Consider the following 54,007-nt stretch of genomic DNA (forward strand, 5'->3'; position numbering starts at 1 on the left):
GATCGCCTGCGGTGCCTGTCCGACCGGCACGGTGGCGACCACCTTGTTGCCTGTGGTGTCGATTGCGGCGAGTTCATCGGCATTCTCCAGCCCGACATAGATGCGCCGGCCGTCGCCCGATGGCCAGACGCCGTGCGGCATCTTGCCGACCGGGATGGTGGCGACGGGCGCGAAATCGGACGTGCGGAACACCTTCACCGCGTTTTCCCCGCCTACCGTGACGTACGCGAACTGTCCCCTGACCGTGCGGGCGAAGTTGACGTGATTGGTGATCGGCCCGGTATCCAGCACCTTGAGGATTGCGAAGGGTGGCCTGGCATCGAATGCGACCGTCTTGCCGATGTCCTTCAGCGTGAACCACACCTGCTTGCCGTCCGGCGTCGCGGCGATGTTGGGACAGAATGGGCTCGGCTGTGCCACCTGTCCGACCTGCGCGTGGGTTGCGACATCGAACACGGCCAGCACCGGATTGAACGACGAACAGACATAGCCGTATCGGCCATCGGGCGAGAAGATCGTCATACCCGGACCACCGGGCGTCTTGATGCGCCCGGTTTCCTTGTACGTCGTAGGGTCGAGCACGGCGATATAGTCCTCGCCGCGGACGGTGACCCAGACTTCCTTGCCGTTCGGTGTAAAGAACGCCTCGTGCGGACTGCGCCCGACATAAGTCGTATGCTTGACGGTGTTGGTGGCGGTGTCGATCCACGACACGGCGTTCGATGCGATCGACACGACCGCGAGGGTCTTCCCGTCCGGCGAGAAGCCGAGTCCGTGAACCAGCACCTGCCCCTTGTAGAGCGGTGAAAAATTCATCGGCTGCGGATCGCCAAGCTTGATGACGCCGAGCAGCCGGTTGTCGGCCGGGTCCGTCACCGACACCGTGTTGGAGAATTGTTCGGATGCATAGACGCGGTCGCGGTGGCTGACAGGCACGTCCCTGGCGTTCCACGGCGCCTGCTGGGCCATGGCGATGCCCGGTGCGGCGCTTATCAGCAAGGCGGCCGAGCGCAGGATGGTCCGGATCATGTCAGTGCTCCATATGGCTGTGGTGGTCACCGCCCTGCGTCGGGGCTGGCGTCGAAGGGGGTAGCGGCTGACCGATCGCCAGCTTCATGGCGGCGATCTCCTGCTGCTGATCGATGATGATCTCCTGTGCGATGCGCTTGAGCTGCTCGTTATGACCGTAGCGCAGCTCCGCCACCGCCATATCGATGGCGCCCTGATGGTGCGGAAGCATCATCGCGACGAAGTCGCGGTCGACGTCGCCGGACGGCTTGACCATCATGCCCGCCATCATCCGGTCCATCGCGGCAGACACCATGCTGGCGTAGCCATCGGCAGGGGCGGCCGCGGCTGCGCCGGTGAGCAGGGCTAAAGCAGTCAGACCCAGCATCCAGTTTCGTCTATGCATAAGCCTCCGGCGCATCGGTCTCGAAAGCGTAGACGATGCTCGTCGGGGTTTATTCCATGGGCGAGCCAATTATTTATCTTCACCAAAACAACGGTCTCATCGTGACCCTGCCGTGGTTGACCAGGTCGCCGTCGGACAGCATATGCTCGGGCACGGCGATGGATTTCCGCCGGGCCATTCGGCCGAACCGCCCTCGCAAGGGCCGATGATTCCTACCAGGCGCCGCAAGGCAGCAAGGAGGAATCGTGCACGCGACGTTTCGCAATCTCTACGACCAGTTCAACATGGCAGCGTTCATTCGCGAGCGCCGCACCCATGCCATGTCGGTGCTGCGGTGGACTTTGATTCTGGTCCCGATGGCCGCAGCGGTGGGAACGCTCTGCGCGGCCTTCTTGTGGAGCCTCGATGCCGTAACCCGGCTTCGCTATGCCTTTCCCTGGCTGCTCTACCTGCTGCCGATCGGCGGGTTCTTGGTCGGACTGCTCTACCATCTGACAGGGCGTTCGGTCGAAGGCGGCAACAACCTCATCGTCGAGCAAATCCACGAACCGGGGGGCGGTGTGCCGCTGCGCATGGCCCCGCTCATCCTCTTCGGCACGGTCGTGACGCACCTGTTCGGGGGATCGGCGGGGCGTGAAGGCACCGCCGTGCAATTGGGCGGCAGTCTTTCCAGCGGGTTTGGGCGCGCCCTCAAGCTGGATGTGGAAGCGACACGCACCCTCCTTATGACCGGAATCGCGGCGGGCTTCGGCGCGGTCTTCGGGACGCCGATCGCGGGCGCGGTCTTTGCACTGGAGGTTCTGGCGATCGGCCGGGTCGAGTATCGCGCGCTAGTACCGTGCCTAGTCGCGGCACTGGTGGGTGACTGGACCTGTCTTGCCTGGGGCATTCATCACGGCGCCTACCATGTCGATGCGATGGTGCCGGTCGACGCGTTGCTCGTCGCCAAAGCCGGCGTCGCGGGCGTTGTATTCGGATTGGTCGGGCTGGCCTTTGCAGAGGCCAACCATGCGCTCGGCGGATGGCTGAAGCGCGTGATACCCTATGGCCCACTACGACCCGCTATCGGTGGTGTCGCCGTGATCGCGCTGGTCTGGCTATTTGGCACGCGAGACTATCTCGGCCTGGGCACGCTGGCGGCAACGCCGGGCGACCTGACCATTGCCAGCTTTTTCGGCCCCGATACGCACCCGTGGAGCTGGGCGCTGAAGCTGCTCTTTACCGTCGTTACCCTGAGCGCTGGCTTCAAGGGCGGAGAGGTGACGCCGCTGTTCTTCATTGGCGCGGCGCTCGGCAATGCGCTCGCGCCCATGTTCGGAGTGCCGACAGGGGTTTTCGCGGCGATCGGTTTCGTCGCGCTGTTCGCGGGCGCGGCCAACACGCCGCTGGCTTGCACGTTCATGGGGATCGAGCTGTTCGGCGCGGCCTATGCGGTGCCGATCGCAGTCGCGTGCTTCGTCGCCTATCTCTGCTCAGGCCACAACGGCATCTACCTGTCGCAGCGCGTCGCCGTGCTTAAGGTGCCTGCCGCACACCTCACACCCGACGCCACCCTGCGCGATGCCCGCACGCGCCGCGCTTCTCGCCGGCGCGCGCGCGCCTGATCCCGCTTCCTGTCGAAAGCTCTACCATGCCCGACCTTTTCACCGTTCAGCACCGCGAAGTCGGGATGCTGCGCATCTATCTGAAGCCGTCCGACAAGATCGGCCCGCGTCGCTTCTGGGGGGCAAAGCCGCTCTATCGCGAGCTGATTCGCACCGCGAAGGCGGACGGCATCATCAACGCCGTCGCGCAAAATACCCATTACGGCTTCAGCAATCACGAACCGATCCGGGAGAACGGCTCGGAAATTGCCGATCCGCATCTGACGATCTGTGTTGAACTGGTCGGTGATCGCGATCAGCTCGACCTCTTCTGTCGCCGGCATGGAGATCTGATCGGCGACAAGGTGATCGTCTACAAACGACTGGAGCATTGGACTATCACGCGCAAAACTGAGCTAACCAGAGCCTGATCGGCGTTCCCGTAAAGGAAGGGCGAGAGATTGGCGGGCGTCGACCGGTGAGTTTCCTTTCACCTCAAGTACGGCGCTTTCCCAAAATCCGTTCCCAAAACCATTTTCCCGAAATTGCCCTACGGACATGGAGTTTCGGGAAAGGCAGAATGGCCACGATAGGTCTTGGCCAAAAGCTCCATCTGACGATCCCCCCTGCCCGCCCCTCCCGCAGACTGCTTCCTTGGCTGACCCGATCCCGGTGCCTTTTGGGTATACCCTGAGGGTACCAAGGTGGGCAGGTCTCTTTTCCGTAGTAAACGTGCTTCAAAAAGCAGGGGTCATTTTTGAGCAAAGTCCTTTTAGGCTCTAGAAGTATCGAGGACCATAGAGCACCTACCCTATCAAGACCCGCTACTGTGGAGCGCCCGTCTTAGGGTCAGGACCCATTGATGTGAGCGTCGCGATCTGATTCAGGCTCCGCGAGGAGACCGGGATGAGCGACCTTTTTGGGCTGACGGACGAGCAGATTCAGCGGCTGCGGCCGTTTTTTCCCAAGAGCCACGGCAGGCCTCGGGTGGATGACCGGCGGGTGTTGAGCGGCATCGTCTTCGTCAACCGCAATGGGCTGCGCGGGCGAGATGCGCCCAGCGCCTATGGTCCTCACAAGACGCTGTACAATCGATGGAAGCGCTGGGGCGAGCGAGGCGTGTTCACGCGCATGATGGAGGGGCTGGCTGCGGGCGATGCAGAGCCGAAGACCGTTATGATAGACGCAACATACCTGAAGGCGCACCGCACGGCATCGAGCCTACAGGTTAAAAAGGGGATCTCGGCCGCCTGATCGGACGCACGAAAGGCGGCATGAACACCAAGCTTCATGCCGTCGCCGACGCGAACGGCCGCCCCTTGAGCTTCTTCATGACCGCCGGGCAGGTTAGCGACTACACCGGTGCGGCAGCCCTGCTGGACGACCTGCCAAAAGCGCAGTGGCTGCTCGGCGACCGCGGCTACGACGCCGATTGGTTCAGGGACGCTCTCCAAGCCAAAGGCATCCAGCCATGCATCCCGGGCCGACGATCGCGCAACGAGCCGGTCAGATACGACAAGCGCCGTTACCGGCGTCGAAGCCGCATCGAGATCATGTTCGGCCGCCTCAAAGACTGGCGGCGCGTTGCCACACGCTACGATCGCTGCCCCACGGCCTTCTTTTCCGCCGTCGCCCTCGCTGCCACCGTCATCTTCTGGCTGTGATCAACTAGTCCTGACCCTAGGGTGCCGACCGCTCCGCTATTTTGCGGCCAGCAGGGTAAACTTGTGAATTTGCGGCGGTTCAGAAAACAGTTCTTCTGCCTTGTCCATCAGTGCGGCGGCAACCTTGCCGTCAAGGTGGGCCTGCCGATCCTCCTCTGTGTCGAACGTATCGAAGATCGCGTACGCACCGGGACCTTCCTCGATCGCATACCAGGTCAGAGTGCCCGCCTCAGCTTGAACGAGCGGCAATGCCGAGGTCAGGAAATTGGCGACATCACGCTCTTTTCCGGGCTTGGCCTTCAGTGGTACATACAGGGCAAGTTTGGGCATAAATGACTCCTCAAGTGAAACCGACAGTCATTATTCGGCAAAGTAACGGAAGAGCGGGCCGGTACGTTCCCCATGAGGCGGAGCACACGCGGCCCCGCCTCCTCGTCGAAATCAGAACTGCTGTGCGGTCGGCCGGATGACGATCGCGTTGACGTCGACGTCATCAGGTTGTTCGACAGCGAACGCGATAGCACGCGCCACCGACGCTGCAGGGATGGCCTGCTTGTAGAAGTCGAGTACCGTCTCGGCAGCCGTGCCCGACGTCGTGAACTTCAAGTCGCTTTCGACGGCTCCGGGCTCGATAGACGTGACACGGACCTTTTCGCCCACCTCCTGGCGTAGGCCCTCGCTGATCGCGCTGACGGCGAACTTGGTGCCGGAATAGACCGTGCCGCCCGGGGCGAAGACCTTGATGCCGGCGACCGAACTCAGGTTGATGATGTGGCCGCTGCCCTGCTCCAGGAAGCCGGGAAGAGCCGCGGCGATGCCGTAGAGCGTGCCCTTCAAATTGACGTCGATCATCTGGTCCCACTCGTCGGTGTTGACCTCGGCCATCGGACGGATCGGCATCAGACCGGCGTTGTTGATCAGTACTTCGAGACGGCCGAAGTCGGCGACGATCGCGGCGACGACGGACTGGACCGCCGACTTGTCAGTGACGTCGAGCGCATAGGCGCGTGCCGTTCCGCCGTTCTCGGCGATCTGCGCAACGACCTCGTCGAGCTTGTCCTTGCGCCGTGCGGCGATGGCGACCTTCGCACCGCGTTCGGCGAGAAGACGCGCGGTCTCGGCGCCGATGCCGGTGCTCCCGCCGGTGATGAGAACAACCTTGCCTTCGATACCTTTGGTCATGACTGTGTTTCCTTCACTTCAGATGTTGATTTTTCGCTGGGTCGCGGCCCCGCGCCAGCGGTAGCCGCGTGGATGAACGAGGCCCATAAGGCCCGCGCGAAGCGCAGGTGCCAACAGGCCGATCATCCGCAGCTCCTCTACGTAGAACGGTTGTGCCAGCAGCGCCGACCCCACCCATTCTTTAAGCTTGCCCATGGCAGCACCCTTAGGTCGCGGAGATGGGGTTGAGGACAAACGCGGCGCGCTCGGCCAGATCGCCGATCTGAGAGAGGTAGTTTTGGAAGTGGGGCGTCGCGCGGTGGGCGGTAACCGCATCCGCGTCCGCGTACAGCTCGTCGAGGACGAAGCGGTTCGGATCGCTCTGGTCCTGCCAGAGATCGTAGCGCAAATTGCCCGGTTCGGCACGGCTTGGCTTTAGCATGGCGTCGAGCAGAGCGCGCAGGCGGTCGACGGTATCCGCACGGGCGGTTAGGACGGCGACGATCTTCACGTTGGCGGTCATGGCACCATATCCTGTCCTGGTTATATCCGAAGCGGGGCGCATCCTGAGCGCCCCGCCCGTCATCCTGGTACTCACGCAGCGGCGCGATCGAGGGCTTCGATCAAAGCGTCGGCCATGGCTTGGTCCGACGCCGGATTCTGACCCGTGATCAGCTCCCGGTCCACGACGACATTCGAAGCGAAGTTCTTGTCGGTGACAGAGACGTCGCCACCGGCCGACCGCAGCGCCTTTTCCATGTCGAAGAAGAGCTCGCCCTTCAGCACTTGCTCCTCGGCGATCTTCTCCTCGCTCGCCGAGAAGACGGTCATGCGGTAGCCTGAGTAGATCCAGTCTCGCGCCAGGTCGGCCGCCCCGGCGTCATCGCCTTCCTCCAGCGCCTTGCGGAAGGCCGGAGCATCGTCGAGCGTAGAAACAACGACCACCGGTCCGTGGCAGAGGAGCGCGGTCGGCTTGGCCGCCGCGTGGAAGTGACGGAGGATCGTGCCCGCATCGCGGTCCTGCATCAGATCGACGATGGGCGCGTGACCTCCCGGCACGAACACGCCAACGAAGCCGTCCAGACCCTCGTCGACGACCGATTTCAGCGTGCGGACGTCGTTCATGGCCGGGTGGCTGGCGAAGAAGTCCTTGGCGCGCTGGTATGCCGCCTCATCACCGCCAAAGTGGTCCTTCGTGTCGGAACCGGCGTCGATGTGCGGCTTGGTCCCATTGGGCGTGGCGAGAACAATATCATAGCCGGCGTCGAGCAGTGCCAGCGCGGGGACTGCCGTTTCGTTGAGATACTGACCGACCGTTGCGGTACTGCCGCCACGCAGACCGAGCTGTGTCGCGTTCGATCCAAGAACGAGAACCTGACCCTTGCTCATCTGAACCTCCATGTTCGCGGCGCCTGTCGCCGTTGGATGGGAAATGGGCCTCGTTGATATATTCTAGAAGTTTATCTTTCTAATGTCAGATATACGTCTGACAGGATGACTGCATGCGCTACGATCTGAACCTGCTGCCGATCTTCGTCGCGTTGATGGAGGAGCGCAGCGTCACGCGGGCCGCCGAGCGAATGGGCATGACACAGCCCGCCCTGTCTAATGCCCTATCGCGTCTACGACTGATGCTTCAGGATCAACTGTTCGTCCGCGAGCGCTACGGCATCCAGCCGACCCCGATCGCGCTTGAACTCTCACCGCTGATCGCCGAGGCACTCGCCCAGCTCGACGACGCGGTCCTCGGTCAGCAGGCCTTCGACCCCGCACAGGCCGAACGGCTCTTCACGATCGCGCCAAACGGCTATGTCGAGTTCGTCCTCGTCCCCGCTATCGTGGCGCGCTTGGAGAAGGTCGCCCCCAGCATAAAGCTTCGTCTGACGCCCTACGGGAACGATCTTGTGGAAACAGGCGTCGTGTCAGGCACGACGGCGCTCGTGCTGGGCCGCATCGTCGATCCGCCCGACAACCTCGTCGTCCAGCACCTGATGGACGAAGGGCTCGCCTGCGCCGTCCGTGCCGACCATCCGGGCGTCGGCGATGTCATGACGCGCGAGCAGTTCGAGACGATGAAGCATGTCAACATCGTGCCGCCCGGACGGATGCGCGCCGGGCTGTTCCAGGCGCTGGCGCAACAGCAGCTGAAGCGCGACGTCGCAATCTCCGTGACAAACTTCTTCGCGGTAGCCGAGATGGTGGCGGTGACCGACTATTGCGCCACCTTGCCCTCGCTCATCTGCAGGCGGCTGATGCACGACCCCCGGCTGAAGATCCTGCCGGCTCCGGTCGACCTTGGCAGCTTTCCCGTGGAAATGGCTTGGCACGTCCGCTATCGGCATGATCCCGCACACCGCTGGCTACGGGCTCTGATCGGCGCGGTCATCACCGACCTCACGGGGAAGACGGCAGCGGCAGCCACGCCGTCGCCAGCCTGAGGACGATGTCTAACCGCTACGTCGCTTGTGCGTATCCCGTAGGTGACAAAGTTCGCTATACAGCCCCTGACGATAGGATTTATCATGCGCGCAATCGGCTACCAGCAGCCCGGAACGATCGATCGCACGGAAGCTCTCGTCGATATCGAACTTCCCGATCCCAACGCTACAGGCCGTGATCTCCTCGTCGAGGTCAAGGCTGTCTCGGTAAACCCGGTTGACACGAAGGTGCGCGCTGGCTTGGGTTCGATCCACGGTGATTGGCGTGTCCTGGGTTGGGATGCCGCCGGTGTCGTTCGCGCTGTTGGCCCTGAAGTGCGCGGTTTCGAACCGGGCGACGAGGTGTTCTACGCGGGCAGCATCGGCCGCGAAGGCACCAACGCCGAGTTGCACCTGGTCGACGAGCGCATTGTCGGGAAGAAGCCGGCCAGCCTCGATTGGGCAGAGGCAGCGGCGTTGCCGCTGACGGCGATAACCGCGTGGGAGGCCCTCTTCGAGCGGTTGTCCGTGCGTACTCCTGTAGCCGGTGCAGCACATGCGCTGTTGATTGTCGGGGGTGCCGGCGGGGTAGGCTCGATGGCAATCCAGCTTGCTCGCCAAGTGCCCGAGCTGATCGTCATTGCGACAGCATCGCGCCCTGAAACGCAGGCCTGGGTGGCCGAGCTCGGTGCGCACCATGTCATCGATCATCGCCAGCCGCTGGCTCGGCAAGTGGCGAATTTGGGCATTGGCGCGCCGGCTTTCGTCTTCTCGACCACGCACACCGACGAGCATATCGAGCAGATCGCCGAGCTGATCGCCCCGCAGGGACGTTTTGCGCTCATCGACGACCCCAAGACGCTCGATGTCGTACCGTTCAAACGCAAGTCGGTGTCGACCCACTGGGAGTTTATGTTCACCCGGTCCATGTTCGAGACCGCTGATATGGAAACGCAGGGTCAGATCCTGTCGACCATCGCCAGCCTCGTGGACGCCGGCGACGTGCGCACCACCCTCACCGAACGGTTCTCCCCCATCAACGCCGCGAACCTCAAGCGCGCGCACCAGGCGCTTGAGAGCACTACCGCACGCGGCAAGATCGTCATTGAGGGGTGGCAGTGATGCGGTTCACGCTCACCCGCAACGTCCGCCGCGCCCGCGGCCCCCGCTGCACCAACTGAAAGGGACCAAGCCTCGGCGTTATCGATGCCAGCCATGTGCGGTTGGGGGCGTCGCTTTCGCTGGGTCACTGATATCTACAATCATAAAAGACCGTGATGTCTTGAGATAGCAGACGCGGTCCTCGGGTGAAAACTCGGGACGTCTGCTAGCTCGGCCTCTCACCAATCGGTGCCACGAGCGGGGAGTGCTTCGGCTAAGAAGTCAATCCACGCCCGCGTCTTGGCGGCGGGGCGCCGCGTCGGGTGTGTGATGGCATATGCCGCTCCCAGAATCATAGGCGGCTCGTCCAGCTCAAGCTCGCTCAATTGGCCGGCGCGAAGCGCCTCTGCCGCAATAAAGCGTGGCCCATAGACCAGCCCTTGGCCCGCGATGGCAGCGCGAACCAAGGCCTCGCCATTGTCGGAACACATCGATCCTGAGATCGGCACCTTGATCGTCCCGTCTTTGCCGAACGCCCACGATGTCGTTCCTGCAAGCGACGCGTTGGTGTGGCCCAGACAATCGTGATCGCCGAGATCGGCCAGGCGGGTTGGCGTTCCCCGCCTCGCCAAATAAGAGGGGGCGGCACTTAACACGACGCGCATCGCCACGAGCTTGCGGGCAACAAGCGCACTGTTAACGAGGCGCCCGATCCGTACGGCGACATCCCAACGTTCTTCCAGCAGGTCGACGTAACGATCGTTGAAGCCCAGTTCGATCGTCACCTCGGGATGACGTTCGGAGAAAGCAGGGATGAGTGAGGCAAGGTGCAGAACGCCGAAGGTGGCCGGCGCACTGACGCGCAGCAGCCCCTGCGCGGTGATCGACCGCGACGATGCCTCCGCCTCGGCTTCGCCGATCTCCATCAGAATACGTTCGGCTTTCTCGAAATAGTCAGCGCCCGCCTCGGTGAGCGAAAGTCGACGGGTCGACCGCTGCACCAGCGTGGTGCCAAGCCGCGCTTCAAGAGCATCCAGGTGCTTGGCCGCCATCGCAGGCGACATGTGCAGATCGCGTGCGGCAGCAGAGATGCCACCGAGCCTGATCGCCCGCACGAACACGTCCATACCCGTCAACCGATCCGCCATGACTTCCTACCCGTGGTTGAAGCTGATCCTTCTACGCGAGCGATTATCATTGCGCGATATCGGGCACATATCCCGGTCGACAGATCGAACGATGATCCAGGCCGCCTCCGTGGCGCCTGCACTGGAGTGTATGACCATGAGCGTCCAGCCCACCTACTTCATCCCGCATGGCGGCGGCCCCTGCTTCTTCATGGAGGATCCGCGCGGTGTGTGGACCGGTATGGAAGCGTTCCTGCGTAGCCTGCCTAACACGCTCGCCGAGAAGCCCAAGGCCATCCTCGTCGTATCGGGACATTGGGAGACGGACGGCTTTGCCTTCACCGGCGCCGAGCGGCCTGAGCTGATCTACGACTATTACAACTTCCCGCCTCACACCTATCAGCTGCGCTACGACGTGCCGGGCGCACCCGCGCTCGCCGCCCGTGCCGCGGCCCTGCTCAAGGATGCGGGCATCGCCTCGACTGTCGACCCGAAGCGCGGCCTGGATCACGGCGTGTTCGTCCCCCTCAAGGTTGCTTTTCCGGATGCGGATATTCCACTGATCGAGATGTCCGTCGAGCGCGGGCTGGACCCGGCCCTCCATATCGCTGCGGGCCGCGCCCTTGCGCCGCTGCGTGAGGAGGGCGTGCTGATCCTGGGTTCGGGCATGAGCTTCCATAACATGCGCGCCTATGGCGATCCGCGCTCGACGCCCGGCTCGCAGGCGTTCGACCAGTGGCTGGCCGAAAGCATGGAGCTGGACGGCCCACAGCGGGCCGAGCGTCTTACGCAATGGGCCGATGCGCCCTCGGCGCGGTTCGCGCATCCCCCGGCCAAGGAGGAGCATCTGCTGCCCCTGATGGTCGCGGCCGGCGCGGCCGAAGGCGAAGGCGCCCGGGTCTATGCCGAGGAAGTGCTGTCGACCGCCATCTCGGGTTTCCGTTTCAACTGATCTCACCGCGTCACTGAAGGAGAATTGTCATGACCATCGGCGTCACCGGCGCGACTGGCCAGCTTGGCCGCCTCGTCATCGAAAGCTTGAAGCGCAAGTCGACCGGCGAGCCGATCGTGGCGCTGGTGCGCTCGCCCGAAAAGGCCAGCGACCTGGGTGTCGAGGCACGCGCGTTCGATTACGCGCAGCCTGAGACACTCACTCCGGCACTGGCCGGGATCGACACGTTGCTCTTGATCTCGTCGAGCGAGGTCGGGCAGCGCGAGGCACAGCACCGCAACGTCATCGAGGCCGCCAAGACGGCGGGCATCAAGCGTATCATCTACACCAGCCTGCTGCACGCCGACCGATCGCCGATCAGCCTAGGCGAGGAGCACCGTGCGACCGAAGCGCTGCTGGCGTCCTCTGGTATCCCGACGACCCTCCTGCGCAATGGCTGGTATACCGAGAACTACACCGGCTCGATACCCGCAGCCCTGGAGAATGGCGCGCTCGTCGGCAGCGCTGGCGAGGGACGCCTGTCGCTCGCGACCCGCGCCGATTATGCCCAAGCCGCAGCCATCGTGCTGACCAGCGACGGCCATGAGGGCAAGACCTATGAGCTGGCCGGTGACGACGCGGTGACGCTCGCCGACCTTGCCGCCGAGATCTCGCGCCAGACCGGTCGCAACATCCCGTACCGCGATCTGCCGCAGGCCGAATACGCTGCGATCCTGAAGCAGGTGGGCCTGCCCGAGGGCTTCGCCGAGGGACTTGCGGCATGGGACGTCGATGCCTCGAACGGTGCGCTGTTCGATGACGACCACCAGCTCTCGAAGCTGATCGGACGTCCGACGACACCGCTGGCCGACGCCGTGCGGGCGCAACTCGCCGCGCAGGGCTGACGTTACGGACAACCCCGACCGATAAAGATCATACCTGGAGATAGCGCATGAACATCGACCTTTCCGGCAAGACGGCGCTCGTGACAGGTTCGACGGCCGGCATTGGCTTCGCGATCGCGAAGGGGTTAGCGGCAGCCGGGGCGATCGTCGTCCTGAACGGGCGCGACGAAAGCCGCACTCAGGAGGCGGTGGCCAAGCTGAAGCGTGAGGTCGGGGATGCCGATGTGCGCGGTGTGGCCGGAGATGTCGGAACGGCAGCCGGATGCGATGCCATCGTATCCGCGCTTCCGGCGGTCGACATCCTGGTCAACAATGCCGGCATCTTCGGCCCGCAGGACTTCTTCGAGACGCCGGACGCGGAGTGGGAACGCTTCTTCCGGGTCAATGTGCTGTCGGGCGTGCGCCTGTCCCGAGCCTATCTGCCCGGGATGCGGGACAAGGGCTGGGGTCGCGTGCTGTTCCTGTCTTCGGAATCCGGCCTGAACATCCCGGCGGACATGATCCACTACGGTGTGACCAAGACCGCCGACCTTGCCCTATCGCGTGGCTTGGCCAAGCGCATGGCAGGTACGGGTGTAACGGTGAATGCGATTCTTCCCGGTCCAACGTTGTCGGAGGGTGTAGCCGAGATGCTGGCGGATGCGGTCGCCTCGGGCAAATCGTTGGAAGAGGCCGGCGTCGATTTCGTCAAGGCGCATCGTCCATCCTCAATCATCCAGCGTGCTGCCACGGTCGAGGAAGTCGCCAACCTGTGCGTCTACATCGCCTCTCCACAGGCGTCCGCGACCACCGGTGCGGCGCTGCGCGTTGACGGCGGTGTGGTGAATACGATCGCCTGACTTTCAGTTTGTTCTATCCCAATTGGGAAGGGCGGCCAGCACTACCAATGCGCGAGTTGCACGACAGACGGCAAGGCGGGTGCCGTTTCCCGAACTACTTGTCGAGCGTGGCGAAACGGAAAGCCAGACCGCCAGAAAATCGACCGGGGCTGTTGAAAAATGCGCCGCTGGTGGCCGGTCCGGTTGAGGGCGAGATGACACCCCAAGGTTTCGGGATCCCGTCTCGCATAGGATCCCAATCGGTACGGGGGCCGCGGTAGCCAACGTCAGCTATGCGCCTTGCTTTACCCAAAAGCGGCCGGTCCGCTAACCACCATTCTAGTCCAACTCACGGTCCTTTTTCCGTGCGGAAAGAACCTTAAGACAAAGCCGCCAAATTCACGCGGAGTCTGTTTGAGATCTAAATGTATCAAGGACCATCAAGCACCTACCCCAGGAAGACCGCTGCCGATAGGCACTCGCCGCAGCACGGCAGCGTGAAGCTGTCCGGTTAGAAGCCGTGGCCGGGCAGAGGGTACAGATCGTCAAGCCGCAATCATCGCCGGAATGAGCGGTCGAGCTTCGCTTGGGCAAAATACGCCGACGCCTTGCGCAGGATCTCGTTGGCCTGTCGCAGCTCGCAGACGTCGCGTTCCAGCGCCTTCATCTTGTCAGCGACCTCGGTCGGGACGCTAGCGCGCTTGCCGCTGTTCACCTCCGCCTTCTTTACCAACTCATGCACCGTCTACGGAATGCAGCCGATCTTCTCGACAATGGAATCTACCGCCGCCCATCGCCATGGGTGATCGCGCTCGTGATCCAGCACCATCCGTATCGCTCCCTCGCGGACCTCAGGCACGCACTTGTTCGTCGTCTTGCTCATATAGGCTCCACCTTCTCAGGAGTTGGAGCCTCCGACGAACCCAGGGCGGTTCATACCCCCCGCGACGCTGCGCTATCCTAATGTCAAATCTGCAGCTTCGGCGGCCAGCAACGGTAGAGGCGCAACCCGACGAACCAATGCGCGATGAACCGCGTCAATCAGAAACGGAACGCCGCTTTCAACCAGAAACTGTCACCTTGTGTACGGTTGGTTGCCGACAATTCATGCTGCCACTGAAAGGCGATCGGCACCTTGCCCGCCTGATAACGGACGAGCGGTCCAAGCGCGAACACCTCCCCCTTGTTGCCGTTAACGCCGACACGCGCGCCGTTCACCTTGTCGTCCGTCGTCTGCTTCAAATAATAACCGGTGATGCCCACCGTAAGGGGATTGAAATTATACGCCGCAGCGAAGTCGACGTGTGCGGCTTGGCCGGAGCGGTAGTTGGTATCCCGGTTCTTCGTGTTGAAGTCGTACATCAGCTTCAGCGACACTTCGGGGCCAGAACCCCTGGGATTGAAGTGGGTCACCGCGAGCACCGGTTGGAATGTCCAGTAGTTGTTACCGAGATTAGCGAGATTGGTGCGCTTGTAGCTGCCGGTGGGTACGAACGTGTCCATCGTTGCGACAAAGAAGGTATTCTTGCGTTGCCAGCCGAGCACGAGCGGATTGACGATGATATCGCCGATGCCGAACTTGTTCTGCCGCGCACCTCCGGCGTGGACGTTGACGTTGATGATCGGCACGAACGCCTGCATCGCGACCGATGCGCCAAGCACCTTCAAATTGGTGACGTGGACAAAGCGCGGAATGTCGCCGACGATATTGACCGAGAAGTCCGGCGGCCCCGCGCTGTTGCCGTTGTCATCGTTCAGGCGATCTGCGGTGTAGTAATAGCCGTAATTGAGGAGGTACGTTCCGGGTGGCGGAAGCGCAGCGATAGTGAGCGCCTCAGCGCCGTTTGGATAGGCGGTGCGGCCGCCTTCAGACGCCAGCGCCGGCGTTGCGGCTGTAGCAGTCACGATCGCGGCTGCGCCAAGAAGATGGTTTTTCACGACATTCCCCCCTTTGGTTGGGACGCAAGTCTCCAATCAGCGGCATCAGCCGCCGGCTCGCGTTCCGGTTGTTGTTTTACTCAGAGCTTCTTGAAGAACGGAGATCGTACTGATTTCTCGGCATCGGCCGCGGTAACGAACTTCTCGACGAAGATGTCGCGCTCGAACAGGCGCCCCTTCATCAACGCGCCGATCCCCGCCTCAATCATCGGCGGTGGACCGCAAAGATATGCTTGATGGCCAGTGAACCGGCCAGCGAACAGACGCTCAGCGGCTTCGTGAACATATCCGGTCTCGCCTTCCCAAGCATCCTCAGGCTCTGCTTGCGACAGCACAGGCACATAGCGGAACGTGGGATTCTCTTCGGAGAGTTTGCGGAAGAAATCGGCGTAGTGGAGATCGTGCGGGCGACGCGCCCCGTGTATCAAGGTGATCGGCTGATCGTAGCCTTGCCCGATCAACTCAAGTATCATGCTCTTGGGACTGGATAATCCAGAGCCACCGGCGAGGAAGATCAGCGGCTTGTTTGCCGAGCGGCGGACAAAAAAACGGCCGAACGGACCCGCGAAGCGGATCTGATCGCCGACCTTCAGATGCTCGTGCAGATGCGTCGTCGCCTTTCCACCAGGCACGAGGCGAACGTGCAACTCGACGATGTTAGCCTCGGCCGGGCTGCTCGCGATCGAGAAAGCCCTTGTCCCCTCGATGCCGTCGATCGACAAGTTGACATACTGGCCGGCTTGAAAGAACACGCCCTCGCCCGCAACATCCAGCCACACGCCCAAGATATCGGGTGTCAGCATTTCGAGCTTGCTGACCGTGCCGACATGATCCGCGACCGCGATGCGCCGTGCATCGGGATCGTCGTCGATGTCCGCCTCGATCGTCACGTCGCCTTGTATCGTCGCGACACAGGCGAGCGTTGCGCCCTCGTCACGTTCGAAATCCATCAGCGCGAACGAACTGGCGGCACCGTGAGCTACCTCCCCCTCCAATACGGACACCTTGCAGGTGCCGCACAGGCCGTGGCCGCAGGCGTGCGGCAGATAGAGGCCGGCACGAAGGCAGGCGTCGAGCAAGGTCTGGCCCTCCGCCACCTCTACAGTGTCGCCAGTGGGTTCGATCGTCAGCGTTGCCATGGCGTTAGGCGTTGCCGCCCTCTTGAGTCCAGAATCGGATCAGCGACTTATGGCCGACCCCCAGCTCACCGAGGCTCTTTTCGGGCGATGGCGACCAGTTCTCCCCGTCGAGCATCCAACGTGCCCGGCCGAGATCCACGGACGCCCAATCCGGATCGATGGAATAGAGTGACGGGAGGATCTCGGCCGTCAAGGCTCCGAACGGTAAATCGCGCGGAAGCGGAAGGGTGATGGCCGAACAGAAGTTGTTATGGCCTTCCCAATGAACGAATACGAGCTGCGCACCGTGAAAATTTTCCACGCGATCACGGGTCGGTCCCGAGTAGCCGGAATGGAGAGCGGCTGTGGGCATTTGATGTCCCTTCCTTATTCTGCTGCGGCTGCAAAAGGTGGCGCAGGGCGACGCCCTTCCATCCACTTTTCCCACTGGGCCTCTTCGGGCGACATGGCATAATCCATGTTATCGGCGCCCTTGTTGATGTGGTACCAGTCCAACACCTCAGGAACGGTCGCGCCGCCGCAATTGCCCTGGAAGATCTGATGCACCGGGAGCCATGCTTGCGAGAACTTTTCCGGCTCGTGATCGAATATGTCCTTACAGCCGTCCGAACAAGTATGATACTTGTCACCACCGAACTCGGAGACACGAAAGCTGATCGTGGTCGGATCATCCACTTCAGTGAATGCCATCGGGACTTGACACACCTGACAGAGCTGCGGCAGGCCGTTGTTGTAGAAGCGCTTGCCCTGATTGGCCTGATCACGCCACTTGAGATAGCGCTGTTCGTAGAACTGTTCGAACGTTTCAGGATACTTCTCACGCAGCCATGCCAGATGCTGGTCGTCGACGTCCCAAGTATGGACTGCGGCCGCATGGGTATAGTTGTAGAAGATGGTCCACGCCTGATGCGAGATGTGGCCCTTTTCCTTCTTGGCGATTTCCGCATACTTTGGTTCGCGGATACCGTAGCGGGCGAGATCGGCGAACAGTGCGCCACCTGCCTGCTCGTAATAGGTTTCCCAAGCCTCTGCCCAGGACATGACCTTCTTGGGCAGCATGTAATCCATCATCATGCCGACGAGCGTCAGGAGACGGTATCCGCGCCAGAACCACTTGTCGATCCAGCCCTGAACGATCGGTACATTGGCCTCGTCCTGCTCCAGCAGGAAGCGCACCGCCTCCAGCCCCAGCGTCATGTGCCGACTCTCATCCGACTGCGCCGAGAAGCCGAACGTGACCGTCGCCATGTCGCCATTATAGGCGGCGCCCGACATGAACGGCACGAACAGGAGATTGGTCAGCACATATTCAAAGGCGAAGCTGATCGAGGTCAGGAACTCGAATGGTCCTGCCGTGCTCGCATCGTCGAAGAACGATTTCGGCACCGACAGATACCATAGGCGGTCGTGCATGTGGGTGAAGTCATGCATGCCGTCGAAAAACTTGTTGTAGTGGCTAATCGTATGAATCTGCGTCTGGCAGTGACGCAGCTCGTCGATCGACTGCATCTGCGCGGCGACGCGGAGACCCGCCCCCGGTAGATGACGCGCCAGATGCGCGAAGTGTCGGTGCGCTTGGTACTCCAGCGGCGTCACGGCCTGGATGAAGAGCTTCACCGCATTGAGGTAGCGCGCATCGGTGATGCCGAGCTGACCGTTATTCTGCGCCATCGAATCGATCACGGCGTAGAGCTTGCGCTCCTTTTCCGCTTGGAACTTCCAATAGGCGTCCATGGTCAGCTTGAAAGGGTCTTCCCAAGCGTCCCAGTCATGCACCTTGATCCCTTCGTATTTCGCGAAGGGGAAGATGTCGTCCTTGTTCTGGTAGCTCGGTTCCCAGTCCAGGCCACGGGTGAAGTGACCGTACTTCTGCTTCAGATTCAGTTTGCGGGCTGTCATCACTGCCTCCAATAAACTGCAAAGTAATCATCATCCTCGTCGACCGTGCCGGACAACGAGATGACGGACATATGGATTTCCTGCGGGTCCCAGTCTCGGCCGAGCCGCTCTGACACGCTGTTGGCGCGGATCTCGAGCCGACCCGGACAGTCGATTTTGGTCATCGCGTGCATGGATCGGCGTTGGGCACCGGGGTTGTCGGCCATGATCGCGTCAGCGATCGCAGCCCCCTCTTGCGAGTTCTGCAAGGTGATCGATACGGGCTGCTGCTGGGTCACGCGGCCAGTTCCTTCTCGCCCAGCGCGCCGAGGCCGATCATCCGCTTACGCAGATCGGCCGCAGCTTCCGCAACCGCTAGCAACCCGCGATCGCCGAGCACCCTGTCTGCGATTGGCCGCACCGCCTCTTCGGCTCGGCGGGTCCAGCGGTCGAACCAGTCTTTGAGTACCTTTCGATTGCCCCCGGACTCCGCTGCCGCGGTCTTGATGACGGCATCGGTCCACCGGCTGTTGTCGGCATACCAGTCGGCAAGAAAGCCGGTCATCATTGATAGGGGTGCACCGTTATGCGCGGCCCCGGCGCGGTCGAAAGCCTGCGTCACCAGTGGATACACATAACCATCAAGGACGACGAGCTGGGCAACGAAAACCTCAAACCAGTCGCGAACCACGAGCAGGTCTTCAGCGAGCCGACGCATCGGCTGCCATTCCGGCGCCTCCATCCACTCCGCCTTGGCTGCGACGAGCGCCTCGTCGGTGCCGGCACCGACCACCAGGCCGATACGCGAGATGATCTGCGCGATCCCGAGTCGATCGGTGCCGCAAAATGACGCCGCCGACGTGATCTGCGTGCCATAGCCCCAGTCGGCGATCAGCTGGCAGTTCATGTTTGCCGCCCATTCGACATGGCGCAACGGCAGGAGATAGCCAGCAAAGACCTTGAGCCAGTCCGCGTCGACGGTCCCGATCAAGTCGCGCTTGTCGACGAAACCGACAGCATCGTCGAATGACTGCTGCATCGCCGCACGATTGATGTTGTAGGTCGCATAATAGAATTGGCGTGGATCGCGGAAGGAATACCAATCCGCCATTTCGACTGCGGTGCGGCGCGGATCGAAAAGCTCGCGTTCGGGATCCCAAGTCGGCCGATAATGAAAATTTGTCACCGGCTGAACGTCGAATGTCGCTTCCTCATAGCGTGAGGCGGGTTTGTCGACCCCGAAACGACGCGCGATGTGCGAAAAGGTTTGCCGGCGCGGCGTGATCGCTTCGGCCTGGATATCGATGTTCATGCAAGCGCTCCGACGGTACGGACGGGAGCCGATGAACCCGCAACAAGGCGCAGCACGGCAGCGCTCTCTGCCGGGTCAGCGGCGGTGACAAGGCAGCGGTTCTCACCGCAAAATTCACGGAAAGCGGCGACGGGTAGCACCAGCTCGACGCTTAGGTCAGGATCGCCGTAGACGAAATCGAACTGGACGATGCCGCGGTCGGTCACGCCGGTAACCACCGCCTGCAATTTGACGCGACGACCGGATTGTGACGGAGCGTGTTGCACTTCCAACATGACACCTCTTCCTCGAACAGGCCCCTAGAGGGGCTCTTTGATCCCAGGAGAGTGTCCCACCGAGCGATGACCCGCAAATATAATATAGGCACATCCTGATGCCGAAACGGTATTGCCCACGCCGCACGAGTCACGCACATAAAAGGTATGGCCCGCAACCTGACGTCGACCGAACCGCTTGCCGCGACCACACCGGGGATCGACGTGCGCCGCTTGCGTTACTTCCTCGCCGTGGCGGAGGAGTTGCACTTCGGCCGTGCCGCCGAACGTCTCCACATCGCCCAGCCCGCGCTCAGTCGCCAGATAGCGAATCTGGAAGCGGGAATAGGTGCCTTGCTGTTCGACCGCACCCGCAGCGCGATCGAGATGACTGCCGCCGGCGACGCGTTGCTGCCACGCGCGCGCGACATTCTCGCGCGCGTCGCTGATGCTGCGCGCGTCGCAAAACGTGCGTCGGAAGGATCGGTCGGCGTAATTCAGGTGGGTTTCGTCAGCTCAGCAACCTACTCCATCCTGCCGGGTGTCTTTAACCGCTATCGCGCCGCGCATCCTGACGTGGAGCTGGTGCTGCACGCTTTGAATACTGCGGAACTGAGGATCGCTTTGATCAATCGCTCGATCGACGTTGCCTTCGCGAGACCTGGGATTGGTGATCCGGAAATCGTCAGCGAGGTCGTGCAGCGCGAGCCGCTTGCAGTCGCACTACCGGAGGAAGATATGCTCGCCCAGCAGAACCACATTGCATTGAGCGATCTCTCCCAGCGCCCTTTCGTGATATATCCCCGACACCCGCGTCCGAGTTTTGCCGATCACATTCTCGAGCTGTGTCGCCGCGAAGGATTCACCCCGACGATCGCGCAGGAGACACTTGAGATCCAGACCGCACTGTCGCTCGTGTCGGTTGGCGCGGGGGTGTCCATCGTGCCCGAGTCAGCCTCCGAGGCGCAGCTAACCGGCGTAGCCTATAGGCCATTCCTCGGCGACGCACCGCAGACACAGCTCAGCCTTGCGTATCGTCGCGACAACCGTTCACCCGTGGTCGCCGGCTTCTGTGCGCTCGTCCGTGATCGGCGCGCCCGATAATCAGCCTGTGAGGTGATCGAGCACCGCGGCCGTGAATTCACTCGGCTGCTCGACATTCGAGAGATGAGCCGCATCGACCATGCGCAAGGCTGCGCCTGAAATCGTCGTAGCCAGCGCACGCGCATGTTCAGGAGGAGTTGCCGGATCCGCGCTGCCGCCAATGACGAGCGTCGGTACTTCTACCAGTGCCGCTGTCCGCCGCTGATCCATGTCGCGGATCGCAGCGCAGCATCCAGCATAGCCGACAGGACTTGTCTGCCGCAGCATAGTGACAATCGGCGAGATCGCCTCAGGCGACGAGGCGACAAAGTCAGGGGTGAACCAGCGCATGATCGAGGCATCGGCGAGCGGTGCCATGCCATCCCTAAGCACTGCTTCGATCCGGGCATCCCACCCGCTGGGTGGTCCCATGTAAGCAGTGGTATTTGCCAGGATCAATCGGTCCAACCGTGTGCTCTCACGCACGCCGAGCCATTGACCGACCATGCCCCCAAGCGAGAGGCCGCAGAAGTGGAACTGCTGGATGCCGAGCGCTTCAGTCAGTTCCACCACGTCACGACCGAGCCGGTCGATGCTGTAGCCACCTTTCGGCGCATCGGACGCACCATGCCCGCGTTGGTCATAGCGCAACACGAGAAACTTCGCTTTGAGGGCATCAAGCTGGGGCGCCCACATACCCATGTCGGTGCCAAGTGAGTTGGACAGAACGAGGACGGGAGCATCCACCGCCCCCTCGAGACGATAGGCGAGCGTGCAGCCGTCACCCAGGCTCATGCGCTCCATCACACGCGTTCCAGCAAAAGGCCGATGCCCTGCCCCACGCCAATACACATGAAGGCCAGAGCATAGCGGCCTCTCGTGCGGTGCAATTCCTCGACCGCTGTCATCACGATCCGGGCACCCGACATGCCGAGGGGATGACCCAAAGCGATCGCGCCGCCATTCGGGTTTACGCGCGGATCGTCGGACGCGACGCCGAGATCGCGAAGCACGGCGATGGCTTGGGCCGCAAAAGCCTCGTTCAGTTCGATCACGTCGAGATCGGCCATCGACAATCCGGTGCGCGCGAGCAGCTTGTTCGCCGCTTCGATCGGCCCGACGCCCATGATCCGCGGCGCAACACCTGCCGAGGCCATTGCGAGAATGCGCGCGCGCGGCGTGAGGCCGTGTCGCTTTGCGGCGGCCTTCGAACTGATGAGCATCGCTGCGGCGCCATCATTCAGACCTGAGGCATTCCCTGCGGTCACCGTCCCGTCGGCTCGAACGACCGGCCTCAGCTTGGCCAACCCCTCGAGATTACTCGCGCGCGGATGTTCGTCGGCGGAGAAAACGATCGGCTCAGTTCCACGACGCGGGATCGTGACCGGCACGATTTCTGCTGCCAAGCGGCCGTTGGCCTGGGCTGCTGCCGCCTTGTGCTGGCTGGCAAGCGCGAATGCGTCCTGCTGTTCGCGCGTGACCTGCCACTGCGCCGCTACATATTCGGCGGTCTGCGGCATCGTGTCGACACCATAAGCCTCGCGCATCGCCGGATTGACGAAACGCCAGCCCATCGTGGTGTCTTCGATACGCTGCCCGCGATCGAACGCCTCTGCCGCTTTGCCCAGAACATAGGGAGCCCGCGTCATGCTCTCGACGCCACCGGCGACGATCAGTTCGGCGTCCCCCGACCTGATCGCCTGCGCGGCAATGCCGACTGCGTTCAGCCCGGACCCGCAAAGCCGGTTGACCGTCGCTCCGGGTAAAGCATCCGGCAGTCCGGCCAACAGCAGCGCCATTCGCGCGACGTTGCGATTATCCTCGCCCGCCTGGTTGGCGCAACCGAGGATAACATCGTCGCCTTGCGCCCAGTCGATCGAAGGATTGCGCGCCGCCAAAGCCGCAAGCGGGACGGCCGCCAGATCGTCGGCGCGAATGGTCGAAAGGCTGCCGTTCAGACGCCCGATCGGCGTGCGCACGGCGTCGCATACGAACGCTTCGGTCATGCGGCGCGCGCCTGCGCTGCCGACACGTCAAGCGCAGCACCGGTCTTCGCGCCAATCTCCTCTATTGTGACCCCAGGCGCCAGTTCGACAAGGCGCAGTCCGGGCTTGTCACAGGCGATCACACCAAGGTCGGTGACGATCAGATCGACGCACGCCTTGCCAGTCAGCGGCAGACTACACGTCGGCAAGATCTTCGGCTCGCCGGCCTTGTTCGCGTGGTCCATCACGACAACTACGCGCTTGACGCCGGCGACGAGATCCATCGCACCGCCCATCCCCTTCACCATCTTGCCGGGGATGGTCCAGTTGGCGATGTCGCCTCCCTCGCTGACTTCCATTGCTCCAAGTACCGTCAGATCGATGTGGCCGCCGCGGATCATCGCGAAACTGTCAGCGGAAGAGAAGAACGATGAGGTCGGTAGCGCAGTGATCGTTTGCTTGCCCGCGTTGATGAGGTCAGGATCGGCTTCACCTGCAAAGGGAAACGGTCCCATGCCCAACATGCCGTTCTCCGATTGCAGCGTCACGTCGATGCCATGCGGGATATGGTTGGCGACCAGTGTCGGAATACCAATACCGAGATTGACATAGTATCCGTCGCGCAATTCACGCGCGGCCCGCGCGGCCATTTCGTCACGACTCCACGGCATCAGACGGCCTCCCGATTGCGCGTGGTCAGCTTTTCGATCCGCTTCTCGTTGATGGTGCTCTTCACGATCCGATCCACGTAAATGCCGGGTGTATGGATGCAGTCAGCGTCGAAGGTGCCCGGCGGCACGATCTCTTCGACCTCCGCCACGGTTACCCTGCCTGCAGTGGCCATCACCGGATTGAAGTTGCGCGCCGTCTTGCGGAACATGAGGTTGCCAGCCGTGTCGGCACGCCAAGCCTTCACGATTGCCAGATCCGCGCGCAGCCAAGTTTCGCGGACATAGTCCTCGCCGTCGAAGCTCTCGACAGGCTTTCCTTCCGCAACAACGGTGCCCACCCCGGTCTTCGTGAAAAAAGCCGGGATACCTGCTCCGCCGGCGCGGATCCGCTCGGCAAGCGTACCCTGCGGCGTCAGCTCCAGCGCCAGCTCGCCCGAGAGGTACTGCTGCTCGAACAGCTTGTTCTCGCCGACGTAGCTCGAGATCATCTTGCCGATCTGCCGCGTCTCCAGCAGCATCCACAGTCCAAAGCCATCGGCGCCGGCGTTGTTGGAGATGACGGTGAGATCGCGAACGCCGCTGGCGCGTATCTCCGGAATAAGGCTCTCGGGATTACCCGAGAGCCCAAACCCGCCCGACATGATCGTCATGCCATTGAAGAGTAGTCCATCCAGCGCGGCGGCTGGCGTGTCGTACACCTTGTTCATCTGACCGCCGCTCCGGTCTCAGGCTGCCGCACGAGTGCGGGCGGAGAAAACGCCGTCCTCGTGGGAGGCGGAACGCTGAAGCTCGAAATCGAACGCGACATAAGCACTGTCACCTTGGCGCTGCGGCACAGGCAGCAGCCCTTCCCGCGTGGCGAAGGCGAAATCGTCATTGGCGAAGGGATCGTCGCCGAAGTTGATCTGCGTTGTCAGTGCACGGTATCCGGGTGCTTCAACGAAGAAGTGGACGTGTGCCGGACGATTGCCGTGGCGGCCGATCGACTTCAGCAGCCGTTCCGTCGTGCCATCGGGCGGAACCGAATAGCCGTTCGGCATCTTCGAGTGGAAGGAATAGCGGCCGTCCGGTCCGATCTTGATCCGACGGCGATTGTTGAACGGCGTCTGCGCTCCGGTGGGATCGAAGTGCGAGTAGAAGCCGTGCGAGTTGGCGTGCCAGACGTGGAGGATTGCGCCATCGGGCGTCTCGCCCTTCGGCCCCTTGATTTCACCCGTCATGTAGAGGGTGCCAGTTTCGTCGGGATCATCGCTGAGGTTCACGTCGCCTTCGACGAGCGGCGCACCCTCCACATAAAGCGGTCCCTCGATGGTCCGCGGCGTGCCACCGCTCTCGCCGGCCTCCTTGTCCTTGGCGTCCATGTAGAGGTCCATGAAGTGCTCGAGGCCGAGCCCTGGAACGATGAGCCCGAATTCACCCACGCCGTCCTGGAAGAACTTGATCGCCGACCAGAACTCACTCTCCGTGATGTCGTACTTGGCGATGGCAATCATCACCGCCTCGACGAGATCGCGCGTGATCGCCTTGATGCGCGGATCACCGCCTTCGACGGTTCCGCCGCTGGCGCGATCGAGGAGGTTCTGTACCTCCGGTGTCTGCACGAAATTCTCGTTCATCGTTCCTCTCCTTGGCGTCTTATTTAATGATTGGTCAGCGATCGTCGTCATGGATCGACGATGGATGCCTGCACAAAGCAGTGACCTTCACTTCCATGTACGGAAACAGCGGTAGCGTGCTGAGCAGATCGTGAAGTTCTACATTGCCGGGCACGTCGAAGATGCTGACGTTGCTGTAGCGCCCAGCGACGCGCCAAAGATGACGCCATATGCCTTGTCGCTGGAGATCCTGTGCGCGCGCCTTCTCCTCGGCTTTGAGAGCCTCGATCATCCCGGCATCGGCATCGTGCGGGATGCGCACGTCCATAGTTACGTGGAATAACATCGTCTCAACCCACCGCCTGAAGTGGCATCACTACCGTGGTACGTAACGGCCGATCACGACGCAGCGCGGCGATTGCCTCCGCTCGCGGCTCAATACCGAGACCTGACGCGGTCGGCAGCACGAGCGAGCCCGCTTCGTATCGTAAAGGTTCGGCGAGCAGTTCCTCGGTCAGGAGCAGCGGGCCGAACAGCTCGGTGCCGTATTCGAGCGCGCCAAGGGTGGAAAACACGTGGGCGGAAGCGATTGTTCCGATGCCGCCCTCCAACATGGTGCCGCCGTAGAGCGCAATTCCAGCAGCCTCCGCGATGCCGGCCAGCTTCTTGGCCGCTGACAGTCCACCCGCCTGTGCAATCTTGATGGCGAAGACGTCTGCGGCATGTCCGCAGGCGAGCGAATAGCCGCTTTCCGGTCCGTGCAGCGCCTCATCCGCCATGACAGCGACGCAGCCCATCTGGGTCAGCCGGGCCATGCCTAAATTCTGGGTCGCGGGGATCGGCTGCTCGACCAGGTCGACCCCAGCATCAGCAAGCATCGGAAGCGCGCGCTTTGCCGTCGCTTCACTCCATGCCTGGTTGACGTCGACCCGCACGCTGGCGCGATCGCCGAGCGCCCGTTTGATCGTGGCGACATGCGCGACATCTTGCTCGAATGGGCGTTTGCCGATCTTGAGCTTGAAGGCATGGTGTCGATCCCGCGCCAGCATATCCTCCGCCTCTGCGATGTCACGATCCGTATCGCCGCTTGCCAGCGTCCACAGCACGGGCAGCCGATCGTGCAGTCGCCCGCCCAATAGTTCACTGACGGGCACGCCGAGGCGCTTTCCCTGCGCATCGAGCAAAGCGGTTTCGATCGCGTTCTTGGCGAAATGGTTCGCTACGATATGACGACGCAGCATCGCCATCGCCGACGCAGGACGCGCGTCGCTGCCAATCAGCACCGGCGCGACGTAGCGATCGATCGTCAACTTGATGCTCTCAGGGCTTTCAGCTCCGTAGCTGAGGCCGCCAATCGTTGTTCCCTCGCCAAAGCCAACGATTCCATCGGAACAGAGCAGTCGGACGATTACGATCGTCTGTGACTGCATCGTTGCGACAGACAGCACGTGTGGCCGGATCGTCGGCACATCTAGAATGATTGTCTCGATGGCGTTGATGGTAACGCGTGTCATCGCCCCGTTCCTCTCCTCAGCTATGTGAGGCTAGGAAAATAAGTTGATCGTGAAAAATGCCGATTTGGTTGGCCTTGATACCTTTCCGGCATCGGGCTTAGGCGCTTAATGCGATCGACGGAGTCGCGGCGGCCCGGTTGTATGTCCCGCAGCCAGCTATCGCAGACACGATGCCAGGAAGAACGCCAGAGCCATCTTTCTTGGCCGTTTCACGTTAGAATCGGATTACACCGCACCGCGCAATGCTTTCGCCAGCATCATCGTCAGCTCCTCCAACGTATAAGGCTTGGACAGCAGCTCGAACCCTTGTGCGCCGCCTTCCGTCACGGCAGAACTGTACACCCGTCGCCCCGCCACCGACGATCGCCTCTGTCACCCACCACGACAAGCTGATGAGAATTGGTACGGGAGAATGGATCTGCCATGACGTAAACAATCCGGTAGAGTGAACTGAGTTGACCACCTCTCGGCCCCGCCCCGCCGCCTGAACGAACGCCCGCTCACCGCGGTTGACGCCGTAAAGCAGGCAGGCCGCTTTCCACCAAAATGTATAGGTTCCGCTACCGACCTCCCGTCAGGCTAATCCGATTGCCAAGGTGACGGAAGGCGCGATCACGGCAGGTAAGCAGGATGACCTGCATCCGTGTTGCGGCCTCGGTCAGGATTTCGGTCATGAGATCGAGGCGGGTATCGTCCGAATAGACCAGCGGATCGTCCAGGATCAGCGATACTGGCATTCCCTGCTCGAGGAGCATGTCGGCGAAGGCGAGCCGAGTGAGAACCGCCAATTGCTCCTGGGTGCCCCTGGAGAGATCGCCGCAACTCTCGCCCAATCCGCCCCGCGCAATCGACGCCAAGCCAAGGTCGTCGCCAAAGCCGGGGTCAGCGCCCGGCAGCAGCCGTTCGATGTGCCGGCGCGCACGCCGCGCCACCGGCCCGACGAACGTCCGTGACGTCTCGGCGCGTGCACTCTCCAGCGTGTCGCGAAGCAACTTCAACGTTTCGGCTTCCTGCGTCACACGTGCCAGGTTGGCAACTGCGGCATCAGCCTCCTCGCGCGCGACTGCGGCGCGGTCGGCCAGCCCCTTGCCGCCTTCCGCCTCGATCCGCGCCTCGAGCCCGGCAATCACCTTTTCCAGGTCGGTACGCTGGGCCCGGGCCACCTCGACCCGCTTGTCCAGCAGTCCGATCTGCCGTTCGATCGTCACAACGTCATGAGCGGTCGCCGCGCGTTCGGCATCCTGCAAGTTGACGAGCGCTGCCGCCTCCTGCTGGCGCGCATCGCGCAAAGCGTCCTCAAGCGAGGCCACCTCGGGCTTGGTTTCCAAGGTGGCAAGCTGTGCCGCGGCGTTCAGCGCATCCCGTTCGGCGCCAGCTTCCTGCACCATCAATGGAGCATTGCGCGCCTCCACTTCGCGCAACTGCTCGGATGCCACCGCATCGACACCTTCCGCCTTTGCCAGCGCCGTATCCGCCTCACCTGATGCGATGGTCAGCGTCTCGACGTCTGGCTCTTCGCAGTTCCCCTCCCCTTCCGCGCCTTCCTGCAATCCGGCGATGAAGAGCTTCAGGGCCGACGCACCCGCTTCGATGTCGAGCAACGTCACGGCAGGCGTGATCCCAGCGATCCGCGCTTCTAGAGTGCGAAGGTTGGCGACCGCGTCTCGCGCGGCCTCGTTGCGAGCGCGAGCCGCAGCGACACTCTCCACCCCGTACTCGGCCAAGGCTGCGTTCAAATCATCGGTCGCGTTGGCAAGTGTCGTCTCGGCGCCTTGCAAGCCGACCGGCGGGCGAATGATCAGTTCAGCGTCGCCCAGTCGGATGCGCGTTTCGCGGAACAGCATTCGGTCTCCACGCTCCGCCGCAGCTCCGTCGATCGTCAGGCCGCCGACATCACCGGCGAACTCGATCCGCGTCGCACCCGCATCCACAGCCGCCCGCGCCTTGTCTACGGTACGTTCACGTTCTTCGAGGGCCTTGATGACGGTGGTGGGGATCACCGTAATCGCGAGCTGGCGCGTCGCTTCGTATTCGGCCTCCAGCGCAACCAGCTCGGCATATCGCCGTCGTGCCTCGCCGCTTGCAGCCCAGCGCTCGCGCTCCGCAGCCCGCATGCGAGCAGCGTCAAGTGTGGTATGAGCGGCCCGCCGAGTGTCACGCGCACGGATTAGCAGCTCACGGGCTGTCGTCGCTCGTTCCTGCGCGGCCGCCAACTCCCCGACCAGGCCGGATCGACTATCCCGTGCCTTGCTGAGCGCCGCAGCCGTGTCGCTGACAGCTTTGCGGGCAGTTGCGAGGCGCGATGCGAGATCCTCGAATGCCCTGACTCGGTCGACAAGGCGGCCCTGCTCAGCGCGGCGTGTGTCGAGCAGCTGAGCGGCAGAGCGCGCCACGTCAAGCTTGCCTACCAGCGTCCGACGCTGCTCAGCATCGCTGGTATCGGCAAGATCGCGATCGAGCACCTTCAGCCGCGCCCGCGCAGCCTCGAGGTCGGAGAAGCCCTGCTCCAGCGCGGCAAGCCGAGCTGCCGCCTCGCTCGCCGCGCGTTGTGCTGCCTCATGCTCGTCGCGTGCCGCAGTCTGGCGAACGGTCGGCCGACCGCTGTTGGTCCAGTATTCCGCGAACTGGCTGTCGATGCGGGGGCGAACACGCTGGTAGGCGGCACCACCCATGATCGTACCCACCTCAGCTTCCAAGGTAGCACGCACGCTGTCGCGCACGATCTCGCCTGGCGCTGTCACTTCAAGCGCCTGCGCCTGCCCGACCCACAGCAGGCCGAGTGCGCCGTGCGCGGCCGCGTCGCCGCCCTGGCTGGTGTCGCGACGCGCACCGAGCAATGCTTGCAGCTGCGCCTCGGCATCCTCGCCCTGCGCACGCCCATTCGGTCCCCGAACCTCAACCGAAGCACTTTTCAGGAAGCGCTTGCTGACTTCCCACGCCTCGCCTTTCGCCTCGAAGCCGATCTCGATCTGTGGGGCGACGGCCTCACCGTAAGGCGCATAGCTACGCGCAAGCCGATTGGCGGTGTTGTGCCGGATGAAGAAGGCGGCGCGCATCGCTTCCAGCAGCGTCGACTTACCGGTTTCGTTGGGCTCGATGATGACGTTGAGCCCATCGGTCAGCCCGTCGAGCACGAAGGGGTCGCGGTATCTGCGGAAGTTTGAAAGCGCGATGCGCCGGATCCGAAGGCTCATGCCGCGTCCTGCCCACGCTGATGTTCTACGAACAGGCGCTCGAGCGCCCGCCTGGCAATGGCGCCGTCGCTGCCACCGGCCTCTATCATGCTCATCAGCTTGCCCGCGGCCGTACCTATCATCCCCTCGACCCGCAGGTCTGCCAGATCCTGTTCGCTCGGCCGACCGACGAGATCGTCGGCGGTGACCGCCAGATGGCGCAGGCGATGGCGCAGGTCATTGTCGAGACGCGCAAGGATCGCGATACGATCGGACAAACTGACGATTCCCGAGAGCGAGAGCTGCAGGAGGGTTGCCGATGGTTCGACCTGTGCAAGCAGCCGGTCGCACTCGGCGGCAAAGCCCTCCGCGTCTGCAACCGTCCACGAGCGCATCAGCCACTGGAACCTGCCAGTACGGATTGGCGACACCGACGGCTCCGCCCCGGCCTCAAGCGTCACGAGCAGAGCGTAGCCCGGCTCATCCCGCTGGAAGCGATCGGTTTCTGGTGTTCCTGAGTACCAGGTGCGCGCATCGACCCTGAGGCTCCCGTGCCAGTCGCCGAGCGCAAGATAGTCGAGGTTGGAGCGCTGCGCGCGATCAGGGGTGATCTGGTTCTGCGCCTCGCCGCGCGACGAGAAGTCGCGGATCGAGCCGTGAGCGAGACCGATGCGCAAGCGCGCGCCTGGCGTCTCCATCGTGTCGAACAGCGCGGTTGAATCGTCGAGATTATGCCGGTGGGTTAGCGGTGCCGGCAGCAGCCACTGCCCGGGCTCCAACTCGCATGGCACCGGCTCGGCAAGGATACGGATATTGGCGGCGCCCTTGGCGCGGACACGGTCCCACAAACCGCTGTTCCGGGCGAAGTCGTGGTTGCCGGGCAGCAGCCACCAGGTACAGGCATAGCGCTGCATACGCGATACCGCCTGCACGATTACACGGTCTTCTGGTCCTTCGGTATCGAACACATCGCCGGCGACCAGTACGTGCCTGACCTCATGCTCAGCTGCCGCCTTGCCGATCGCGTCTATCGCATCGAACCGGGCTTCGCTGAGGGCAGCGCGCAAATCGCTGTCGAAGCGGCCGTATGGCTTGCCGAGTTGCCAGTCTGCTGTGTGGATCAGGCGTAGCATCGGAACCTTCTGGCGGTGTGGGCTATGGCAGTCGAGCCGAGCCCCCTACCCGGTCCCCTAACCCTTGACCGTGCGAAGTCAGCGGATCGCGACAACCTTGACCTCGACGGCGTCGGCGATCTTCTTCCAATTCTGGTCGCTGGTCCATGCGGGCAGACCGTCGCGCCGTGCGAGAGCCAGGCAGAAACGATCGCCAAGGCTGAGCCCCGCCTCGGCTGTGGCCGCCCGCAACCGCCCAGCGATCTGCGCGAGCGCCTTGTCGGCCGGGACGACCGTCAGCGGCAATGGATCGAGCATCGCATCGACTTCGCGCTCGGGCATGCCGGCATGGACGAAGTGGCTGACGACCTCGGCATAGTTGACGCTGCTCACCCGCGCGCCACCGATTCCCGCCGCGACCTTTGTTGCTCCGCGTTCGCCTTTGAGCATCGCAATGATCGCAGACGCGTCCAGCACAACGCTCATTCGCCGCTCTCCTCCCGACGTCGAGCGAGAAAAGCGTCAACAGAAGCGTCAGGGTTACCGCCGGTGTACTGCTTGGCCAGGGCTTGGGCACGTGCCACTGCCTGGCCTGCCGTCCGCAACACCACACCATCTTCGGTTTCGTCGAGGTAGACCGCACCACCGCCACTCAGACCAAGGCGCTTCCGGACGTCCGCTGGCAGACTCATGCGCCCGTTAGGCGTGATGTTAATTTGCAAGGTCATGTCAGCACGCCACCCCCGATGTACCACCTTAACGGATCATAGCTGACGCGCTCAGTCGCGACAACACTGTAGCTCTTACACCTACTTCCATTTCTATGTCATGGAAGGCGCTATGTGCCATATCGCCACAATCCTGTCAGACGCGCGTTTTAGTAAGTACGTTTTGGGTATACCTTAGAAGGACCGACACGCGGCTGGTGCTTTATAGGCCGCCAGGTGACGTAAAAAGGACTGGGCAAACAAGCACCACGTATCAAAGACCGCAGCATGTTCATCCGGGCCTACCTGCGCGCTTCCACCTCTGAACAGGACGCATCTCGCGCACGTGAAGCTCTCGATGCATTCGCTGCGGAGCGAGGCTTACAGAACGCCGTGCGCTACGTTGAAAATGAGAGTGGGGCTACGGCACGCGCCGGCCGATCAGGTGCAGCGACAACACGTCATATCCGGTCAGCAAGACATAGCTCGCGGCGCTCAGGGCCAGCGCGGATGCAAGCGCCAACGGGGGCATCGCGTGCAGTGCCGTCCAAACCTCGTCTCAGCCGATGCCCGCGAGGATCTCACGCAGAGCCAAGCCGGCGAAGACCAGCGCCGCGACCGTCAGGCCTATCATGACTAGGGTACGGAGCACTTTAGTCTGTCTCGGCGTCCCTCGCGGCTCAGGCTGCTGTGACGCTCGCGGAAGGAGTTCCGCACACGGCGATTGACGTCCGCACACAAAGTTTCGAACAAGTACCGCGGCTACATTACACGAACCTTACTGTTCCCTCCAAAATACGCATGTCAGCAACATTCTTTTTTGCATGGAACTGCAATCTGATTGCCCCGTTTATTTTTCTGTTCGACAGCTTTTTAGACGCAAAAAATGGAGAAAGATCATGGGCGAATTTACTGACAAGCTGGACGCGGGAGGCAACAAGATCGCAGGCAAGGCTAAAGAGCTTTACGGCGATGCCACCGATAACGAGCAGCTGGAAGCCGAGGGCAAGGCACAGCAGCTCAAGGGCACCGGCCAGGATGTGAAGGGCAGCGTCAAGGACACCCTTGGCGACAAGATCTAACTGATTGAATCTTCGAGGCAGGGCTGTCCCGCGCCAGCGGGGCAGCCCTTCTTCTTATTCTCGTCTGACGCTTCATACGAATGGGCGCCGCACAGAGCCGTCTTCCGCTGCCAACACAGTTGCAGGGAATCCGAAGAAATATGTCAAAGTTGTTGGCTAACCGCACCTCTGGGACGATAGGGTCGGTATGTCCGCTCACGCCTCCAGGCACACGCTCTTTGCCGCTCTAGCCGCCAACGCCGGGATCGCCATCGCCAAGTTCTGCGGGGCTGCCTACACCGGCTCGTCCGCGATGGCTTCGGAGGGCATTCATAGCCTCGTGGACACGGGCAATCAGGTCTTGCTGCTCTTCGGTATGAAGGACGCGAGCCGACCCGCCGACGCATCTCACCCGTTCGGCTATGGTCTCCGCCTGTACTTCTGGGGTTTCGTTGTTGCGATGGCGGTCTTTGCCTTGGGGGCGGGTGTCGCGATCTACGAGGGCGCCGAGAAGGTCGCCCACCCCGAGCCCATCGAAAGCGCATGGGTCAACGTCGTCATCCTCTTAATAGCCATCCTGCTGGAAGGCTCCTCCTTGGCAGTGGCCTTACGCCAGGTGCGCAGTGAGGCGAAGCGCCGCGCTCTTGGTATGATGGAGACGATCCGTCAGCATCGTGATCCTACGGTCTTCGCTGTGGTCTACGAGGAAACAGCTGCCCTCGCCGGCCTGTTTGCCGCCCTGATTGGTATTGGCCTCGCGGTGCTGCTCGACATGCCGGCGCTCGATGGCTGGACCTCGATTGCAATCGGCGTAATCCTGGCCTTCACGGCCCTGAGCCTCGCTCGGCGCTGCTATGTGCTCATGACTGGGCAGGCCGCCGATCCGGCCATTGAGGATCGGCTGCGCGAGATCCTCGGGCGCGTAAGGCCGATCGAGCAGGTCAACGAGGTGCGGACCATGCACTTTGGTCCGTCGGAGGTGCTGGTACTCGTCTCGGCCGACTTTGTAGACGATACGCTGGCTGGCACCGTTGAACGCATAGTATCGGATGTTGAAGATGGCATCCGCGAGGAATTCCCGGAAGTGCGCCGCGTATACATCGAGGCGCAGTCCACCCATCGTCACCGCGAAGCGCTTGAGGACATAGGCGAGGAGCCGGACGCACTTGAACGCGACGATTACGCAGAAGATTTCGAGGATACTGACCATACCTCGCGGCCAATTACGCAGAGCACTAGGATCAATTAATGGATGCCACTTGGCTGACGTGGATTGAAGCGGCCTTCCTTGGGTTGCTTCAGGGTCTCACGGAGTTTCTTCCTGTCTCATCGAGCGCCCACCTACGGATCGCAGGTGCCCTTTTGCCATCGGGGGTCGATCCAGGCGCTGCTTTCACCGCCGTGACGCAGATCGGCACGGAGGCAGCCGTTCTGATCTACTTCCGCGCCGACATCTGGCGTATCGCTACGGCATGGCTGGGATCTCTGATCCGCCGCCCCGCCGCCCTATCGCCAGATGCACGCATGGGCTGGCTTGTCATTCTAGGCACGTTGCCTATCGCGGTCCTGGGCTTGTCATTCAAGCACGCGATCGAGGGCAGTCTGCGGGATCTGCATCTCACCGCAACGATGCTGATCGTTTTCGGCTTGCTTTTGGGCTTGGCGGACCGTCTCGGCACGAAGCGACTGACGCTTGAGCAGCTCAGCTGGCGTAACGGCCTGATCCTCGGCTTTGCACAGGCTATGGCGCTTGTGCCTGGCGTATCAAGGTCGGGTGGTACGATCAGTGCGGGCCTTATGCTCGGCTTCACCCGCGAGGCAGCGGCGCGATATTCGTTCCTGCTTGCGATCCCGGCGGTGCTGGCATCGGGTGTTTTCGAGCTTGCGGATAGCTGGGGTCAGTTCGGTGCATTCGGGCCAGGGCCAACTCTGCTTGCGACGGTGATCGCCTTTGTCTCGGGCTATGGCGTGATCGTCGCCTTCCTGCGCATCATCGCAACGCGAAGCTACATGCCGTTTGTCGTTTACCGCCTCGTTGCAGGCCTCGCGGTCTTCGCTCTGCTCGCCATGAATGTCATTCCGGCAAGGTAAATGAAGAGGCCGTCGATATCCCCGCTCACCGCGAAGCTTACTCCCTCCGCCACGAGACGAGCCACGGCGCAGCACATTGCCTGCGCGCTTCTGCTGCTGGTGACCGGATGCACCAAGCTGCCAGCGGCAAAGCTCGCTTCTGGTGCCGCCCCGATCCCGGCAGAGTCGAACGTCGTGCACTCCGCCGACGGCGCCGAGGCGAGCACCACTCTGGAGGTTCTCACCTTCAATATCGAAGGATTGGGGTGGCCTGCTCGTCGCGGGCGAGCTTCTTCGCTGAAGCAGATCGGCGCCACCCTTGCTGACCTGAATGCCCGCGGGAAAGCCCCGGACGTCATCCTCGTGCAGGAAATGTTCAGCGCGGCCGCGGTCAAAGCTATGACGCAGGCTGGTTACCCGTACCGAGCTTGGGGTCCGACACGGACACGGCGGAGCCGCCTGACTGCGACAGATCGGATGCGTGGTCCAAAGCTTTGGAGGAAAGGTGAGACTGGCTTCCATCTTGTTGGATCGGGTCTGGCTGTGCTCAGCCGCTATCCGATCATAGCCAGCGAGTCAGAACCGTTCGGCAAGAACCGATGTGCCGGTTTCGATTGCCTCAGCAATAAGGGCATTCAGCATGTGCGGATTGCCGTACCGGGCGTTTCTCAACCGATCGATATCTTTAACACACATCTAAATTCTCAAAAGGCTTCAAGGGTGCCGCCCGAGAGGCATGGTGCGGCACATGCGCTTCAGGTGAACGAGTTGGCGCGCTTCGTTGCCGCAAAATCGGCGCCTAGGGCGCCCGGGATCTTTGGCGGAGATTTCAACATGCGCGGCGCTTCGGATCGACTGGCCCACTTCGAAGCGAGCCTCAGCGGGTTCACGATGGTGCACCGTTACTGCGCCGCGCCAAATGCCGCCTGTGAGGTTGCGGCCTCTTGGGACGGCGACGAACCCTGGTTGGACACAGAGGATCTGCAGCTCTTCAGCAGCGGTGCTGCCGTTACCGTGCGACCTACCAAGGTCGAGGCCATGTTCGACGCGCCGGCATCGGGTGATCGCCTGTCTGACCACGACGGATTGAAGGTGGCCTATCGGCTTGCCTGGCAATCGACGCGGGGAACGGTCGAGAGTAATAAGATAGTGGAGTCATGTGCCTTGCATCTACAACGATGGTAGCAATAGACGAGGCTTGCGATTCAAGGACGTGTTGCCCTAGTAAAGAGCGACTGGGAGTTCGGCATTTAAATGCGGATAGCTCGATCGTTGAATGCTTATTATCCATAACAGAGCGGTGGACGCCGCAGCGAGAGATCCCGAGCTTCGATTGAAGCGGTAGAAGCCCCGCAGTCCCAATCAAGCGACGGCGCTTCCCCGTTGACACCTCATTGCAGGTCATTGGCCGCTTTTACACCCACATCGGTGCTGTAACCGCTCATAAAGGCGAACCCCCGAGGCACAAGTTGCTTGGAGAAACAGCCTCATGCCCTTCAATTCGCGCAAGTCCGATCGTCACGTCATTGCGGCCGACATCCGGGTCACCGACGAACGAGGCAATCGGACGGACCTCGTTGCCGTCGATATGTCTCGCACCGGGCTAGGAACCGATGGCTTGATCCAGCTGAAAGCGGGTCAATCCGTTACAATCGAGTTGCCGGATGGGACCGTCAAGCATGGTAGTACTGTATGGAGAGAGGATTTTTCAGGAGGGCTGCTGTTCGATCAAGAGATGACTGAACAGGAACTACACCGTACGATGCGCTCGCTCGCGTCCAGGCAGCAGTTCTGATCCGTAGCAGAACCTAGCGGGCATAACTCGTTGCCTCCTGTCAAACTTTGTACGGTTCGTACTTAACCTGCATCAACGGCTAGAAATAGGCAGACGCTTACTATGTACGTCTGAGGGTGATGACATGAGCGATCGCGAATTAGCCTGGAAACGTGAGGCAGCCGTGCTGCAAAGCGGACTCCTTAGCGTTGGTCACGGCTCTGAAATTGCGAGCATAGTCAGCTTTGTTGCGGCTAGGTACGAAGCGCCCATTGCAGCTCTATCCATCCTATTCGGTGGAAAGCAGATCGTCTTTTCGGCCGTTGGCATAGATGTGAAGGAAACGCGCAGGGACGATTCGTTTTGCAACATAGCCATACAAGACCCGGCGCGAGCAACCGTGGCTCTGAACGCCTTGGCAGACGATCGCTTTAACAACCTCGCACCAGTCCAAGGCGACCCATTTATTCGCTTCTATGCTGGTGCGCCGATTATTGATCACAGAGGAAATGCCTTAGGCGCATTGTGTATCGCTGATATCAAGGCACGCGATAATTTCGATCCTGCCGACTTGATCGAACGCGGCCGCGAAATCGCTAACCTGATTAGAGAATGGTGACAGTAAAATGCCGTGTCGGGCGACTAAACAAGACGGTGCAGCGCGAGTGAACGGGATCTGTCGTAGACGTGCATTCCTAAAACCTTTGATTGGCGTCTACTGCCTCAAGAGGCGGGACATACAAGACGCTCTAAGTCCAAGACTTCTGCGGCAATGCCGCGGAAGTCCTGTATCATACCTCTGGCGGCTGCACGCTTAGATAGAAATTTCGCCTTCGTCGCCGCCATCCCAGTAGCGGATTGTCGTAGCATCGATACGAATCATCACAACACCGGGGGTGTCAATGCCTTCGGGAAAGTAGCGATCAAGATCCTTCGTCCAGTGATCGGCAAACGCGGCCTTGTCCTCAATCAGCGCCGCAACGCCTTCAACGGTGACAAACAACGGAGGACCACCGAGCATTCCAGCGGCACCGGTATAGCTGAGAGTGACGTGCGGGTCGGCGCGCAGATCTGCGATCTTGCGCGAGTTTTGATAGGCAAAGAAGTAGCTGTCGCCTTCGTATTCAACATCACCATTGTTGCTCATCGGACGCGCCGTCATCGTGCCATCTGACGAGCGAGTGGCCATCATCGTGTAATCCAACTTGGCCATTTTTTTTGATAGATCGTGTAAGCTAAGCTTCGACATCACGTTGCTCCTTTCGCGCGGGTGCGAGTATCCCGAATGCTCGTAACGAATGTAATGACGGGTTGATCGCACAAGCCCATGTCGAACGGCTCAGATCCTGTTATGATGCCCCGATGCTAAAAACTCGATCGAAACGGCTTGCGGCCAACAGCGCAACCGCGGTGCAGAGCCTTGCCGAGATTGAAGAGGCAATCGCCACGCTCGGCAATGAAGACCTGCTCGACCTTGCGGACATCTTTCGCGAAAAACCCACCACATCGCTCGCAAGGCTGGCTGCAGCCGAGATGACCAGACGGGGTATCAGCCTTTAATTTCTCCTGACCCGAGCGCTATTAAGGCGAGTATCCACACAAAGGCTCCTGACGCGGGAGTCCGAGAAGAGTGAGTGAGAATGTCCCAGTCTGCTAATGCCGTTGAGCTTGCCACGGAACTCACCATTGCCTGGCTGCGCAACTCCAATACCCGCACCTCAGCAGATGACGTTCCGGCCTTCCTGCAGTCGATGCACGCTGCCCTCGCCAAGCTTGAGACGCCGGCGGTTGAAGAGGAAGCCGGCTCTACGGATTTCACGCCGGCCGTTTCGGTGCGTAAATCACTCGCTTCGCGGGACCACATCATCTCGCTGATCGACGGCAAGCCTTATCGGACGCTGCGCCGCCACCTCAACTCCAACGGCTTAACGCCCGACGAGTACCGCCAGCGCTATGGCCTCAAGCCCGACTATCCGATGGTTGCGCCCTCCTATAGCGAGAACCGCAGTGCCATGGCCAAGACGATCGGACTTGGTCGCAAGAGCAAGCAGGCAGCCCCTGCCTCTAACGCCGCTGAAGAAGGCGAAGCGGAAGTATGATGGCGTAAGGGCAGACACAAAGCGTCTGCCCATCTAGGTAAGTGAGATCAAACTCCTGACTAATGCCCAAGTTGTCTTTGTCCTCCTTGCGTATGGCGCCTTGGGCGAGTTGGTGCCTTACGGCTCCTCGTCGGCCGCCGTCTCGCTGATCAATCGCGTCGCAGCTTTCGCTCGGTGCAAAGCGGTAACCCGTTTCACCTGAGCGATGCTGCATCCGGCTAGCTCGGCTGTTCGCGCGATGCTCATGCCGGCATCGCGCAGGCTGATGATACGCCGGTGATGGGCAAGGTCGGGCTTGCGGCCGGTATAGCGCCCTGCCCGCTTTGCGATTTCGATACCTTCGCGCTGCCGCTCGCGCCTGGCCTCGTAATCATCCCGCGCGGTCTGCAGTGCGACACGCAACAGCATGTCCTGCACCGCCTCGAGCACGATCCTCGCAACTCCGGCACTGTCGGCGACGAGATCGGATAGGTCGACGATGCCGGGCACGGCAAGTCGCGCCCCCTTCCCCCGGATCGTTGCCACCAGCAGCTCTGCCTCGGGCAACGGCAATCGGCTGATCCGGTCGATCTTCTCCGCTATGACGACTTCGCCTGGCTGCAGGTCTTCAACCATGCGCAGCAGCTCGGGCCGATCCGACCGGGCACCCGATGCCTTCTCCCGGTAGACCGCCGCGACATAGAAGCCTGCCGCCCTAGCGCCGGCAACGATCGACTCCTGCCGCGCGAGATCCTGCTCGTCGGTGCTCACCCGTAGATACACCCGCGCCGCCTGAATGATCGTGTTCGGCTGTCCCAGCATCGTTCCTCGGCTCGTATCGGTATACCTCAGTTCGCCATTGTCATCACTGGTGGCCGCTATGACGCCCAGGCGAAGCTATGTGACTAGGCTTATCAAGCCGATGCCAGATAGCCTTGTATAGGCCTGTTCAGGCGAAATACGTTAAGCCTCCCTCTTCCCGGCCGCGGCCGTTGGCGCAATGTTTCATCATCCGGTACACCTCTTGTGTCAGTACAGCTAGCATGTCGCTATGCGCTGACATCTTTTCCGAAGGGCGTGGATCGATGGCCTTGCAGACGATAGATAGCAGCGTAGCCAGTAACCGACGTATGGTACTGCCAGCATCTGTGCGAAAGGCCATGGGTTGCAGGGTGACCCCAAGATCATTCCGACCGTAGAAGATGATCAAGTTCGTCTGTCACCAATCAGACATGGCGTATCGCGCGCGCAGGCGTTGTACCGCGAACATGCCAAGCATGCCCGCACGACAGAGGACTTCCTTGAGGCGCGGAAGGCAGAAGCAGCAGCCGACCTCGACGAGGTGTCAGCTGACGCCAAGGCTCGAGACGCGTACTATCGGCTGTCCTCGACGCATCCGCTGTGCTGGCATTGATGCGTGAGGAAAGCGGTGCCGATAAGGTCACACCGCATATAGGTCGAGCAGCGATCTCAGCAGTCAACCTTCAGGATGTCGTCAAGGAGCTTCTGCTCAGCGGCCTTGATGAGGCAACTACGCGCGAATTCCTCGGTGAACTCCGACTGGACGTTCGTGCCCATGATGTCGAAGCAACCTATGCCGCTGCCGCGCTGCATGCCCAGACACGCCAATATGGCCGCGGGCTGGGCGATCGACCGTGTCTTGCGCTTGCCGTTCAGCTTGGCGTCTCCGCCCTTACGGCCGATCGGGAGTGGAAAAATGGGAAGATCAGGAATTTGAAGGTCGAGCACATCCGCTAGGTGCTCAGTCCCGGCATCTGGTGCATCGGATGGACGATGAACGGTTTGACCCTGACGTCCAGATCTTGGCCATGTATTCCTAGGGTGTGAGGCCGCTGAGGGTCTCGAGCACGGCGTTACTGGTCTGTTGGGAGCCAATACGTCTTCAGCGAATGTGTTCTTGCGCACACATAGGTCGTATTGCGCTGCTTGCGCAGCAGGCAAGCCAAACTACCCAAAATTGAAGTAGCCTGCCAGCTTTGTTCGGGGCGATATTATCAATATCGCTTCGCCGTCTTTCAGTATCTTGTAGAAGGCGCCAGGGCGCTTCAGCGTTCCTGGCAAGTCTCCTAACGGACTCGCGCCATTCTTACATCCGCCGAAGGCCGCTTCATAAGGGGCTCTGCTGCCGGCGGCCGGGAGGGGCGTCGTCATCCAGCCGTCTGGCGGCATCAGATCGGTACCGGACGTTGTCCTCTTAACTCTGACCAGGCGAACAGTCGACGCACTGGAAAGCTGGACAACCAAGGCATCACAGCTCTCCCGCAGTCCAAAGCCGCCACCCGCAAAAAGCGTGCGCTCAATTTCCATTCCGGCAGGAATCTGGTCGCGCGGCCATGTTGGCCCGGTACAACCGGTCATCACCAAACCGGCCAACAAGATTACGCTCTGGGTCTTCATGGTGCCCTACCACGTGTGTTTCAAACGCGGGCAGGAATACGCTCGTCACGTGCAGATTTCGTGTGTTTCATGCGCGCTTATCGAGCGTTCCTCCATGTCCGCGCAAGGCGGCGCGGCAAGCCCCGCCCTGCCCGATGACCCGGCAGCCGTCTTACAAGGATGGTGAATAAGGAACGACAAATGGGGCGACCTAAGCCGCGTCGGCTGGATCCAAACATCCCGCGCGCGTGAGCAGATCGATCGCATCGTCGATACGACGTGCGGCGGTCGCATTGAGCTGCGCGCGATCGTCGCCGATCAGCGCGCGCATCTGGTGGGGGACGAACACCATGTCGATGAACCGGCCCGCGACATCCGATGCTTGCGCGATCCGGTCGGGCGCGGCGTCGGCGCCGGCAATCGCCTGGGCGACGCAGGTGACGCCGCCATTGCGGCCGATCCGGTCCACCAGCCGGGCGAGATCGGGCATCCGGTGGGCGGTGGTGACAACGACACGCATCAGCGCGACCGCCTCGGGCGTCAACGTATGCTCCAGCAGGCTATGTCCCACCGCGCGCAGCCGGTCTTGGACGCACAGATGCCACGGCACCACGCCTGACGGCACCAGCGTGTGATCCACCATTCGCCGCACCACGGCCGTGAACAGCTCCTCCTTATTGGCATAACGGGCGTAGAGACTCGCCTTCCCCGCGCCCGCCTGCGTCACGACTTGATCGCAGCTCGTCGCGTCATATCCGATCCGCAGGAACAGGTCCGTGGCGGCGTCAAGAATCCGGCGATCGACGTCGCCGGCCTGGTCGGCGGACGGTCGACCGCCGCGTCGCCGTTTGGCTAAATCGGGCTTTGGGTCGGTAAGCGTTTGCATCACGCAACCATATAAGCCATGCGCCGGTTGAATGAAACTGAACGGTATAGTTCAGTTTATTGGCAAGGGGTTTGGCGATGGCGGGGATGACGCTCGAGGACGTGAACGGTCACGATGACGGCGGGGTCGCGCCACGGACGATCGCGCTTGCCGGTGCGACCGGCGATCTCGGTGGGCGCGTGCTATCTGCCCTGATACGGCGTGGCGTGGACGTGCGGGCCCTGGTCCGCAGCGGAACGCCGGCCGCGGCGCAGGATGCCGTACGTGGGCGGGGCGGAACGCCGGTCCCTGTCGATTTTGCCGATCAGGCTGCGCTCTCGGATGCGCTGGCGGGGGCGGAATGCGTCGTCTCGGTCCTGAACGGGCTGGAGCCGGTCATTCTCGGTCTTCAGGGCCGTCTTCTCGACGCGGCGGTTGCGGCGGGTGTACCGCGCTTCATCCCGTCCGACTTCTCGCTCGATTTCACGAAGACCCGCCCCGGCGACAATCGCAACATGGACCTGCGACGCCGCTTCATGGCGCGTGTCGATGCAGCGCCGATCCGCGCGACCTCGATCCTCAACGGCGCCTTCGCCGACCTGCTGACCGGTGAGGCGCCGATCGTGCTGCCGCGTTTCGCCCGCATCCTGTACTGGGGCGACGCGGACCAGCCGCTCGACTTCACGACAAAAGACGATGTCGCTGATTATACCGCCGACGTGGCGCTCGATGCCGATGCGCCCCGCCTCCTGCGGATCGCCGGCGACGTCGTGTCTCCGCGCGACCTCGCGATCCTGATGACGCGTCTCGAGGGCCGAAGGTGGAAGCCGTTCCGTGCAGGTGGGCTCGGGCGTCTCTCGATGCTGATCCGCATCGCGCGCACGCTGTCGCCGACCAGCGATGCGCCGTTCCCGGCCTGGCAAGGCATGCAATATGTTCGCGACATGTCGAGCGGCCGCGGCAAGCTCTCGCCGCTCGACAAGGATCGCTACGGCAAGACCGACTGGACGCGCGTCGAAGCCGTCCTCGCCCCAACACGCTGATCGCCCCTTCCGGAGTCCTATCATGAGCGATGCCGTCCAGCCGTTTCCCATCCACATCCGCCAAGCCGACCTCGACGATCTGGCCGATCGTCTCGCCCGCACCCGCTGGCCCGATGCCGGCACAGTGCAGGACGGGTCGCAGGGTCCGCAATCGGACCGCATCCGCGCGCTCGCCCAGCGATGGCAGGACGGTTACGACTGGCGTGCCACGGAGACGCTGCTCAACGGCTGGGGCAGCAGCCGCACGGTGATCGACGGGCTCGGCATCCACTTCCTCCATGTCCGCTCCCCCGAACCGGACGCGACACCGCTGCTCCTGACCCACGGCTGGCCGGGATCGGTGCTCGAATTTCGCGACGTGATCGGCCCGCTCAGCGACCCGCGCGCGCATGGCGCCGACGCGTCGGACGCCTTCCACCTCATTATCCCTGCGCTGCCCGGCTTCGGCTTTTCCGATAAACCGACCGAGCCGGGTTGGGGCGTCGGCCGCACCGCTTCGGCTTGGGGCGTGCTGATGCAGCGGCTCGGCTATGGTGATCGCTGGATGGCGCAAGGCGGAGACTGGGGTGCTGCAGTCACCACGGCGCTGGCGCATATGCGTATGCCGGGCCTCGCCGGTATCCACCTCAACATGGTGATGGCCCAGCCGACACACGAGGAACGGGCGAATGCGACGCCGGCCGAGCAGCGGATGCTGGACGATGCGGCGCGCTACGACCGCGACTATTCGGGGTACATGAAGCTGCAGTGCACACGGCCGCAGTCGCTTGCCTTCGCGCTCGCCGACTCGCCGATCGGACTGGCGAGCTGGATCTACGCGCTGTTCCAGGACGTATCCGACAGCGATGGGCAGCCCGAACGGGTCATTCCGCTCGACCATCTGATTGACGACATCATGCTGTATTGGCTGCCGAACGCGGGGCCAAGTTCGGTTCGCTTCTATTGGGAAGCCGCGCAGGAGATGGCGAAAGGGATGCCGGGCGCGCCCGTGCCGCTGCCGGCCGGGGTCAGCATGTTCCCCGGTGAGCAGGTGCGGCTGTCCCGCCGTTGGACCGAGGCGCGCTTTGCCGATCTTCGCTATTTCGGAGAGGCCGCGAGCGGTGGGCATTTTGCGGCGATGGAGAACGCCGAAACGTTCGTGGAGCACGTCCGCGCGACGTTCCGAGCCATATAGCACCCGACGGGTTGGAAGCCGTTTGACAGTGTGCGGCCGCCAGGACCCAGAACCAGACGTTGAGGGTGCCTTCGTGCCCACCCGAGTTCGGACGTTCGTCCAGCGGACAGCGGCATGATGTACCCCGAGCCAGCGCCGTGCTGCTGCGATATGACGTAATGCCGTCCTCTGGACGATCAGGACGAATGCCAGCGTCGCTCCGAGCACCGGAATGCCAACGATACGCGCTGCGATCGCGTCGACCAGCCCGGCCTGGAAGCAAGGTCGCGGCATAAGCGAATTGGCAAGGGGCGCGATCGAGGGTATCATGTCCGTCGAGGGCCATCGAAAGAGGGTCCTCGTTGATCGCGCCGGTGCCCCGCGAGGGGTTTAAATGGGAATGCGGTGCGGAGGTGATCCTCCCAATCCGCGGCTGTCCCTGCAACTGTAAGCGGTGAGCGAAAGCGTCATGCTCCCCATGCGGGGGGCGGCCACTGGACGCGTTGGTCCTTCTGACCGGCGATCTGGGAAGGCGATGCCGGAGCTACGACCCGCGAGCCAGGAGACCTGCCGGCGATAAGGTCGCTCTTGCCTTGGCCCAGGGGATGGTCGCGGCACGGTTCTCCGTCTGAGCGACGAATCTGTGCGGCCGGGGCCGCATCGGTGCGTGGCTGGGCGGCTTCACGGCGCTCGTCCGTCGTCGCGCGCCGTCCGCAATCGGCCCCGCCCGTTCGTTGCTGTCGCGCCGCGGGGAAGAGCATGTCCGATCTGTCCAAGGTTCCCGTCACCATCGTCACCGGCTTTCTCGGAGCCGGCAAGACGACCCTCATCAGCCATCTGATCCGTCACGCGGGGGGGCGTCGTCTCGCCGTGGTGGTCAACGAATTCGGCGTGCTGGGTGTCGACGGCGACATCCTGAAGGGCTGCGCGATCCCGGACTGTCCGGCCGAGAACATCGTCGAGCTGGCCAACGGCTGCATATGCTGCACCGTCGCGGACGACTTCATTCCGACCGTCGAGACGCTCCTTGCGATGGAGCCGCGGCCCGATCACATCCTGATCGAAACGTCCGGACTTGCCCTGCCCAAGCCGCTGCTCAAGGCGTTCGACTGGCCGGCGATCCGGTCCCGCATCACGGTCGACGGGGTGATCACGCTGGCGGACGCGGAGGCGGTCGCGGCCGGACGGTTCGCGCCGGATCTCGCCGCAGTCGACGCGCAGCGGGCAGCCGATCCGAGCATCGATCACGAGACGCCGCTGTCCGAGGTGTTCGAGGATCAGCTCGCCTGCGCCGACCTGGTGCTGCTCACCAAATGCGACCTCGCCGGCCCATCCGGCGTCGCCGCGGCGCGTGCGATCATCGCCGCCGAGACCCCGCGCCCGCTGCCGATCGTGGAACTCGTGGACGGCATCGTCGCCCCCCACGTCGTGCTCGGGCTCGGCGCGGCCGCGGAGGACGACCTCGCCGCCCGCCCCTCGCATCATGACGGCGAGGACGAGCATGAGCACGACGACTTCGATAGCTTGGTCCTTGCATGGGGCGAGATCGCCGACGCGCACGACCTCGCGGGTCGGATCGAGGCGCTTGCCGCCGGTGGCGACGTGCTGCGCGTGAAGGGCTATGCCGCGGTCGCGGGCAAGCCGATGCGGCTGCTCGTGCAGGCGGTGGGAGCGCGGGTGCGCGTTCAATACGACCGGCCGTGGCGCGGGGACGAGGCGCGCGCGACGCAGCTCGTGGTGATCGCCGAACGCGACCGGCTCGATCCGTCGACGATCAGGGCGGCGCTGGCGGCCTGATCCGCCATGCACGTCGTCTTCCGCGAAACGCACGGGCTCGAAGAGGGCGCGGCACCGCGCGATCTGGGGCAGGACGCCGCGGATCTCGTCGTGCTGTCCTTCTCCGACAGCGACCTCGGCGCCTTCGCCGCGGGGTGGCGCGCGGGCGGCGTCGACATGCCGAGCCTGCGGCTCGCCAATCTTGCCGAGCTGGCCCACCCGCTCTCGGTCGACACGTACGTCGAGCGGACGCTGGGTGCGGCAAGGGGCATATTGATCCGGTTGATCGGCGGCATCGCCTATTGGCCCTATGGCGTCCAGCAGGTCGAGGCGCTCGCCCGCCGGCGGCGGATCGCCCTGGCGATCGTTCCCGCCGACGGCCGCGAGGATCCGCGCCTCGACGCGGCGTCGACGCTGCCCGCATCCACGCTGCGCCGCCTCGCCGAGCTCTGTGACGTCGGCGGTGCATCCGCGGCGCGCGCGGCCATCGCGCAGCTCGCCCTCGCCGCGGGGCTTTACGTGACACCCGGCCCGACGGCGCGCGCCATCGCCCCGGTCGGCGGCTGGCAGCCCGCTGCCGGCGTGATCTGCCCGGCCGCCTTTGCCCTGGCGTCGATCCGGCCGCGGATCGTTCTGGTCTTCTACCGTTCCTATGTGATGGCCGCCGACCTCGATCCGGTCGCGGCGCTGCACATGGCGTTCGAGAGGCGCGGCTACGACGTCATCGCGCTGTTCGCGCCCTCGCTCAAGGAGCCGTCGGCCGCCGGCTGGATGACCCGCTGGCTTTCCGCGCTCGCCCCCGTTGCGATCGTCAACGCGACCGCGTTTTCGGCACGGAATGCCGACGGTGCGACCCCGCTCGACGTCGCGGGCGTTCCCGTGTTCCAGGTGGCGCTGGCGACGTCGGATCGCGCGGCATGGGCCGAGGCGGCGCGGGGCCTGTCCCCCGCCGACCTCGCGATGCACGTGGTGCTGCCCGAAGTGGACGGCCGCCTGTTCGCCGGCGTGGCGAGCTTCAAGGACGCCGGCGGGCGTGACCCCGACCTGCAGTTCGCGCGGCGCGAACATCGCGCCGACCCTGGCCGGATCGCGGGTATCGCAGACCGGGTTCACGGCTGGACCGCGTTGGCTGCGAAGCCCGTGGCGGAACGGCGGCTGGCAATCGTGCTGTCGACCTATCCCGGGAAGACCTACCAGATGGCGCACGCGGTGGGCCTCGACGCGATCGCCTCGGCCCGGGCGATGCTCGAAGATCTGGCGGTTGCGGGTTACGCGACCGGCCTCCCGGCTGCGACCGATCTCCCCGCCGCGCTGGCGCGGCGCACCGTCGCATGGCCGCTCTCCGACTATCATGCCGCGCTGGCGAGGCTTCCCGCCGCCCTGCGGGCCGAGGTCACGGCGGCATGGGGTGCGCCGGAGGACGATCCCGCCGTCGCGGACGGCGCCTTCCGCTTTGCCGCCGTCGTCGCCGGCGAGGCCATCGTGGCGCTCCAGCCGGAGCGGGGCGGCGTGGAAACGCGCTCGGACGAGTATCACGACCTGTCCCGCTGCCCACGTCATGGCTATGTCGCATTCTACCTCTGGCTGCGCGCGCGCGGCACCGACGCGCTGGTCCACGTCGGCGCGCACGGCACGCTCGAATGGCTCCCGGGCAAGGCGGTCGCGCTGTCCGACGCATGCTGGCCCGAGGCGCTCGCCGGCGCGATGCCGATCGTCTATCCCTTCATCGTCAACGATCCCGGCGAGGCTGCGCAGGCCAAGCGGCGGATCGGCGCAGTCGCGATCGGCCATGTCCCGCCGCCTCTCGTCGACGCGGGCAGTGGCATCGGGCTTGGCCGGCTTGAGGCGCTGCTCGACGAGTTCTCCAATGCCGCCGGTCTCGATCCGACGCGTCGCGACCGCCTGCAGCGCGACATCGGGGACGAGGCGGTCGCGCTCGGGCTCGGCGACGCACTCGCGCTCGATCGGGCGCAATCGAGCAAGGAGGAGATCGCGCGGATCGACGCCTTCGTCTGCGACGTCAAGGACAGCCGATATGGCGACGGCCTGCACGTCTTCGGCCGCGGCGAGCAGGGTCCGGCGGAGCGCGACGGCCTGCTCGCCGCGCTCGCCGGACGACGGGTCCCGCCCGGACCATCGGGCTCGCCATGGCGCGGGCGGAGCGACGTGCTGCCGACCGGGCGCAACCTCTACACGACCGATCCGCGCGCGGTGCCGTCCCGATCGGCGCACGCGCAGGGGGTGCGGCTCGCCGACGAGCTCGTTCGCCGCCACCTTCAGGATCATGGCGACTATCCGCGTGCGCTCGTCGTCGACCTCTGGGGCTCCGCGACGATGCGCACCGCCGGCGAGGAGTTCGCGATGGCGCTCCACCTCCTCGGGGCGGAGCCGGTCTGGGATCACGGGTCCGACCGCGTGACCGGAGTCGAGATCCTGCCGCTGATGCGGTTTGACCGGCCGCGGATCGATGTGACGCTGCGCGTGTCGGGGCTGTTCCGGGACGCCTTTCCGACGCTCTGCGCGATGTTTGGCCAGACGGTGCGAGCGCTGGCGGCGCGGGACGAGCCGGCGGACCGCAATCCCTTCGTCGCATCCCTGCCCGGCGCACGCGTCTACGGGCCGCGGGCCGGCGACTATGGCGTCGGGATCGGCGACGACGCCGAGGTCTACACGCCCCAATCCCGCCGGGCCGCAGGCGCCGCGTGGCTGGCGGCCTCCGCTCACGCGTTGGACGATGGCGACGGGCGTGCCGACCCGACGGGGATCGCAGCGCGCGTCGCGGCCGCCGACGCCTTCGTCCACGTCCAGGACCTGCCCGAGACCGACCTGCTGCTCGCTGCGGATTATGCCGCGCACGAGGCCGCCTTCGCCGCTGCGCAGGCGATCGCCGGCGGCACCGCCGCCCTGTATCATCTCGATGCGACCGACCCCGCGCGCCCGCGTGCCCGCCCGTTGGCCGAGGAGGTCGCGCGCGTCGTCCGCGCACGCGCCGCGCACCCCGGCTGGATCGACGGCATGATGCGCCATGGCTTTCGAGGCGCGGCGGAACTCGCGGCGACGCTCGACCATCTCGGCGCATTCGCGCACCTCGCAGGCGTCGTGACGCCCGAGGCCATCGACCTCTACCATGACGCGACGCTGGGCCGCGACGACGTCCGCGCCTTCATGGCCGCCGCCAACCCGTCTGCGCTGGCGGCGATGGAGGCGCGGTTCCGAGCGCTTCACGCGGCAGGGCTGTGGGCGACGCGCCGCAACTCGATCCTTGCTCAGCTGGGGGATCCGGCATGAACATGGTGCGGGGCTGGTGCCCGACGGCTCATCGCCCGATGGCGGCGGGCGATGGCCTGCTGGTCCGCGTGCGGCCGCGCCTGGCACGCATGACGCGCGCCCAGGCGATCGGTCTGTCCGAGGCCGCGGCGGAGCATGGCAACGGCGCCATCGACGTCACCAACCGTGCGAACCTCCAGATCCGCGGCGTCCGCGACGATCGCTGGGCGGCGTTGATCGCCGACCTGTGCGCGCTTGATCTGGTCGACGCCGATCCGGCCTCGGAGACCCGGCGCGCCGTCATCGTGGCGCCCGACTGGCATGACGGCGACGATACGCACCGCATCGCCGTCGAGCTCGCGCAGCGTCTGGCGGACCTGCCGGAGCTGCCCGGCAAGTTCGGCGTCGCGATCGACGCGGGTGCCGCGCCGGTGCTCGGCGACGCTCCCGCCGACATCCGGATCGAACGCGCCGCGGCTGGCGGTCTGATCCTTCGTGCGGACGGGCGCGCGTGGGGCGTTCCGCTGGCGGTCGGTGCCGAGATCGACGCGGTGGTGGCGCTGGCGCGCTGGTTCGTCGGGACCGGCGGGAGCGCCGCAGGCCGGATGGCGCGCCACGCGGTCACCCTGCCCGCCTGGGCAGATGGCGTGATCCCGGCGGCGCCGTCGCGTCCCGCCCCGGCGACGGGACCGCACGCGCAGGGCACGGTCGTCGGGCTCGCGTTCGGCAGGATCGAAGCGCCGGGCCTCGCCAAGCTGGCGATGGCCGCGCGCGGCGTGCGGGTGACGCCATGGCGGCGGCTGATCGTTGAGGGGAAAATCGATACCGGGCAGCCCGCATCGGCGCTCCTTCGGGCCGACGCCTGTGTCGGCGCTCCCGCCTGTCCGCAGGCGAGCGTCGCGACCCGTCCCCTGGCGGTCCGTCTCGCACCCCATGTCGATGGCCGGCTCCACGTCTCGGGCTGCGCCAAGGGCTGCGCGCGGGCGCAGGCCGCCGACGTCGTACTGACCGGGCGCGACGGCCGCTTCGATCTCGCCTTCGCCGCCAGAGCGGGCGCCCCGCCCGCGGTGTCCGGGCTCGCCCCCGTCCAGATCCTCGCCCGCTTCGGAGCCGATTGATGCCCCATGTCTACGAGACCGACGGCGGTGCCATCTACCGCCAGTCGTTCGCCACGATCCGCGCCGAGGCCGACCTCGCGCGCTTCGCGCCGGAGGAGGAACCGGTGGCCGTCCGGATGATCCACGCGTCCGGCCTCGTCGCGCTGGCGGCGCACATCCGCTTCTCGCCGCATTTCGCACGGGTCGCCCGCGACGCGCTCGCGGCGGGCGCGCCGATCCTGTGCGACGCGCGGATGGTGACGGAGGGGATCACCCGCGCTCGCCTGCCTGCCGACAATCCGGTCGTCTGCACGCTGCACGCGCCGGAGACGCCCGAGCTCGCCCGCGGGATGGGCAACACGCGTTCGGCCGCCGCCCTCGAACTATGGCGGCCGTATCTGGCGGGCGCGGTGGTGGCGATCGGCAACGCCCCGACCGCGCTGTTTCACCTGCTCGATATGCTCGAGGATCCTGCCTGCCCCCGCCCCGCCGCGATCATCGGCTGCCCGGTCGGCTTCGTCGGCGCGGCGGAGTCCAAGGCCGCGCTGTGGGAGGAGCAGCCGGTGCCCTGCGTCGTGGTCGAGGGACGGATGGGCGGCAGCGCCATCACGGTCGCCGCGATCAACGCTCTCGCGAGCCGCGCCGAATGACCTCGCCCGCCGCCAAGGGCGTTATCCACGGCATCGGCCTCGGCCCCGGCGCGCAGGATCTGATGAGCGTGCGCGCCGACCGGCTCGTCCGAGGGGCGCAGCACGTCGCATTCTTCCGCAAGGCCGGCAGGCCGGGTCAGGCGCGGCGCATCGTCGAGGGGATGCTGAGGCGCGACGTGATCGAGTTCGCGATGGAATATCCCGTCACGACGGAGATCCCCGTCGCGGACCCCCGCTACAACGATCGCTTGAGTGGGTTCTACGCCGAGTGCACCGAGCATCTCGCCGCCCTTTCGGCGACCGGAGAAGATGTCGTCGTCCTGTGCGAGGGCGATCCCTTTTTCTACGGCTCGTTCATGCACCTGCACAGTCGGCTGACGGGGATCGCACCGGTCGCGGTCGTCCCCGGCATCACCGGCATGTCAGGCGCATGGACCGCCAGCGGTGCGCCGATCACCTGGGGCGAGGACGTGCTGACCGTCCTGACCGCAACGATGCCGGAGGACGAACTCGTCCGTCGGATCGGCGACACCGACGCGCTCGTGGTGATGAAGATCGGTCGCCACCTCCCGAAGCTGCGCCGGGCGGTGGCCGCGGCCGGGCGGGACCGCGAGGCGTGGCTGATCGAATATGCCGCCATGCCCGACCAGCGTGTCACGCGCCTGAGCGACGCTGACGCCGTCGCACCGTACTTCTCGATCCTGCTGATCCACGGTCAGGGTCGGCGGCCATGAGCGGCTCGATCGCGGTCGCGGGGCTCGGGCCGGGCGACGCCGCACTGGTGACGCCCGAAGTGGCAACCGCGCTCGCGGACGCCACCGACGTGATCGGCTACATCCCCTATGTGGCGCGCGTCGCCCCGCGCCCCGGGCTGACGCTCCACGCCAGCGACAACCGCGTCGAACTCGATCGCGCCCGCCATGCCCTGCAGCTCGCGATGGCGGGGCGGCACGTCGTCGTCGTGTCGTCGGGCGATCCGGGCGTCTTCGCGATGGCGGCGGCAGTGTTCGAGGCGGTCGAGCACGGTCCGCCGGCATGGCGCGACCTCGATATCCGCGTGCTTCCGGGCATCACGGCGATGCTCGCTGCCGCGGCCCGCGCCGGCGCGCCGCTCGGCCACGACTTCTGCGCGATCAACCTGTCGGACAATCTGAAACCGCAGGCCGTGATTGATCGCCGCGTGCGCCTCGCGGCGGAGGCCGACTTCGCCATCGCCTTCTACAATCCGCGATCGCGGAGTCGGCCCGACGGCTTCGGCCGCGCGCTGGGGATCCTTCGCGACGTCTGCGCCGACGAACGCCCCGTGCTGTTCGCGCGGGCGGTGTCGACCCCGGAGGAGACGCTACACGTCGTCCGCCTGCCCGACGCCCGCCCGGAAATGGCCGACATGCGGACGATGGTCATCGTCGGGTCGAGCGCGACGCGGACGATCGCGCGCAGCGGCGCGCCGTTCCTCTACACGCCGAGGTCGGCGGCATGATCGATCCAGCGCAGGACGTCGTGCACCGTGTGGACCTCGCGGCGGGCAGGCAGGATCGGGCGGTCGATCATCACCACGGGGATGCCGAGCTCGCGCGCCGCGACCAGCTTGGCCTGCGCGCCCGTGCCGCCCGCATTCTTGCAGACGACGATCTCGATCGCGTGGTCGCGCATCAGCGCAGCGTCGCCGGCGACGTCGAACGGACCGCGATCGACCACGAGCCGATGGTCTGGCAGTTCAGGTGTGGCGGCAGGCGCATCGACGAAGCGCAGCAGATAGCGGTGCTGCGGCTGCGCGGCGAATGCCGGAACGTGCATCCGCCCGAGCGCGAGCATCACGGCGCGACGCGGCCCCGCGAGCGCGGCGACCGCCGCCTGGACGTCGTCGACGGGCCGCCAGTCATCGCCGGGGATTGCGATCCAGGCCGGCCGGGTCAGCGCGACCAGCGGGACGCCTGCCATCGCCGCGGCGTCGAGCGCGTTGCCGCTCATCCGCGCCGCGAACGGATGCGTCGCATCGACGAGATGCGTGACGCGCGTCGCGCGAAGATGGTCGACGAGACCGGCCGCACCGCCGAAGCCGCCGACCCGGGTCCGCACCGGCTGCGCCTTCGGCTGTGCCACCCGACCTGCATAGCTCAGGGTGGCATCGTCGCCGCGCAGCGCCAGCGCCTCCGCCAGCGCGCTCGCCTCGGTCGTGCCGCCGAGGATCAGGATGTTCGGCATGGCGGGTGAACTCGGCAAGGCATGGCTGACGATCGTCGGGATCGGCGAGGATGGACCAGCCGGCCTCTCTGCTGCAAGCCGGGAGGCGCTCGCGCGCGCCGAATGGGTGACCGGCGCGGCGCGGCACCTCGCGCTGCTGCCTGATCTCGCGTGCGAGACCGCGGTGTGGCCGGTGCCGTTCGACGACGGCATCGCGCCGCTTCTTGCGCAGCGCGGGCGGCGGGTCGTGATGCTGGCATCGGGCGATCCGTTCTGGTTTGGTGCCGGATCAACCGTGACGCGGCACCTCGGTCGGCATGAATGGACCGCACATCCGGCACCTTCGACCTTCGGCCTCGCCGCGGCGCGGTTGGGCTGGTCGATCGACGCCGTCGCGTGCGTCGGCCTGCATGCGGCACCATTCGAACGCTTGCGTCCCAAGCTGGCGACCGGCGTCCGGGCGATCGTCCTGGTGCGCGACGGCGCGGCGGTCGGCGCGCTCGCGCGCTACCTGCTGGACCAAGGCTTCGGAGACAGCAGGCTCTGGATCCTCGAGGCGCTGGGCGGTCTGCACGAACGCGTCCGCGAGACCACCGCCGCCACGATGGCGTTTGCGGATATCGCGCATCCGGTGGCGGTCGGCATCGCCGTGGACGGGAGCGGTGCGGTTCTCGCCACCGCGTCCGGACGCCCGGACCGATGGTTCGCGCACGACGGGCAGATCACCAAGCGCCCGGTCCGCGCGCTTACCCTGTCCGCGCTGGCACCGAGGCCGTTCGAAACCCTGTGGGACATCGGCACCGGCTCGGGATCGATCGCGATCGAGTGGCTGCTCTCGCATCCGACCACGCAGGCGATCGCGTTCGAGGCCGATCCCGCTCGCGCGGCGAGGGCACGCAGCAACGCGGCGACGCTGGGGGCCGACCGCCTCCGCATAGTCGAGGCGCATGCGCCCGAGGGGTTGGCCGATCACCCGGGACCCGACGCCGTCTTCATCGGCGGCGGTCTTTCGGAGGCGCTGCTCGACTGGCTCTGGACGCACCTCGCGCCTGGGACCCGGATCGTCGCCAACGCGGTCACGCTCGAATCCGAAGCGACGCTGGCGGCGTG

59 protein-coding genes, 2 pseudogenes and 2 riboswitches (2 of these 63 only partly in view) are annotated in these 54,007 nt (G+C 63.9%); of the genes and pseudogenes, 29 read left to right on the forward strand and 32 right to left on the reverse strand.

Features of this window, described 5'->3' with window-relative positions:
* Positions 1-1,029, reverse strand: partial view of a beta-propeller fold lactonase family protein gene (locus PBN85_RS17990; protein WP_063690139.1) — the 5' portion only. Its footprint begins 411 nt before the window's first position; 1,029 of the gene's 1,440 nt are visible here — the first part of the coding sequence; its start codon is at positions 1,027-1,029; the stop codon falls past the left edge of the window.
* 1 nt (position 1,030) lies between these two features.
* On the reverse strand, positions 1,031-1,429 hold the full coding sequence (locus PBN85_RS17995) for a DUF305 domain-containing protein (RefSeq protein WP_413243597.1): 399 nt from the start codon (positions 1,427-1,429) through the stop codon (positions 1,031-1,033).
* A 130-nt stretch (positions 1,430-1,559) separates the two neighbouring features.
* Positions 1,560-1,636, forward strand: a riboswitch (Fluoride riboswitch).
* A 23-nt stretch (positions 1,637-1,659) separates the two neighbouring features.
* Here PBN85_RS17995 and PBN85_RS18000 point away from each other — a divergent pair.
* From PBN85_RS18000 to PBN85_RS18010, 3 genes are all read left to right on the forward strand, one after another.
* Complete coding sequence (locus PBN85_RS18000; protein ID WP_271300946.1) at positions 1,660-3,018, forward strand: voltage-gated chloride channel family protein; 1,359 nt, start codon at positions 1,660-1,662, stop codon at positions 3,016-3,018.
* Positions 3,019-3,044: 26 nt separating this feature from the next.
* Entirely contained in the window at positions 3,045-3,428 is a 384-nt protein-coding gene (locus tag PBN85_RS18005) for a DUF190 domain-containing protein (protein WP_271300947.1), read from the forward strand.
* A gap of 475 nt (positions 3,429-3,903) precedes the next feature.
* Positions 3,904-4,661 (forward strand): IS5 family transposase gene (locus PBN85_RS18010; protein ID WP_271300948.1). Its coding sequence is split into 2 segments (ribosomal slippage): positions 3,904-4,237 and positions 4,237-4,661, totalling 759 coding nucleotides; the frame shifts between segments, so codons are not numbered across the junction.
* A gap of 36 nt (positions 4,662-4,697) precedes the next feature.
* Here PBN85_RS18010 and PBN85_RS18015 read toward each other — a convergent pair.
* From PBN85_RS18015 to PBN85_RS18035, 5 genes are all read right to left on the reverse strand, one after another.
* On the reverse strand, positions 4,698-4,991 hold the full coding sequence (locus tag PBN85_RS18015; protein ID WP_037093999.1) for a putative quinol monooxygenase: 294 nt from the start codon (positions 4,989-4,991) through the stop codon (positions 4,698-4,700).
* 111 nt (positions 4,992-5,102) lie between these two features.
* On the reverse strand, positions 5,103-5,843 hold the full coding sequence (locus PBN85_RS18020; protein WP_271300949.1) for an SDR family oxidoreductase: 741 nt from the start codon (positions 5,841-5,843) through the stop codon (positions 5,103-5,105).
* 18 nt (positions 5,844-5,861) lie between these two features.
* On the reverse strand, positions 5,862-6,038 hold the full coding sequence (locus PBN85_RS18025; RefSeq protein WP_271300950.1) for a hypothetical protein: 177 nt from the start codon (positions 6,036-6,038) through the stop codon (positions 5,862-5,864).
* Positions 6,039-6,048: 10 nt separating this feature from the next.
* On the reverse strand, positions 6,049-6,345 hold the full coding sequence (locus tag PBN85_RS18030) for a putative quinol monooxygenase (protein WP_271300951.1): 297 nt from the start codon (positions 6,343-6,345) through the stop codon (positions 6,049-6,051).
* Positions 6,346-6,416: 71 nt separating this feature from the next.
* Positions 6,417-7,211 carry a type 1 glutamine amidotransferase domain-containing protein gene (locus PBN85_RS18035; protein ID WP_061780455.1) on the reverse strand — a complete coding sequence of 265 codons (795 nt, stop codon included), beginning with the start codon at positions 7,209-7,211 and terminating at the stop codon, positions 6,417-6,419.
* A gap of 113 nt (positions 7,212-7,324) precedes the next feature.
* Between PBN85_RS18035 and PBN85_RS18040 the strand changes: the two genes are divergently transcribed.
* Complete coding sequence (locus tag PBN85_RS18040; protein WP_066711388.1) at positions 7,325-8,260, forward strand: LysR family transcriptional regulator; 936 nt, start codon at positions 7,325-7,327, stop codon at positions 8,258-8,260.
* An 84-nt stretch (positions 8,261-8,344) separates the two neighbouring features.
* Entirely contained in the window at positions 8,345-9,361 is a 1,017-nt protein-coding gene (locus PBN85_RS18045; RefSeq protein ID WP_271300952.1) for a zinc-binding alcohol dehydrogenase family protein, read from the forward strand.
* A 218-nt stretch (positions 9,362-9,579) separates the two neighbouring features.
* On the opposite strand, the gene PBN85_RS18050 is transcribed toward PBN85_RS18045, so the two are convergent.
* A complete protein-coding gene (locus tag PBN85_RS18050) occupies positions 9,580-10,488 on the reverse strand; it encodes a LysR family transcriptional regulator (RefSeq protein ID WP_271300953.1) in 909 nt (302 codons plus the stop codon).
* Positions 10,489-10,579: 91 nt separating this feature from the next.
* Here PBN85_RS18050 and PBN85_RS18055 point away from each other — a divergent pair, with 91 nt between their 5' ends.
* From PBN85_RS18055 to PBN85_RS18065, 3 genes are read left to right on the forward strand one after another with little or no spacing between them, the layout of a single operon-like run.
* Positions 10,580-11,419: a DODA-type extradiol aromatic ring-opening family dioxygenase gene (locus PBN85_RS18055; RefSeq protein ID WP_271300954.1), complete on the forward strand. Its 840-nt coding sequence runs from the start codon at positions 10,580-10,582 to the stop codon at positions 11,417-11,419.
* A gap of 29 nt (positions 11,420-11,448) precedes the next feature.
* Positions 11,449-12,303 carry an SDR family oxidoreductase gene (locus tag PBN85_RS18060; protein ID WP_271300955.1) on the forward strand — a complete coding sequence of 285 codons (855 nt, stop codon included), beginning with the start codon at positions 11,449-11,451 and terminating at the stop codon, positions 12,301-12,303.
* A gap of 47 nt (positions 12,304-12,350) precedes the next feature.
* Positions 12,351-13,142, forward strand: coding sequence for an SDR family NAD(P)-dependent oxidoreductase (locus PBN85_RS18065; protein WP_271300956.1), 792 nt, complete (start codon positions 12,351-12,353; stop codon positions 13,140-13,142).
* 530 nt (positions 13,143-13,672) lie between these two features.
* Here PBN85_RS18065 and PBN85_RS18070 read toward each other — a convergent pair.
* From PBN85_RS18070 to PBN85_RS18105, 8 genes and pseudogenes are all read right to left on the reverse strand, one after another.
* Positions 13,673-14,004, reverse strand: a pseudogene (locus PBN85_RS18070) (IS3 family transposase); the annotation flags it as partial.
* 158 nt (positions 14,005-14,162) lie between these two features.
* Positions 14,163-15,059 (reverse strand): SphA family protein, encoded by an 897-nt coding sequence (locus tag PBN85_RS18075; protein ID WP_271300957.1) that lies wholly within the window; start codon positions 15,057-15,059, stop codon positions 14,163-14,165.
* An 80-nt stretch (positions 15,060-15,139) separates the two neighbouring features.
* Positions 15,140-16,198 (reverse strand): NADH:ubiquinone reductase (Na(+)-transporting) subunit F, encoded by a 1,059-nt coding sequence (locus PBN85_RS18080; protein WP_271300958.1) that lies wholly within the window; start codon positions 16,196-16,198, stop codon positions 15,140-15,142.
* Between the two features lie 4 nt (positions 16,199-16,202).
* A complete protein-coding gene (locus tag PBN85_RS18085) occupies positions 16,203-16,550 on the reverse strand; it encodes a phenol hydroxylase subunit P4 (protein WP_271300959.1) in 348 nt (115 codons plus the stop codon).
* A 14-nt stretch (positions 16,551-16,564) separates the two neighbouring features.
* Positions 16,565-18,097, reverse strand: coding sequence for an aromatic/alkene/methane monooxygenase hydroxylase/oxygenase subunit alpha (locus PBN85_RS18090; protein WP_271300960.1), 1,533 nt, complete (start codon positions 18,095-18,097; stop codon positions 16,565-16,567).
* Positions 18,097-18,375 (reverse strand): MmoB/DmpM family protein, encoded by a 279-nt coding sequence (locus tag PBN85_RS18095; RefSeq protein WP_062126692.1) that lies wholly within the window; start codon positions 18,373-18,375, stop codon positions 18,097-18,099. The genes PBN85_RS18090 and PBN85_RS18095 overlap by 1 nt, the downstream gene beginning before the upstream one ends.
* Entirely contained in the window at positions 18,372-19,388 is a 1,017-nt protein-coding gene (locus PBN85_RS18100; protein WP_271300961.1) for an aromatic/alkene monooxygenase hydroxylase subunit beta, read from the reverse strand. Before PBN85_RS18100 ends, PBN85_RS18095 begins: the two co-directional genes overlap by 4 nt.
* Positions 19,385-19,663, reverse strand: a complete 279-nt coding sequence (locus PBN85_RS18105) for a phenol hydroxylase subunit (protein WP_062126698.1) — start codon at positions 19,661-19,663, stop codon at positions 19,385-19,387. The genes PBN85_RS18100 and PBN85_RS18105 overlap by 4 nt, the downstream gene beginning before the upstream one ends.
* A gap of 147 nt (positions 19,664-19,810) precedes the next feature.
* On the opposite strand from PBN85_RS18105, the gene PBN85_RS18110 reads away from it, so the two are divergent.
* Entirely contained in the window at positions 19,811-20,746 is a 936-nt protein-coding gene (locus tag PBN85_RS18110) for a LysR family transcriptional regulator (RefSeq protein ID WP_271300962.1), read from the forward strand.
* Here PBN85_RS18110 and pcaD read toward each other — a convergent pair whose 3' ends face one another.
* The 11 genes from pcaD to PBN85_RS18165 form a co-directional block, all read right to left on the reverse strand.
* On the reverse strand, positions 20,747-21,529 hold the full coding sequence (pcaD, locus tag PBN85_RS18115; protein WP_156454251.1) for a 3-oxoadipate enol-lactonase: 783 nt from the start codon (positions 21,527-21,529) through the stop codon (positions 20,747-20,749).
* Complete coding sequence (gene pcaF / locus PBN85_RS18120; protein WP_271300963.1) at positions 21,529-22,731, reverse strand: 3-oxoadipyl-CoA thiolase; 1,203 nt, start codon at positions 22,729-22,731, stop codon at positions 21,529-21,531. The genes pcaD and pcaF overlap by 1 nt, the downstream gene beginning before the upstream one ends.
* Positions 22,728-23,381 carry a 3-oxoacid CoA-transferase subunit B gene (locus PBN85_RS18125; RefSeq protein ID WP_062126707.1) on the reverse strand — a complete coding sequence of 218 codons (654 nt, stop codon included), beginning with the start codon at positions 23,379-23,381 and terminating at the stop codon, positions 22,728-22,730. Before PBN85_RS18125 ends, pcaF begins: the two co-directional genes overlap by 4 nt.
* Positions 23,381-24,088: a CoA transferase subunit A gene (locus PBN85_RS18130; RefSeq protein ID WP_062126710.1), complete on the reverse strand. Its 708-nt coding sequence runs from the start codon at positions 24,086-24,088 to the stop codon at positions 23,381-23,383. The genes PBN85_RS18125 and PBN85_RS18130 overlap by 1 nt, the downstream gene beginning before the upstream one ends.
* 18 nt (positions 24,089-24,106) lie before the next feature.
* Entirely contained in the window at positions 24,107-24,997 is an 891-nt protein-coding gene (locus PBN85_RS18135) for a dioxygenase family protein (RefSeq protein ID WP_066548719.1), read from the reverse strand.
* A gap of 34 nt (positions 24,998-25,031) precedes the next feature.
* Positions 25,032-25,322: a muconolactone Delta-isomerase gene (catC, locus tag PBN85_RS18140; protein WP_062126717.1), complete on the reverse strand. Its 291-nt coding sequence runs from the start codon at positions 25,320-25,322 to the stop codon at positions 25,032-25,034.
* 4 nt (positions 25,323-25,326) lie between these two features.
* The gene (locus PBN85_RS18145; RefSeq protein WP_271300964.1) at positions 25,327-26,490 is read right to left on the reverse strand and encodes a muconate/chloromuconate family cycloisomerase; all 1,164 of its coding nucleotides are present in this window, start codon (positions 26,488-26,490) and stop codon (positions 25,327-25,329) included.
* A 560-nt stretch (positions 26,491-27,050) separates the two neighbouring features.
* Positions 27,051-29,684 (reverse strand): AAA family ATPase, encoded by a 2,634-nt coding sequence (locus tag PBN85_RS18150; RefSeq protein ID WP_271300965.1) that lies wholly within the window; start codon positions 29,682-29,684, stop codon positions 27,051-27,053.
* The gene (locus PBN85_RS18155) at positions 29,681-30,796 is read right to left on the reverse strand and encodes a metallophosphoesterase family protein (protein WP_271300966.1); all 1,116 of its coding nucleotides are present in this window, start codon (positions 30,794-30,796) and stop codon (positions 29,681-29,683) included. Before PBN85_RS18155 ends, PBN85_RS18150 begins: the two co-directional genes overlap by 4 nt.
* 78 nt (positions 30,797-30,874) lie before the next feature.
* Positions 30,875-31,261 carry a type II toxin-antitoxin system VapC family toxin gene (locus PBN85_RS18160; protein WP_271300967.1) on the reverse strand — a complete coding sequence of 129 codons (387 nt, stop codon included), beginning with the start codon at positions 31,259-31,261 and terminating at the stop codon, positions 30,875-30,877.
* Positions 31,258-31,503, reverse strand: coding sequence for an AbrB/MazE/SpoVT family DNA-binding domain-containing protein (locus PBN85_RS18165; protein WP_066548739.1), 246 nt, complete (start codon positions 31,501-31,503; stop codon positions 31,258-31,260). The genes PBN85_RS18160 and PBN85_RS18165 overlap by 4 nt, the downstream gene beginning before the upstream one ends.
* 267 nt (positions 31,504-31,770) lie before the next feature.
* Between PBN85_RS18165 and PBN85_RS18170 the strand changes: the two are divergent.
* From PBN85_RS18170 to PBN85_RS18200, 7 genes and pseudogenes are all read left to right on the forward strand, one after another.
* A pseudogene (locus tag PBN85_RS18170) lies at positions 31,771-31,908 on the forward strand (recombinase family protein); the annotation flags it as partial.
* A gap of 473 nt (positions 31,909-32,381) precedes the next feature.
* Positions 32,382-32,564, forward strand: a complete 183-nt coding sequence (locus PBN85_RS18175) for a CsbD family protein (protein WP_271300968.1) — start codon at positions 32,382-32,384, stop codon at positions 32,562-32,564.
* Between the two features lie 187 nt (positions 32,565-32,751).
* The gene (locus PBN85_RS18180) at positions 32,752-33,792 is read left to right on the forward strand and encodes a cation diffusion facilitator family transporter (RefSeq protein ID WP_271300969.1); all 1,041 of its coding nucleotides are present in this window, start codon (positions 32,752-32,754) and stop codon (positions 33,790-33,792) included.
* Positions 33,792-34,634: an undecaprenyl-diphosphate phosphatase gene (locus PBN85_RS18185; RefSeq protein ID WP_037533442.1), complete on the forward strand. Its 843-nt coding sequence runs from the start codon at positions 33,792-33,794 to the stop codon at positions 34,632-34,634. Before PBN85_RS18180 ends, PBN85_RS18185 begins: the two co-directional genes overlap by 1 nt.
* Positions 34,635-35,798, forward strand: a complete 1,164-nt coding sequence (locus tag PBN85_RS18190) for an endonuclease/exonuclease/phosphatase family protein (protein ID WP_271300970.1) — start codon at positions 34,635-34,637, stop codon at positions 35,796-35,798.
* A 304-nt stretch (positions 35,799-36,102) separates the two neighbouring features.
* Positions 36,103-36,408, forward strand: coding sequence for a hypothetical protein (locus PBN85_RS18195; protein ID WP_037533439.1), 306 nt, complete (start codon positions 36,103-36,105; stop codon positions 36,406-36,408).
* A gap of 124 nt (positions 36,409-36,532) precedes the next feature.
* The gene (locus tag PBN85_RS18200; RefSeq protein ID WP_152542188.1) at positions 36,533-37,006 is read left to right on the forward strand and encodes a GAF domain-containing protein; all 474 of its coding nucleotides are present in this window, start codon (positions 36,533-36,535) and stop codon (positions 37,004-37,006) included.
* Between the two features lie 195 nt (positions 37,007-37,201).
* Here PBN85_RS18200 and PBN85_RS18205 read toward each other — a convergent pair whose 3' ends face one another.
* Complete coding sequence (locus PBN85_RS18205; protein WP_271300971.1) at positions 37,202-37,636, reverse strand: pyridoxamine 5'-phosphate oxidase family protein; 435 nt, start codon at positions 37,634-37,636, stop codon at positions 37,202-37,204.
* Between the two features lie 62 nt (positions 37,637-37,698).
* Here PBN85_RS18205 and PBN85_RS18210 point away from each other — a divergent pair, with 62 nt between their 5' ends.
* Both PBN85_RS18210 and PBN85_RS18215 read left to right on the forward strand, forming a co-directional pair.
* Complete coding sequence (locus PBN85_RS18210) at positions 37,699-37,947, forward strand: hypothetical protein (RefSeq protein ID WP_152542187.1); 249 nt, start codon at positions 37,699-37,701, stop codon at positions 37,945-37,947.
* An 80-nt stretch (positions 37,948-38,027) separates the two neighbouring features.
* Complete coding sequence (locus PBN85_RS18215; protein WP_037533429.1) at positions 38,028-38,486, forward strand: MucR family transcriptional regulator; 459 nt, start codon at positions 38,028-38,030, stop codon at positions 38,484-38,486.
* A gap of 117 nt (positions 38,487-38,603) precedes the next feature.
* On the opposite strand, the gene PBN85_RS18220 is transcribed toward PBN85_RS18215, so the two are convergent.
* The gene (locus PBN85_RS18220) at positions 38,604-39,287 is read right to left on the reverse strand and encodes a recombinase family protein (RefSeq protein ID WP_200870380.1); all 684 of its coding nucleotides are present in this window, start codon (positions 39,285-39,287) and stop codon (positions 38,604-38,606) included.
* Positions 39,288-39,630: 343 nt separating this feature from the next.
* Here PBN85_RS18220 and PBN85_RS18225 point away from each other — a divergent pair, with 343 nt between their 5' ends.
* A complete protein-coding gene (locus PBN85_RS18225) occupies positions 39,631-39,879 on the forward strand; it encodes an AbrB/MazE/SpoVT family DNA-binding domain-containing protein (RefSeq protein WP_271300972.1) in 249 nt (82 codons plus the stop codon).
* Positions 39,879-40,223, forward strand: a complete 345-nt coding sequence (locus PBN85_RS18230; RefSeq protein WP_271301086.1) for a PIN domain-containing protein — start codon at positions 39,879-39,881, stop codon at positions 40,221-40,223. The genes PBN85_RS18225 and PBN85_RS18230 overlap by 1 nt, the downstream gene beginning before the upstream one ends.
* A 210-nt stretch (positions 40,224-40,433) precedes the next feature.
* Here the strand turns inward: PBN85_RS18230 and PBN85_RS18235 are convergent, their stop codons facing one another.
* Positions 40,434-40,883, reverse strand: a complete 450-nt coding sequence (locus PBN85_RS18235) for a hypothetical protein (RefSeq protein WP_271300973.1) — start codon at positions 40,881-40,883, stop codon at positions 40,434-40,436.
* 190 nt (positions 40,884-41,073) lie between these two features.
* Complete coding sequence (locus PBN85_RS18240; RefSeq protein WP_037533424.1) at positions 41,074-41,748, reverse strand: TetR/AcrR family transcriptional regulator; 675 nt, start codon at positions 41,746-41,748, stop codon at positions 41,074-41,076.
* A gap of 86 nt (positions 41,749-41,834) precedes the next feature.
* Here PBN85_RS18240 and PBN85_RS18245 point away from each other — a divergent pair, with 86 nt between their 5' ends.
* The 8 genes from PBN85_RS18245 to cobJ all read left to right on the forward strand — a co-directional run bounded on the left by PBN85_RS18245 (position 41,835) and on the right by cobJ (position 52,193).
* Positions 41,835-42,770 (forward strand): aromatic alcohol reductase, encoded by a 936-nt coding sequence (locus PBN85_RS18245; RefSeq protein ID WP_271301087.1) that lies wholly within the window; start codon positions 41,835-41,837, stop codon positions 42,768-42,770.
* A gap of 22 nt (positions 42,771-42,792) precedes the next feature.
* Entirely contained in the window at positions 42,793-43,944 is a 1,152-nt protein-coding gene (locus tag PBN85_RS18250) for an epoxide hydrolase family protein (RefSeq protein WP_037533421.1), read from the forward strand.
* A 334-nt stretch (positions 43,945-44,278) separates the two neighbouring features.
* A riboswitch (cobalamin riboswitch) is annotated at positions 44,279-44,512 on the forward strand.
* A 170-nt stretch (positions 44,513-44,682) separates the two neighbouring features.
* Positions 44,683-45,720, forward strand: a complete 1,038-nt coding sequence (gene cobW, locus PBN85_RS18255) for a cobalamin biosynthesis protein CobW (RefSeq protein ID WP_271300974.1) — start codon at positions 44,683-44,685, stop codon at positions 45,718-45,720.
* Between the two features lie 6 nt (positions 45,721-45,726).
* Complete coding sequence (cobN, locus tag PBN85_RS18260) at positions 45,727-48,987, forward strand: cobaltochelatase subunit CobN (protein ID WP_271300975.1); 3,261 nt, start codon at positions 45,727-45,729, stop codon at positions 48,985-48,987.
* 2 nt (positions 48,988-48,989) lie between these two features.
* Positions 48,990-50,084, forward strand: a complete 1,095-nt coding sequence (locus PBN85_RS18265) for a cobalamin biosynthesis protein CobG (protein WP_271301080.1) — start codon at positions 48,990-48,992, stop codon at positions 50,082-50,084.
* Positions 50,084-50,713: a precorrin-8X methylmutase gene (locus PBN85_RS18270; RefSeq protein WP_271300976.1), complete on the forward strand. Its 630-nt coding sequence runs from the start codon at positions 50,084-50,086 to the stop codon at positions 50,711-50,713. The genes PBN85_RS18265 and PBN85_RS18270 overlap by 1 nt, the downstream gene beginning before the upstream one ends.
* Positions 50,710-51,447 carry a precorrin-2 C(20)-methyltransferase gene (gene cobI, locus PBN85_RS18275; protein ID WP_271300977.1) on the forward strand — a complete coding sequence of 246 codons (738 nt, stop codon included), beginning with the start codon at positions 50,710-50,712 and terminating at the stop codon, positions 51,445-51,447. Before PBN85_RS18270 ends, cobI begins: the two co-directional genes overlap by 4 nt.
* Positions 51,444-52,193: a precorrin-3B C(17)-methyltransferase gene (gene cobJ / locus PBN85_RS18280; protein WP_271300978.1), complete on the forward strand. Its 750-nt coding sequence runs from the start codon at positions 51,444-51,446 to the stop codon at positions 52,191-52,193. The genes cobI and cobJ overlap by 4 nt, the downstream gene beginning before the upstream one ends.
* Here cobJ and PBN85_RS18285 read toward each other — a convergent pair.
* Positions 52,169-52,918 (reverse strand): cobalt-precorrin-6A reductase, encoded by a 750-nt coding sequence (locus PBN85_RS18285; protein WP_271300979.1) that lies wholly within the window; start codon positions 52,916-52,918, stop codon positions 52,169-52,171. The genes cobJ and PBN85_RS18285 overlap by 25 nt on opposite strands.
* On the opposite strand from PBN85_RS18285, the gene cbiE reads away from it, so the two are divergent.
* On the forward strand, positions 52,917-54,007 hold the 5' portion of the coding sequence (cbiE, locus tag PBN85_RS18290) for a precorrin-6y C5,15-methyltransferase (decarboxylating) subunit CbiE (protein WP_271301081.1). 118 nt of this gene lie beyond the right edge of the window; the window shows 1,091 of its 1,209 coding nt (coding positions 1-1,091); the start codon lies at positions 52,917-52,919; the stop codon falls past the right edge of the window. The two genes, PBN85_RS18285 and cbiE, sit on opposite strands and share 2 nt — an antisense overlap.

Source organism: Sphingomonas sp. CV7422 (genome assembly GCF_027945725.1).
GTDB classification, from domain to species: Bacteria; Pseudomonadota; Alphaproteobacteria; order Sphingomonadales; family Sphingomonadaceae; genus Sphingomonas; species Sphingomonas kyungheensis.

Excerpts from the sequence above, each read along its gene's own strand:
- pcaF (WP_271300963.1), bottom strand. The coding sequence starts at position 22,731 with ATGACCGAAGCGTTCGTATGCGACGCCGTGCGCACGCCGATCGGGCGT.
- PBN85_RS18110 (WP_271300962.1), top strand. The coding sequence starts at position 19,811 with ATGGCCCGCAACCTGACGTCGACCGAACCGCTTGCCGCGACCACACCG.
- PBN85_RS18150 (WP_271300965.1), bottom strand. The coding sequence starts at position 29,684 with ATGAGCCTTCGGATCCGGCGCATCGCGCTTTCAAACTTCCGCAGATAC.
- PBN85_RS18190 (WP_271300970.1), top strand. The coding sequence starts at position 34,635 with ATGAAGAGGCCGTCGATATCCCCGCTCACCGCGAAGCTTACTCCCTCC.
- PBN85_RS18285 (WP_271300979.1), bottom strand. The coding sequence starts at position 52,918 with ATGCCGAACATCCTGATCCTCGGCGGCACGACCGAGGCGAGCGCGCTG.
- PBN85_RS18175 (WP_271300968.1), top strand. The coding sequence starts at position 32,382 with ATGGGCGAATTTACTGACAAGCTGGACGCGGGAGGCAACAAGATCGCA.
- PBN85_RS18220 (WP_200870380.1), bottom strand. The coding sequence starts at position 39,287 with ATGCTGGGACAGCCGAACACGATCATTCAGGCGGCGCGGGTGTATCTA.
- PBN85_RS18015 (WP_037093999.1), bottom strand. The coding sequence starts at position 4,991 with ATGCCCAAACTTGCCCTGTATGTACCACTGAAGGCCAAGCCCGGAAAA.
- PBN85_RS18090 (WP_271300960.1), bottom strand. The coding sequence starts at position 18,097 with ATGACAGCCCGCAAACTGAATCTGAAGCAGAAGTACGGTCACTTCACC.
- PBN85_RS18180 (WP_271300969.1), top strand. The coding sequence starts at position 32,752 with ATGTCCGCTCACGCCTCCAGGCACACGCTCTTTGCCGCTCTAGCCGCC.
- PBN85_RS18165 (WP_066548739.1), bottom strand. The coding sequence starts at position 31,503 with ATGACCTTGCAAATTAACATCACGCCTAACGGGCGCATGAGTCTGCCA.
- PBN85_RS18080 (WP_271300958.1), bottom strand. The coding sequence starts at position 16,198 with ATGGCAACGCTGACGATCGAACCCACTGGCGACACTGTAGAGGTGGCG.
- PBN85_RS18050 (WP_271300953.1), bottom strand. The coding sequence starts at position 10,488 with ATGGCGGATCGGTTGACGGGTATGGACGTGTTCGTGCGGGCGATCAGG.
- cobN (WP_271300975.1), top strand. The coding sequence starts at position 45,727 with ATGCACGTCGTCTTCCGCGAAACGCACGGGCTCGAAGAGGGCGCGGCA.
- PBN85_RS18030 (WP_271300951.1), bottom strand. The coding sequence starts at position 6,345 with ATGACCGCCAACGTGAAGATCGTCGCCGTCCTAACCGCCCGTGCGGAT.
- PBN85_RS18005 (WP_271300947.1), top strand. The coding sequence starts at position 3,045 with ATGCCCGACCTTTTCACCGTTCAGCACCGCGAAGTCGGGATGCTGCGC.
- PBN85_RS18160 (WP_271300967.1), bottom strand. The coding sequence starts at position 31,261 with ATGAGCGTTGTGCTGGACGCGTCTGCGATCATTGCGATGCTCAAAGGC.
- PBN85_RS18100 (WP_271300961.1), bottom strand. The coding sequence starts at position 19,388 with ATGAACATCGATATCCAGGCCGAAGCGATCACGCCGCGCCGGCAAACC.
- PBN85_RS18270 (WP_271300976.1), top strand. The coding sequence starts at position 50,084 with ATGCCCCATGTCTACGAGACCGACGGCGGTGCCATCTACCGCCAGTCG.
- PBN85_RS18145 (WP_271300964.1), bottom strand. The coding sequence starts at position 26,490 with ATGACACGCGTTACCATCAACGCCATCGAGACAATCATTCTAGATGTG.
- PBN85_RS18060 (WP_271300955.1), top strand. The coding sequence starts at position 11,449 with ATGACCATCGGCGTCACCGGCGCGACTGGCCAGCTTGGCCGCCTCGTC.
- PBN85_RS18205 (WP_271300971.1), bottom strand. The coding sequence starts at position 37,636 with ATGTCGAAGCTTAGCTTACACGATCTATCAAAAAAAATGGCCAAGTTG.
- PBN85_RS18130 (WP_062126710.1), bottom strand. The coding sequence starts at position 24,088 with ATGAACAAGGTGTACGACACGCCAGCCGCCGCGCTGGATGGACTACTC.
- PBN85_RS18235 (WP_271300973.1), bottom strand. The coding sequence starts at position 40,883 with ATGAAGACCCAGAGCGTAATCTTGTTGGCCGGTTTGGTGATGACCGGT.
- PBN85_RS18250 (WP_037533421.1), top strand. The coding sequence starts at position 42,793 with ATGAGCGATGCCGTCCAGCCGTTTCCCATCCACATCCGCCAAGCCGAC.
- cobJ (WP_271300978.1), top strand. The coding sequence starts at position 51,444 with ATGAGCGGCTCGATCGCGGTCGCGGGGCTCGGGCCGGGCGACGCCGCA.
- PBN85_RS18020 (WP_271300949.1), bottom strand. The coding sequence starts at position 5,843 with ATGACCAAAGGTATCGAAGGCAAGGTTGTTCTCATCACCGGCGGGAGC.
- PBN85_RS17995 (WP_413243597.1), bottom strand. The coding sequence starts at position 1,429 with ATGCGCCGGAGGCTTATGCATAGACGAAACTGGATGCTGGGTCTGACT.
- PBN85_RS18230 (WP_271301086.1), top strand. The coding sequence starts at position 39,879 with ATGCGTGAGGAAAGCGGTGCCGATAAGGTCACACCGCATATAGGTCGA.
- PBN85_RS18105 (WP_062126698.1), bottom strand. The coding sequence starts at position 19,663 with ATGTTGGAAGTGCAACACGCTCCGTCACAATCCGGTCGTCGCGTCAAA.
- PBN85_RS18215 (WP_037533429.1), top strand. The coding sequence starts at position 38,028 with ATGTCCCAGTCTGCTAATGCCGTTGAGCTTGCCACGGAACTCACCATT.
- PBN85_RS18135 (WP_066548719.1), bottom strand. The coding sequence starts at position 24,997 with ATGAACGAGAATTTCGTGCAGACACCGGAGGTACAGAACCTCCTCGAT.
- cobI (WP_271300977.1), top strand. The coding sequence starts at position 50,710 with ATGACCTCGCCCGCCGCCAAGGGCGTTATCCACGGCATCGGCCTCGGC.
- PBN85_RS18125 (WP_062126707.1), bottom strand. The coding sequence starts at position 23,381 with ATGCCGTGGAGTCGTGACGAAATGGCCGCGCGGGCCGCGCGTGAATTG.
- PBN85_RS18035 (WP_061780455.1), bottom strand. The coding sequence starts at position 7,211 with ATGAGCAAGGGTCAGGTTCTCGTTCTTGGATCGAACGCGACACAGCTC.
- PBN85_RS18065 (WP_271300956.1), top strand. The coding sequence starts at position 12,351 with ATGAACATCGACCTTTCCGGCAAGACGGCGCTCGTGACAGGTTCGACG.
- cobW (WP_271300974.1), top strand. The coding sequence starts at position 44,683 with ATGTCCGATCTGTCCAAGGTTCCCGTCACCATCGTCACCGGCTTTCTC.
- pcaD (WP_156454251.1), bottom strand. The coding sequence starts at position 21,529 with ATGGAGCGCATGAGCCTGGGTGACGGCTGCACGCTCGCCTATCGTCTC.
- PBN85_RS18040 (WP_066711388.1), top strand. The coding sequence starts at position 7,325 with ATGCGCTACGATCTGAACCTGCTGCCGATCTTCGTCGCGTTGATGGAG.
- PBN85_RS18245 (WP_271301087.1), top strand. The coding sequence starts at position 41,835 with ATGACGCTCGAGGACGTGAACGGTCACGATGACGGCGGGGTCGCGCCA.
- PBN85_RS18155 (WP_271300966.1), bottom strand. The coding sequence starts at position 30,796 with ATGCTACGCCTGATCCACACAGCAGACTGGCAACTCGGCAAGCCATAC.
- PBN85_RS18085 (WP_271300959.1), bottom strand. The coding sequence starts at position 16,550 with ATGCCCACAGCCGCTCTCCATTCCGGCTACTCGGGACCGACCCGTGAT.
- PBN85_RS18025 (WP_271300950.1), bottom strand. The coding sequence starts at position 6,038 with ATGGGCAAGCTTAAAGAATGGGTGGGGTCGGCGCTGCTGGCACAACCG.
- PBN85_RS18045 (WP_271300952.1), top strand. The coding sequence starts at position 8,345 with ATGCGCGCAATCGGCTACCAGCAGCCCGGAACGATCGATCGCACGGAA.
- PBN85_RS18185 (WP_037533442.1), top strand. The coding sequence starts at position 33,792 with ATGGATGCCACTTGGCTGACGTGGATTGAAGCGGCCTTCCTTGGGTTG.
- PBN85_RS18265 (WP_271301080.1), top strand. The coding sequence starts at position 48,990 with ATGGTGCGGGGCTGGTGCCCGACGGCTCATCGCCCGATGGCGGCGGGC.
- PBN85_RS18055 (WP_271300954.1), top strand. The coding sequence starts at position 10,580 with ATGATCCAGGCCGCCTCCGTGGCGCCTGCACTGGAGTGTATGACCATG.
- PBN85_RS18200 (WP_152542188.1), top strand. The coding sequence starts at position 36,533 with ATGAGCGATCGCGAATTAGCCTGGAAACGTGAGGCAGCCGTGCTGCAA.
- catC (WP_062126717.1), bottom strand. The coding sequence starts at position 25,322 with ATGTTATTCCACGTAACTATGGACGTGCGCATCCCGCACGATGCCGAT.
- PBN85_RS18240 (WP_037533424.1), bottom strand. The coding sequence starts at position 41,748 with ATGCAAACGCTTACCGACCCAAAGCCCGATTTAGCCAAACGGCGACGC.
- PBN85_RS18195 (WP_037533439.1), top strand. The coding sequence starts at position 36,103 with ATGCCCTTCAATTCGCGCAAGTCCGATCGTCACGTCATTGCGGCCGAC.